The following is a 57,671-nucleotide window of genomic DNA, read 5'->3' as shown; positions in this document are numbered from 1 at the left end:
CACCTGATCTGTATAAGCTTCGATGAGCTATTTTATCACACGAATAGTCAAAGCCGCATTCATCATCTGGTGTACGACAACTCCATACCGATCGGAGGCCCAGTCAACTAGTTTTTCCCGTGAACTACGCTTTGCTCAATACCTAGCTGACAAAGACGCCTTTGATGAAGCTACGTATGTGCTGCAACGCATCGACGCCCGTTCATTACAACAAATAGAACGCGACTCTCTGGCCTATTATCTCGGGTGGACAGCTTACAGCAGTAAAGCGCTTGATCAGGCGGCACAACAATTTCTTACGGTTTCGCCAGTCTCCTCTTTTTATCAGAAATCTCGGTTTTTTGGCGCTTACTGTTTGCTTTTTCAGGGGAAGCGGGATTCGGCCACTGTTATACTTGATCAGATTTCTCCATCCGACTCAACACTTACCGAGCTTAAAGCTATGCAGCTAGCGGGTATAAGCCTGTTGCAGCGTCGGCTCACTGACTACCATAGACTCAGGCAGACGTTTACTTATTCATCTTACGCAATGGCTGATGAGCAGAAACGACTGGACCTTTATTACGGAAAGTTAAGCAGCCAGAAGCCTAAATCACCGTTTCTCGCGGGCATGTATAGCGCCTTGGTTCCGGGTTTGGGCAAAATGTATGCCGGTAAAAAAATGCAGGGTATTGCCGCTTTTCTACCGATTGTAACACTAGGGCTGCTCACGTATGAAGGTTATCGGAAGGACGGCCCCAGGAGCCTTCGTTTTCTGGGCTTTGGTTCACTCTTCACTGTTTTTTACGTAGGAAATATATGGGGTAGTGCTCTTGCGGTAAAAATTAAACGGGATGAATTTAAACGGGAGTATGATAACAAGATTTTGTTTGATCTGCACATTCCTATGCGTAACCTGTTCCAGTAGGGCTCAATCATCCGGTTATCAATCTGGTTTGACAACGGCTGATTCTCTACTGACTGCAAACCAGTATTTTGAAGCCGGTATTGCTTATGAGCGGGTTCTGTTTGAAAATACCGACACGGCATCTACTTACAAAGCTTTGCTTGGTAAAGTAGTTTCGCTTAAAAAACTAGGTCGTTATGGCGCGGCTGTTACATTTATAAACAGCCAATATCTGAATGGCTATCCTGATTCCGTTCGTTATCAACTGCGGTATCAGCAGATTCTTTGTTCGTATCTGGCGGGGCAGTTCGAAAACACACGTTCACTGCTTGAGCAGCTTCCTGTTGAGCATTCTGATGCCCCTTACTCACCACTTCTGGGCTGCATCAGGGTACTGACTTTAAATGAGTTACATCGCTGGCCGGAGGCTGCCATTGCTTATCGCGAAGCGTTGGCCAGATCAGGGGCAGATACGACGCTGACTGATCCTTACCGGCGGTTGCCCAAGTTGAAGCGGGAAACTAAAGCTCAATGGCTCTCAACTTTCTTACCCGGAGCCGGGCAGTTGTATGCCGGTAAGCCAGGCGAGGCTATACTGAGTATCCTGGTTCAGTCTGCGGGTTTATACTTCGGCGTTACCAGCTTTCTGAATGCTTATTACTTATCAGCGTGGGGGGTTGGGGCAGCGTTGTTCGGCTCATTCCACGCCGGGGGCATCCGTCGGTCGCAGGAATTGGTGCGACAGTATAACCAACGTCAGATTAGTGCGTTTAATCAACGCGTTAAAACGCAGCTCTTACAGCAAAGCTCACCTGATTCGGCCTCCAGTAAATAAACAAACCGACTACTAACAGATGAGCCCGCCCCACGATTGTGAGACGGGCTCATCTGTTAGTAGTCGGTCAACTTAGTTATTTGCCCACATGAAAAATTTGGGATTGTCAACAAACTTGGAAATATTCTCGCTGTTAACAATCAAAACAATTAAGTCTACCAAAGGCACAATTCCGAAGATACCACCGCAAGTTAGAATGTAACCAACCCAGGTCAGTGTCTCAGTGCCAAGGTACAAGCGGTGAATACCAAGTCCCCCCAGGAAAAGGTTAAGCAACAGAGCAGGGACAAATTTGTCATCCGTCTGAACGCGGGCGGTGCCCGTCATTTTAGCGGCCATCTGCTGGCTCTGTACCAGGGTAGTTTCTACAATTGTGTAGCTAACATCGGTACTCTGAGCCATCAATTGTTCAACTTGCTGGTCGTCAATCGTGTACTCGTCGGCCGTTGCTGAGTTAGCCTGAACACTTAAGCTGCCCACGGTGAGCATTAAGGCAAGAACAATCTTTTTCATTAAGGTTCTGTAGATAAATGTTGGTTCGTTGTAAATGTACCGTTGAAGCGCTTTAATGCCAAATTTATCCTACGGGAACCATTTCTATAGAATTAATCTATGCACAAGTACATCAGATAAACACCTGATACTGCAACACAAGCTGGCCCCGGCGGCCGGTTGGGGCCAGTTGCGTACCAGCGGCCTCATAAATAGGGCGGCTTTGGTAATCGAGCGTAAGTTTACTATTGTGGCCGTTTATCAGGTAGTTGAGCCCAATGGTGTAGACCCCCATAGTTTTGGTCAGGCGCTGGTAGTCGCCTATTTGCATCTGGGCGTAGGGCATCAGCGTCCCATTACCAGCTCCGAACAGATCCTGCCGAAACAGGTACCCAACCTGACCGTACACGACGTTGCCCGTACCGAACATCGGAAACGCGTTCCCCTGCGTTCCCGATGCGCCCGGCAGGGGTACGGTTGTGCCGGAGGCAGGGTTCATGATGCCATTGAAACGTAGATAGTCAGGCCCGTAGTTCAGCTTAAAATACCCGATGTAGGCGCTAACGGCCGTACCTGTCCGGCGATTAACCGGCATATCCAGAAAAGCCGCCAGCGACCACAGGTTCATGTCGGTGTAGACTGTGTCAGCAGTACCTTCGCGGTGCCACATGGCCGCTTTCTGCGTAATGAAACCGCCTTCAAGGTTGAGGATTTTCTTCTTTCCGAGGTACGTTCCGGTCATGTAGCCGGGAGTCTGATTGGCTTCCTTGTCGAAAAACTGGTACAGAAATAACCCCTGAAACTGCTTGTTCTGCCCTTTTTGCGCAAAGTTTGAAAAAGACGACAACGGTGGAGGTACCGCTCCGTTAGTCTGGATGGGAAACGGATCGCTGACGGCGATGCGGTAGTCGATTGGTCCAACCTGACCGCGGGCGTACAGGCTTAACTTCCGCGAAAACTCGTCCGTCTGGTCGACGGTTGCCTGCGCAAACACCGGTACGTCCATACTCAGGATGCTGCTGACACTCGGCTGGCTAAAGCGTGATAAGCCGTTTACAATCGTTAGCCCAGCCCCAATCTTTAGATAATCTTTGTTTTTAAAGACCTGGTATTCGCCGACGGCATCATGGAAGAAGGCCGCTACTTTCCGATTGGCCGGGGTGCCGTTGTTGTTGTACGCTGGAAAGGCGTTTAGGGAATTGAAATTGTTCATCCCGAACTGAACGTACAGCAGTACGCGGTCGGATAACTGACCGAACATTTGTATCCGAGTCCGGCGCAGACCAATATCGAACGTATTTGTTTTCGGAACCTGATTTACCGTAGTCCCGGGGTTACTCTGGTTCAGCCGCAGCCAAGTCTGATTCAGGAATGTGACCTTAAAAAAGTGGGAACCTGACTCGTTGAGGTTGTATTTTAATTCGTTTCTGTCTGTGCCGGTTGTTCCTACAATGGCCGAGGGCCTGCTGGCTGCCCCGGGTGGCCGCTGCGTTTGTTCGGCGGGTGGAGCCAGCGTATCGGCGGGCAATTGAGCACCGGTCGGTTGCTGTGCAGCAGCCGATACGTAGCCCAACAGCGCAGCCACGAAAAGTACGTTTTTCATTCAATACCGATTTTGATCAGGAATAAAGTCGCGAAAGTAGTCACGACGTGGGTATCTGCATCGGTAATACTGATTTCTCTATTTTGAGCGACGGCAACCAAAAAGGAATTTCACTACGGCCAATCAACCAGAAAGCCGATCCGGAACGCAGGATCGGCTTTCTGTACTTGCTACAATACATTGCTGACTTTAATTCAACCACTCACAATCGGGCAATAGCCATTCCTGACCCGGATCGATAGGGGCGCCCTCGGGCGGGGCAAGGGTGTTGGTCGTTATGGTTTGCTCGGGGCTGTTTTCGTATTGCCGGATCAGCCAGCGGAGGTAACTGGTTCGGCTCGATTTTCCGGATGCCACGGTATCGTACGTTCCTTTGAGCTGAACCAGCGCGTCGGCCGCGGTGGCCCGAACCCCTCCGTCTATTTCCCGGTTCGTGGCCATCTGAATCAACTGCTCCACGTATTTCCGCTCGACCATGCGGGCAATTTCTCCCTCATACGTTTCTTTATCGATGCTGCTGTTCCGCACAATCGCGTCGCGCAGCCGACTCATCACCTCGTCAAGGCCAGGGGTCTGGGGGTCTATTGCCTTCTGACGTACCAGCCGGGCGCAGCGTTCAGGATGCAGCATCATCCGCAGCGTCATGCTGGCCGCGGCTTCGGGTGGCCCCAGCGGATCGAACGTAATGCCTGTTCTCCGTTTGAATACCTCGCGTGGGTTTGGTTGATACCGAAATGCCCGGGGTGGAATCAGGGCCAGCACCCGGGCCGGTACGGCCAGAAACGACGGCGTAAGCGTCGCCAGCAATCCGTCGATGGCCTTCATTTGTTCAGCTCCCGGTACCGTCGCCAGAACCGGTTGGCCATCGCCACGCAGGGCATTGGTGTACGTCTGGCCGCCCAGTACTTTTGCGGCCGCTTCAACCTGATATCGGTGGAACATATACATCGGCACAAATACCTCTTCCAGAGTGGTCAGCGGGGTTCCGGCCGGTATTTTCCGGTCAGTGAAGTTGGCCAGCGCTACCCGGCGCACGGCAATGACCCGGCCGAGTTCCTCAACTGCGTCGGAACCGTTATCCCACAGGTGCGTAGCCGGGTGCGACGAACCTTCCGGCCGGGCGTCCTGATCGGTCAGAAACGACAACCCCGCTTTGTGCATCTGCTGCACCAGCTTGTTCAGTTCCTGCTTCTCATTGGCCCCGCTCGCAAACTGCTCGTAGCCGTAGCGGATGCTCCACTTGTCGTACTCGCCAATGCCTTTAGTATACGCATCCGACAGATCAATCGACGCGCCTTTCAGTTTGGCGACCATCGTGGGGTAATCCATTACCGACGCCCGGCCAAACGCGCCGTTTCCCTGCGTACTGGCAATGTAGTTATGCGGAAGGCCAAGGGTATGCCCAACTTCGTGCGCAGCCAGTTGCCGCAGCCGGTCCAGCGACATCGTCATCATTTCGTCGACGTGTGAGGAATCGGTATCAAAGTTTCCGACCAGCCCCTGAGCGATCAGGTAATCCTGCCGGACCCGCAGGGAACCCAGCGTTACTTTCCCTTTGATGATTTCGCCGGTCCGGGGGTCTATGATGCTGGCTCCGTACGACCAGCCCCGGGTTGACCGGTGTACCCACTGAATCAGGTTGTACCGAACATCCATCGGGTCGGCATCGGGCGGCAGTAGTTTTACCTGAAACGCATTTTTGTAGCCCGCGGCTTCAAACGCCTGATTCCACCACGCGACCCCTTCCATCAGAGCCGAGCGAATCGGTTCGGGGGCGCCGGGGTCCATGTAGTAGATGATCGGCTTTACCGCTTCGCTTACGGCCGCCGACGGATCTTTTTTCTCCAGCCGATGCCGCGAAATATACCGTTTTGTAATGGGCTGGCTGACCGGTGTGGCGTAGTCGAAAAATTCAATGCCGCCGTAGCCGATTCGCGGATCGAACAGCCGGGGTTTGTAGTTATTGTCCGGCAGCTGCACAAACGAGTGATGCTGCCGCATGGTCACGGCTGCGGCCGTTGGCACAACCTCGCGCAGATAAGGGCCGGCATTATCGCCCGTCAGGGTAACAGTTACTTCAAACTCCGTATTCTGCGGAAAAGCCTTCGTCCGGGGCATATACAGCGCGCTCCGCATCGGGTCGAACTTGAACGTACCCTGGCGCGTCTGGCTGATGGCCTGGGCGGCTCCTACGGCATCCTGCATCAGAAACGGCGTCAGGTCAACCAGCACCCGGTTTCCTTCCTCGGCCGCTACGTCAAAGCCCGCATGAACTGACTGGGCAAACGACTCTTCGACCGCCCGACGTTCCAGGGGATCGTTACTAATGGCCCGGTAGGCGTAGTTAGGCTCGACAAGGAGAATTTTGTTCCCGCTCCGCTGGAATTTGACGATATGCTCCTGCCCCAGGCGGCCCCGATCGAGGCCAATGTCGTTAGAGCCAACACCCTGGGCCAGCGTGGGGTAGTACAATAATTCCTGATCAAATCGATCAATTTCCAGCCAGATTTTTCCTTTACGAGCGTCCCAGTAGAACGTAAGAAAGCCGGGGTGTTTTTCCATTCCGTTTGTAAGAGACGTAATGGTGGCCGGCGAGCTGGTTTGAGATGGAGTCTGGGCAAATGAGGGAATTAACGGCAGGATGAGAAAGAGATAAAGCAGATGTCGTTTCATGCAGCAGGTTGTTATGACAAAACGTCTAAATTTAAAATAAAATCGCATCGCAATGGCGAGAAGCCGAATAAAGGATTGCCCACCGAAGAAAATACACCTAAGATGGATGGCCAAACGACAACCATTTACTCAATCGGTTCCGGTGGTAACTGCTTTTATTAGCAATTTCGTTGTGCCGTAAATTCCGTTGTACGCCAATCTGTTATCGATGACTTTTGAAGCCTGGTCTCCGCTATTTCTGGGCATGGTGCTGGCTATGTTTCTGGCAAATTCCGTACAGTGGTTCATGTACCGCGAACGCATTTACGGTCTGTATTCAATTTACACCCTGGTCTGGGCCGCCTACTTCCTGGTCAATCATTTCGAACTGCCCCGAAACATTGCCAACGTCAATAAGCTTTTTTTGTCGTACACGGGATACATCCTGTACCTGGAGCTGGCCAAGATTTTTCTGGATTTGCGCGGTCGTCCCCGTCTGCTGCGGTGGATTCTCATCGTTCAGTGCCTGCTGGTAAGCTATTGCGTGATCAAAACGTATATCTACCTTTTTACTGACTTTTGGCAAACCAGCCTGCACGAAATTCTGCTCCAGCCGGTACGTCTCTCGCTGCTGGCTGTGGGCATCTACATCGTTGCTACGTTCTACCGGTCCAAAGACCTTGTCGCCCGGTTTTTCGTGGCCGGTACGGCTTCGCTGCTCATCAACCACTCCGTTACGTTCCTGCTGCTGCTTCGGTCGCCGGACCTGAGTCTGGAACTACCCTTCTGGCAGCATCCGGATCTGTTTGTCCAGACGGGCGTAGTGCTGGACCTGATTTTCTTTTCGTTGGGAATCTCCTACCGCCACCGGCGCGAAGCTGTCCGGAAGGCGGTAATCGAGAAAGACCTGGAACGGGAGCGGGAACAGCGCTATCGGGAGCATCTCGAAGCCGATCTTACGCTCCAGCGGATGCAGCAGGAAAAAACGGAGGTTCAGATGCGGGCGCTGCAAAGTCAGATTAACCCGCATTTCCTGTTCAATAGTCTCAATACGCTGTCTTCGCTTATTGACGAAAGCCCCGGGCAGGCCAGTGATTTTGTCGATGAACTGTCGAGTGTGTACCGCTATCTGCTGCGTAGTAATGAAACGGAGCTGACGACCCTGCGAATCGAACTACGGTTCCTGAGTTCGTATTTCCACCTGCTTCAAACCCGCCATGGCAACACCATTACCCTCGAAACCAACATCGACGAAGCGGCCAAAGACTGGTTGCTCCCCCCGCTTACCCTGCAGTTGCTGGTCGAGAACGCCGTCAAACACAATGTCGTGCTGCCGGAACGCCCGCTTTGCATCCGCCTACGGATTGACGACAGGAATCTGATTGTGGAAAACACCCTGCAACGCAAGATGCTGCGGGTAGAGTCGAACGGGGTTGGGCTGTCGAACATCACGGTCAAATACCGGCTTATGAACCAACCAGCTCCGCTCTTTGAAGAAATTGACGGCTGGTTTCGGGTAACGGTGCCTCTGTTGCAAACGCCCCATAGCGTAGCGGTCGGTAAGGTTGCCTGACAAGTATGGCCTTTCTTAACCCAAGTCAAGAAACCGGCTTACGTTCTTAACCGACGTCATGGAAAGTGGGTAGCCAGCCGAGCAACCTTTGTAGCGAACAATCACAACACAGAATCGCTATGAAAACGCTCCTGCTTACTACTACATTCATGCTGCTCACTTTTGGCTCCGTGCTGGCCCAGGACACCCTTACGAACGTACAGGCCAAACCAGCCCGGTCGCTACGGTACGCCAACACCTTCACGCTGGGCTCCAAGCTGGTTCAGCCCATTGTTTTCGGAGGCTTCAACATCAACGGTGTTTATTATGCCGGGAATCGGCTCACGCTGGAATATTCGCACGGTGGCTTTCTGACGTATCCCGAATACACTAAATCGCCCGAGCAGACCGCCCAGAAAGCGACTATCAAGATTCCCTGGACTACCGGCTTCGGCGTTGGCTACCGCCTGACACCCACCCTCGACGCACGCATGGAATTTAAAGCTCACCGCTTCAACGTCGACTTCGAAGGCACTAATGCCTCGGTGAACTACACTACGTTTACGGTCGGCCCTGGGCTGTATTACCGCCAGTACCTCGGCCGAACCACCGGGTTCAACGTTGAACTATCGACCCGCTACTGGTATGATGTGGCCAGTTCACTTCAAAACAACGAGTTCGCCTATACCGGCTCAAACGGCGAGCGCCAGGTCCACGAAGCCGTCAAAATGGGGCTGAGTTTTAACGTTGGCGTCGGGTACACCTTCGGTCGTAATCGAACCCGTTAACGGCTCAAAAGGTACCTGAGCGTTAGGTCCTTGCCGCACCAGCCAAAACATCTAGTGAAACTATAGGTTAACCTTAAAAACCTAAAATCACTCAAAACGTATGGAAAACCAGAAAAAGCTTCAGGGCAAGAAAATTGCCGCGCTGATGACCGAAGGCTTTGAACAGGTCGAGTACACGGAACCACGGAAGGCCCTCGAAGAGGCCGGTGCGACCGTTCACCTGATTGCACCGAAAGGTGGTGAAATTAAAGCGTGGGATGAAACCGATTGGGGCGACAGTTTCCCGGTTGATTTATCGGTTGATGCGGCCGATCCAAATCAGTACGACGCTCTGCTGCTCCCGGGTGGGGTTATGAACCCCGACAAACTCCGGATGGAAACCAAAGCGGTTCAGTTTGTCAAAAGCTTTTTTGATCAGAAAAAACCGGTAGCTGCCATCTGTCATGCCCCCATGATGCTTATTGAAGCGGACGTAGTGCGGGGTCGGAAGATAACGTCATACCCCTCGCTTCAGACCGATCTGCGGAACGCAGGTGCCAATTGGGTTGATCAGGAAGTAGTGACCGATATGGGTCTGGTGACCAGCCGTAAGCCCGATGACATTCCGGCCTTTAATCGGAAGATGATCGAAGAGATTAGTGAAGGGGTGCACAACCGCCAGCAGCAGCAGGCATAAACTGAGGGGCAAACCTCAAATCAGATGTATAGCCCGGAGCGTTATCGTTTCGGGCATTATCTTTTTATTGATGCCATAGTATTGACTTCCCTCAACCGCTCATAGTCCTTCGCCAGCAGATCAGCGACTATAGCATGGCCCGATGGGTTGAGATGGGCGTCGAGCATCAGATAGTGGTCGGCCCTAAGCAACGTATCTGTTCGTATGAAGCGTACGTTCTGCAAAGCCCGGGCCGCTACTTGAGTGGGTAGTTGCTGCGTTAAATCGCTGAAATAACCGTGCGGAGACAGTTCAAATACCACGATCGGCCCGTCGAATACCTGCTGGATTTTTGACAAGATGTCAACAAAATGTTGAGTATGAACACTCCGCTGATCGATTTCGGCGCCAGTTGCTGAAGTTACCACCGGAGTAGTCGCTGCCTGAACGGCTGTTTGCCCGGATTCTGACGCCTGCGCACGAGCAGCCAGCGCCCGACGAAGAGCACCCTGCACAACAATGAACGATAGTTTAAAGGGAAAAAACCACCGATTAATCGTGTTGGCGCGTACGGTGTTTTCATACTGCTGCTGAGTATAAAACAGCGAGTCGTTGGTAACGTATTGACGGTTTTCGCCTAAATCGTTTTCGCAGTACTGGAGATACACCGCTTTGCAGTCTCTTCGATTCAGGCGACGCAACAGCATCAGTTCCCGAGCGGTACCAAAAGACGAAATGCCCGCGTTCAGCACGGGCACTTTAATTCGTTGTTCGAGTTGCTGCGCAAATGTCTGTTCCTGCTCAACCCCCCAGCCCATCGTGTAAGAGTCGCCCAGCAGTATCACTTCGGGGTGTTGCAGCGAACGCTCATCGTCCCGAAGTCCCATTGAGTTGACCCGGTACGTAGTCGAGAACTCCAGGTTACTGAACTGCCCAACGCCTGACTTAAGCCTGTAGATTAATCCTTTGTCATAAACGGCCAGATTGGGATCGGCCTGGATGGCGTTGTTATGCATTACGCCCGAGCCGCCCCCCCGGTATAGCTTGCCGGCCAGCGCATAGGTAAACGGATGGTAAATCTGCTCCCGACACGTATAATAAACCGTTAGCCAAACGACTCCCTCTGCCAGTAACCAGCCCAACACAATCCAGCGGAATCGCCGGCGGGTCCATTGACTGACTACGTAGGCTACAATTAAAAATGCGGCTACAACACAACTTACAAAGGCAAATGGCCCCCAGCTACTTTGGTGAAAGAACGTTTGTCGGAATAAGGCAACACTGAGCAGTAATAAACTAATTAATAGATAGATCAGTAAAACTTGACTTTTACTCATAACGGTTCACATCGCAATCAGCCGATGGATTCATCAGTTGTAAACTTTTTCAAAGATAAAGACTCGTTAATTTACTCAATCGTTCAACTACAATTTGCTTTTATCCGATACCGGGCAAAAAAAAGTTCGGTACCTGCATCAGGTACCGAACCGACAATAGTAAGTCATGATCTACTCAACGACCGGCAATTTTGATCAGTCGTTTACGGGCGGTTGCCGCGCCGGCTTTAACATCAATTACGTACGTACCCGTTGACTGAGCACTCAGATTCAACAGTACGTCGTGGGTAGTTGAACGGGTATTAATCTGAATAGTCTGTACCCGCTGTCCCATCAGGTTATAAACTGATACCGTAACCGGCGACGCCTTATCGGTCTGGATAGTTACCTGGCAGGTGGTTTCAACCGGGTTAGGGAACACCGTAAACTGAACCGGCGGAGCGGTAGGCTCAAGAGCCAGTGGAGTCAGCACTTTCACTTCCAGGGCCGGCGATGCCAGGGTACAGCCATCCTGCGAAACCTTCACCACGTAACTGCCGGTCTGCGTTGTTGAGATGGAGGGCGTAACGGCACCGGCCATATCCTGGCCATTTTTCTGCCACTGGTACGTCAATCCGGTTCCTGTGTTGGCAGTAAGCGTTACGCTGGCGGGCAGATACACTTCCGTCGGACCATTCGCGGTGATTTTAGCATCAAGGTCGGGCGCTTTGTGCGTCAGCGTCACGCTGGGCGATACGTTATCGCAGCCGTTGGCATCCTTTACGGTTACTACAAAAGCGCCCGCGGCCGTGGCACCATACGTTCCGGTGGTCGCTACGCTGGGACCGGTCGGATTAGCAGCCGTTCCGACCTGCCTCCATTCATACGTATACGGAGCTTTACCACCGCTTACGACCGCCGACAACTGGGTCGAACTGCCCTTACAGAATACCATTTGGCCGGTAATGGTCGCCGTAGGACGAGGAGCTTCCGTCACGACAACATCTTTTGCCTTGGCCGTACACCCTTTGCTGTCCGTAATATCGGCGGTCAGCGTAGTCGGGTTTTGGTAAACCTGCGAGTAGGTATTCGTATTGAGCACAATTTCGTTGCCCTGCCAGATCGTTTTGAAGGGTGCATTGCCGTTGCTGATCGCCAGGGTAAGCGACGTCGTCGTTCCGGTACAGTAGTAATTCTGTCCATTAATGGCTGCTTCCATCGTACAGGGTTTATACGTCACTTTCGACACGGCCGTCTGGCTACACCCTTTTGTATCTGTGACAATAAGCTGAATATCTGTAGTGGCCGTAAACGGTCCTAAAGTGGGCTGAGCTGCCGTTGAACCGTTGCCCGGCACAGACGCCTGACTCGTTGTCCATTGGTAGGAATAAGGGGCCGCTCCCCCACTGGCCGTCGTTACGTTGGTCAACTTATAGGTTTCAGTGCCCGTCAGCGTGGTGCTGGTTCCAGCCGTTAGCGTCAGCGCAGGCACCTCCGTAACAACGAGTGTTTTTGACTCAACCGGGCAATTTCGACTGTCTGTCACCTCAACGGTATACGCCCCCGCCCGGTCGGCCGAGAAATTCACGTTCCGGGCCGCCAGTAGCTCACCATTCCGTTTCCATTGGTACCGGAATCCCGGCGTTCCGCCCGATACGACTGCCGACAAACGGCTCGATGCGCTGGGGCAGAAGTAATCGGCTCCCGCAATAGAAACCGCAATGGCCGGGTTTTCGGCGACGAGAATAACGGCGGGTGTGCTGGCGCAGCCACCATCATCGCTGGCCGTTACGCTGTACTGGCCCGCTTCCGATACGGAGATGGTGGCGCTGGTGCTGATCGGCTTGTTGTTCTTCGACCATTGATATTGGTAAGCACCGGTACCGTTGCTGCCGGTTGCCGATAACGTAATGGAGCCACCCGAACAGAAAAAGCTGGAGCCCGTCAGCGTTACTCTGGGAGATGGGTTCTGGGCAATTGTCAGCGTCGGAGAGGTATCCGTAACCCCACAGGATGAATCAGCAGCCTGCACCAGGTACGTGCCTGCCTCTCTTGCCCGCAAGAGACCTCTTGGTGTGCTTGCAATGGGAGCTCCGTTCAGTTTCCACTGGAACACCAACCCAGGAACCGTGTTTTCATCCGTAAAACCAAGACCCACGGAGTCAGCCCGGCAAACCGTTATGGTTGTGTCTTTCTCGAAAGGAACAATACCGGTTGCGAGGCCGGCGGTGGCGTATATTTTCAAAAAGTCACGGCATAGACGCGAAATAACCAGGTTACTGGTGTATTGATTCGCCGGCACGGAAGCCGTTTCGGTCAGGAACCAGTAGTCGCCGTGGCGCGACTGATAGGCACTGGCTACGCCCCGCATGCCGTTCAGATCTTCATCAAGCTGCCCACTGATGAACCGCTGCCAAGCCGTATTGCCCGCACTGGTTAGCTTACTCAGTGTGTAACCTGTCGTGCTGGCTTCGCTCACCGGCCGGTCGCGCAGCAGGCAGAGCAGCCCACCATCAATCGTGGTCTGCATTACCTCCCGAACCGGGTTCTGCCATTGTAGCGTACCAGCCTTAGTCAGTTTATAGGTCTGATCGCTGGAGAAAACGATACCACCATCAGCGGTTTCCACCACTTTGATGGGCCGCAGGGATGCGTCGCCGGGAACCGTGTATCGCCAGGCTTCCTTGCCGGCGTTGTTTACCTTCACCAGCTTATCATTCGTACGATAGACGACACCATCGGAAACGGCCTGAGCAAAAGCGGCCGTTTCGTTGACTTGCCATTGCTGCTGACGCTGGCCATCCAGTTTGGTCAGGCCGCCGTTGCCGTCATACCGAACGTATCCTCCATCGGTCGTAGCGATAAGGTAGTTGCTGTTTAATTGCCACTCCAGTTCCCCTTTGGCCGACAGTTTAGTATTGGTTCCCCGGTCCGGATCGCCCGGATTTGGGTTGGTCAGCAGCACCCCGCCATCCGGCGTCGGATACAGTACAGACCCTCGATACGGCCTCATCCATTTAAGTTTGGCGGTATTACCGGGGGCGTAGGCATACGTGGTGCCGTTGCCGCTAATGATGACGGAGCGATCGGTAGCCTCAACCACCGCAACGGTTCCGCTGATGGTTTTGGGCAGCGTCGTCACCTGACTATAGGCTACCCGGCCATTCGTCAGGTATTTAGTCACCTGCAGGTTCCAGTTTTTAATGCTCGGCCCAACACCATCGGCGTAGAAATAAGCCACGATCATGTTGCCATCGTAGGTCGGTGCGTACGCCTGCGACGCCCGCTGTAATCTATTAACAACCTGTGCGTAAGTAAGTGATGGGCCTGAGGCTGTTTGAGCAACAACCGGGAAGGATAAAGTAATTGTAAGGAGCAGCTGCAGACAGCGTAAAGATTTTCCCATAAAGTTTCAAAGCCTGTTCTACAGTGGGCAGATTTTAACAGGTACAATAACAAAACTATGCTTTGTTTATCATATAAGAAGGCATATTTACTAAAAGGCTTGTTAGGATTAAACCGCTCTGATTTGCGGTTAAAAACGCAGAAAGCCTGGGTCCAACCCAGGCTTTCTGCACTGCAACTATACCTATACTAGTTAATTGGTGTACTCTTCAGGTTGTTCTCCAGATAAGTTGTGTACTGCTGATACAACAGCACCGTGGTAGTCGGACTGTAGGATACGCCATGTGCACCAGGCGGATAGATACGTAAATCCGCGTCTTTGCCTGCATCTTCCAGCGCGTTCATCAGCTGGAACGTGTTCCGGACGTGTACGTTTTCGTCCATGGTTGAGTGGGCAATGAACATCTTTCCGGCCAGATTTTTGGCGTAGGGCGTCACGGAGCTGTTTCGGTACTTTTCTTCGTTTTCCGGCATCAGCCCCATGTAGCGTTCCGTATAGATGCTATCGTACAGCCGCCAGTCGGTCACGGGTGCGCCAACCAGCGCCACTTTAAATACGTTGGGATACGTCAGCATGGTGTAGCTGCTCGAATACCCGCCGTAGCTGTGGCCCCGAATGGCCATCCGGTTTCCATCGACCCACGGCAGACTGGCCATGTAGCGGGCGGTTTCAGCAAAATCCTTGCTCTCAAACTGGCCAAGTTTTTCATACACCTGCTTTTCAAAGTCGCGGCCGTAGCCACCGCTTCCCCGGTTGTTGACGCTCACTACCACGTAGCCGGTTTGCGCCAGCCATTGATGCCAGCCCGTAGTGGCAAATTCATTATAAACCGACTGGGCTCCCGGCCCCCCGTAGATATCCAGCACCATCGGGTATTTTTTTGTGGGGTCGAAATTCAGCGGTTTGATGATCGAGATGTCGAGCTTCTGCCCATCCGACGTAGTAAACTGGCTCAGTTCCTTGGGCGCGTAGACGTGTGAACCGACAAACTGCGTAACGCGGTCATTGCTTTCGAGCGATTTGATTTTAGAACCCTTCGTATCCCAAAGTTCAACCTGCGTCGGCGTCGATACGTTTGAGTAGCGGTCGATGTAGTACTGACCGTTTGGTGAAAAATTCACGGTATGGCGCCCCGCCACGGTCGTTAGCCGACGCTTGTTTTTTCCATCGACATCAACGACAAACAGTTGTCGCTCCAGCGGAGAAGCCTCCGTTGAGGTGTAATAAATCTTGCGGGTTTTTGGGTCAACATGGTGAACGTAGGTCACCTCCCAGTTGCCCTTCGTTACCTGATTCAGCAACTTTCCGGTGTAATCGTAGCGGTACAGATGGGCGAAACCGTCCTGCTCCGACACGCGGTAGAACTCCTGAACCCCCGACGGGAAATAGAAATAATGCATGATATTGGCAAAGAAATCGAACACATCAATCCACGCGTTCGACTTTTCTTCCAGTATCTGCCGCGCATCGCCGGTGCGGGCATTGGCCATGAAGACCTTGAGGTGGTTCTGTTTCCGGTTCAGGTGCAGCAGCGCCAGTTGACTTTCCTGCGAAGTCCAGTAAATGCGCGGAATGTAGCCGTCAGGTTCCGCTCCTGGATTGCTGCTCAGGTCAACCTTCATCCACTGTTTTGCCCTGGTGGCTACTTCGATAACCCCAATCCGGACAGTCGGATTTTCGTCGCCAACCCGTGGATACGGCAACGAATCATATTTCTCGTCAAACCCCTTGTAATCAGTTAGCTTGTAAATAGGCACCTTGCGTTCGTCGGACTGCCAGAAAGCGATAAACTTGCCGTCGGGCGACCATTCCCAGGCCTGCGCCAGGCCAAACTCCTCTTCGTAGGCCCAGCCAAAACGGCCGTTGTAGAATGCGGGTTTAGCGTCGTCGGTAAGCTGCGTTTCCTTTTGAGAAGCAAAGTCGAATATGTATAGATTGCCGCCCCGTTCATAACCCACCTTACTACCGTCAGGAGCAAGTTCGGCCGTCTGGGCATCCTTGGCAACCAGTTTCAGGCTCTTGTTACCCACGGCATACACGTAGTAGTCGGATACGCCCGACCGGCGATAAACCGGCCGGAAGTTAGTCTGAAACAGAATGTTTTTTGAATCTTTCGACCATTGGAATGAATTATACTGAAACCGGTTGTTGGTGCCCGGAAACGTAAGCTGGCTGCCCTCAAACACAACCGATTCCTGCTGCTTTTCGGGCGAAAATGTTTTGATGACCCCAGGGCCGTCGATGAAGGAAAACTTACTGCCCCCCTCAATCCAGTTGACGCTACGGGGCCCCTGTGAGCCATTGAGCAAACCAGTTGATCCAATGGCCTGCTGTAGTGTTGTATAGCGTTGCTGAGTCTGGGACAGAACCGGCTGGATCAGGGCGAGAGCAAGCACCACCGACCAACCGAATGACCTGCGTACAATCATGGATGTTTTGGCTAAGTGAATTTTGTAAAATTAACAAAAAAAACGGCCCTTTTGAGGCCGTTTGTAGTCAAGATCAATGCACTAAGCCAGATCAACTGTTCCGTTGGGGGAATCGCTCGACAATCCGTTCAATTTCCTTGGGCAGCAACGACGTAATCCGGGCCGGATCACTCACCGCCTGCTGGACAGACCCGCGCCAAACCAACTGTTTCGTTCGGGCATCAACCATGTCGACCACAACCGTACCAGCCTGGTATTCTTCCTGACGGTACTGCGGACCGCCCCAGCCCCACCACGACGGGCCCCAGCCGGCAAAACCCCAGCGTCCCCAGCCATAGTAAGGACCGTATAACGGCCCAGCGTAGTTGTTCGTTGGAACGGTACGGGTTTTCTCTTCCACAAAAAAGTGGTATCCAATCAGCAGGTCCGGCCGGGATTTCACTTCTTTCAGCCCTTTTTCACCCAATACCTGGTTTACCGTGTTTTCGACGGCATCCGACGCCAGTTGGTTGTAGTACAACGGGTTTTGACTGCCTTTTACGTCCGAATCCATCCAGGCAAATGTACGGTACTTGTCGAAGTTGACGCGCTGGCTGGCATCAACGTTTACCCGCGGAGCGCAGCTGCTGACAACCAGCATCAGGGCAACCGCCATCAATCCATATTTCATAACGTTTCGAGTGTTGTTTACTTCTCTAGTAACTTAGTAGGAAGTATAAAAGTTTACTAAATTTGATACGCTATGAGCTAACGTGCGGCACAGGCGGTCCGCCGAAGTCATGTCAGTACATTATCTGGATTGCAGACAAGCAGGCAAGTTGTTAGTGATTCCTATGCCAGTCGTCGGCCGGTACCTTTCCTTCTTCGAACAACTGCCCCAATTAATTCGCGTGTCTATGGCTGCGAAACGTAGTATGTAACGTTAAGATCTGCGGCAGCAGGAGTTGTTGCTCGTCATTTTCGAGTACGTAGTCGGCCAGCGCCAGCCGCTCGTCATCGTTGATTTGCCGGTTGATGATGTTCAGGATTTCTTCGTGCGTGCGATGCGGATCGCGTTGCCGGATACGCTCCACCCGCAGGACGGCCGGGGCATATACCACAATAACCTTATCGAGCGTGTTGCCATCGCCAGCCGCCCGCATGATAGCGGCCTCTTTCACTACGTATGGCTGATCGACGTGGCTGCGCACCCATAGCGCCGTATCGGCGTAGACGCGGGGGTGAATGACATTGTTCAGCTGGAGCAACAGATCAGGATCAGCAAATACCTGCGCAGCAATCCAGGCCCGATTGTACCGGCCAGTGATGTCGTAGGCGTTTGGCCCCAGCACACGTGTAATATCGGCTTTCAGAATGGGATCGTTCTCGGTGAGCCACTTAGCCCGCTCGTCGGCTTCGTACACCGGCACACCCAGCGCCCGAAAAACCCGGCAGACCGTGCTTTTTCCCGAGCCGATACCGCCCGTGACGCCGATCTGCAACGGCTGTGTGTTCTCAGTCGGGCTCATCGCTTAACCCGTGACGTAGTGGTTGGTGTCGGCGGGGTTGGCTGCATAGCGGGCGGGAGCGGAGACAGCAGTTCTCCTACTTCAAAACTGACAAATACCCGGTCGGCGCTGGTACGGATCTGCGGATGCCGATACAGGTTAATTGGTAGTTCTTCGTCGTAATTGTCGTTGATCCGCTTACGCGGAATGCGAATCTGAAGTGAATCGGGGTAGCCGCGCACGAGCCGTTCGGGGCCCTCGACCTGGATGGTACGGGGAGTGAGGTTGATAACGCTCGACACAATATAACGCGGAGCGAGATTGATGTGCAGACTATCGACCACCAACCGAACCGTTTTGGTCATCCGCCGTTCGAAGCCCATTTCGAGGGTGTCGGCCACGACGTAATTTACGCGCATTTTCTTGATCTGTTCGGCCAGGGCCGCCGTCAGCGACGACGTATTGATGATGGAAGCCTGCAGCGGATTCTGCACTACGTAATCGACCGGTTTCACCCGGAACGGCAGCCATGAATGCGTCAGTAGCCCCCAGCCGTCGCCCGATACGTTGACGGTTACGGTGCGGGGCAGCGGAGTCGTCGGGATGTACAGCGAGTCGTTGTAAACAAAATGCACCGGATACTGGACGTTCAGGGTGTAGCCGTCTTTGTTCAGGGCGTTCAGGAACCAGAACAACGACGCTGCCGCAATGCAGAGGAATACCCTGACGGGTTGGAAATTAGCGGTCTTCTGCGCAGGAGTCACTAGAAATGTAGAGTTAATAAAACACCAATGACGCCGGCAGAATTGATGAATATGGATGAAACCACCCACGTTTATCTATTCAGCCTGCGTCATCAGAGATGAGTGCGTTATTGTTTTTTTTCAGGTTCAGCCGGTTTAACGGTAGCCTCGCGCGAAATGGCCGTTTTCTCAAACGTCATCTTAATCCCCCGGTCCACCTCAAGCATAACCGTGGTACCTTCCACCGAAACGACCCGGCCATGCAGCCCCCCGATCGTGACGACGTTGTCCCCTTTTTTGAGGTTTTCAATGAATGACTTCTGATCCTTCTGCTTCTTTTGCTGCGGACGGATCATGAAGAAGTAAAAAACGACGATGATGCCCACCCACAGCAATACATTAGAGATAATAGACTGCGTCGAATTGGGCTGCGCCTGTAATAAAAGCGAGTACATGATTGGTCGGGGATTATAGTTAGTGAAGCGTACTTTTCCGTTCGTTTTGAATACACGACGGTTTTGTACGCTTCACCGGGTTATGACGTTTTGGTCGGATCACCTTTGGGTTGCACCAGCACCTTAAACTGCAAGTCCGTCATGGCGGGTTCGGTGTTGGCAAAAATGGTCACCGTTTTGTTCTGTTCACCACTCTTACCCCGGCTGTTGAACCGCACCTTTATCGATGATTCGGTGCCGGGAGCGATTGGTTCGCGGGGCCATTCCGGTGTAGTGCAGCCGCAGGAAGCCGTAATGTTGTTAATGATCAGCGGGTACTGCCCGGTGTTGGTAAATTTAAAAAGGTGTTCAATCGTGTCGCCTTCGGTGATGGTTCCAAAATCATGAACCCCCGTTTCGGCAAACTTAATCTTCGGCATTTTCTCCGAAGCCACCGCCTGCGACGTTTCAGCCTGTCGGCGGTTATCGCAGCCGGATCCGCCGACCAACAGGCCGGCTGCCAGAACAACGGCAAGAAATCGTTTCATAGTCAATATCTGATTGCGGACAATCCGTTACGCGTTCTGCCGCTTGATCTGCGCCATCAACCGATCGACGTCCTCAAGCAGGCGTTCGGCTTTTTCGCGGGCGTCATTGACAACGCGCTCTCCTTCATTTCTGGAGACATTTTCCGGCAGTTCGGCTGTATTCAATAAATCGTTTATCAACTGCTGCAATTGCTCGCGGTATTTCGAGAGCCGATAGGTTAACCGATCGCGGGTAACCTCGCCTTTTTCGGGAGCGTATAACAGTCCAAGTAGGGCACCAGCAGCAGCCCCGGTCAGGAAAAATGCCAAATCACGGCCAGTTCTGTTCATTTCTAAATCGTTTTCAATGTACAGTTTGCAGAAATCTCGTAGTAGTAACCAGGATAACCACAAACCGTAAACGCAACAAACGTAAACTTATTTATTGTCCAGCAATCCGCGTCCACTCTTGCGCAGCCGGCCTGATGCCTGCAGCTTTTCGGACAGATTGTCGAGGATTCCGTTCACAAATTTACCGCTTTTGGGCGTACTGTATGCTTTTGCTAATTCAATATATTCATTTATGGTAACCTTCACCGGAATGTTCGGGAAGTTCAGCAACTCGCAGATGGCCAGTTTGAGTATAATCTTGTCCAGCATCGCTACGCGCTGCAAATCCCAGTTTTGCAGTTGTTCGATCAGGAGTTGTTCGTATTCGTTATCATTTTCTAACGATTTCTGAAACAGGGTGTTCAGAAACAGTTCATCTTCCTCCCAGTCGTCGGTGAGCGGTTCCAGCTGCAGCCCGGTCATGTTCTGCGCCGACTTAAGGGTACGAATAGCCAGCCCACGTACCACCTCACTGTTTTCGGTCCAACTCAGATCAATCTCGGCCAGGTGATTGCGAATGTCGTCGTGCTTGAATATCAGCGTCCGCAGAACGTACTGAGCCAACTGCTGGTCTTCGTCGGCCGTATGGGTTTTCTGGTCGCAGTAGGCGCGGTAGGTTTCATCCGCTTTCAACACCTCCCGATACGACTTCCGGATAAAGCCAAGGTCGTCGGTCCACGAGATATTCCGGCGAAGCGCTTCGTTCTGCAACGGCTGATGGCTGGCCAGGGCCTGCACCACCGTGTTGTCGTTCAGATCCGATTCGTACGGGAAAGGAGTTTCATCAGGATCGCGGTAGGCCCGTTCGCGGTCGAGCCGGGCTGCGTGGCCGAGCTCAACCAGCAGCAGCAACACCCGCAGATAATCGTCGTAGATGCTCTGAACCTGCGTGATCATCATCTGACCGAGGTGCTGCCGATCTTTCTTGGCCCGGATCTGGTAGAACAGCAGCCCATCGTTGGCGGCTTTCAGCACCTTCGATGGGGCATCGTCATCCTGGGCCGGCTGCCCGGTCCGGATGGCTTCCTCAAACAACACACCGGCCAATTTTCGGTAGCCTTCAAGCTGCCGCCGGTTTTGCGGCAACATGGAGTTTAGATCGGGTTGAAACAGGTCCGAAATGCCATCGAGGGCTAATTGTTGGTTGGAAAGTTCGGACTGCCGAAGCGCATAGAGCGCCTGCATGACCTTGATTCGGAGTAATCGCCTATTCAACATCCGCCTAAAAACTATTAAATCTACCGATAAGAAAAAGAACTGCCGGAAAACGTTGCAAAAATACGGCTTAATCCGTAGTTTTCCCAATCAAAACCGTATGACTTGACCTATACCCTTAACGCATGTTGCTCTTCCACCGACTGGCCAGCCCCCGCTTGGTAGTAGTTGTTCTTTTTGCAAATTTTTTCCTGGCCTCCTGCAAATCAGCGCACTACGCTTACTTCCAGCCCCAATCCACCCGAATCGCGTCGGCTATCCCCGAGTCCTACGTACCAGAAACCACGCCAGATTCGACACCGTCGCCAATGTCTGCCGTTTCGGTTAACCAGCCGCTCGCTTCGAAAGAAAATCAGTCGTCTGCCGGGGTGCCGGTACACCGGGCTACGCACCCGGCCCTGCACCACAACCCGGATAGCCGGCCCGGCAACCGCCATCGTATAAACCGACTGATCCGGTATCCGTCGCTGGCTCAATTTGCTCCGCATCGCTCATCGGTTGTTGATCGCCACAGCGCCAACCGGAAAGTACACGGCCTGGCCATCGCGGCTTTGGTGCTGTCGGTGCTATCGTATGGCCTGTTGCTGGTTCCGGGTAATGCGCTGGTTTGGATTCTGGGCATGGTGCTGCCGCTGACCTCCATCATGATGGGCTCGGCCAGCCTGGCATCAATCAACCGTAACAAAGAGCGGCTTCGCGGCAAAGGCTGGGCAATGGCTGCCATCATGATCGCTACCGGTTTCATGGGTCTGGCTGCCGTTGCGCTGGCTGCCTTATCGACCTCAAAAGTTATCTGGGAGAAATAGGCCCAAGTCGCTGTGATCGGCAGATGTGGTGTCGGGTCCGGGACCTGATGCCACATCTTTCAACAGCATACATTCGATTATTCGGCAAACTCCCCTGCAACCTTTTCGCAATCGGGTGCGTTACGAACGAAAAGTCCCGCAGTCGATCGTGAAAGCGCTTTCCCACCTCAATAAATATCTACTCAAGTACAAGTGGTACCTCATCTGGGGCACCGTATTTACGGTGGTTTCCAACTTGTTCGGCATCTTCCCGGCGCAGCTCGTTCGGTATGCGCTGGACCTGGTCCGGGAAACCCTTGATGTCTATTACCTCTTCGATAGCTCTCCCCTACAATCGTCACTGTATGAAGTCTTTACGTTCAGCATTATGCTGTTCGCCGTGCTGACCTTGGTGATGGCGCTGTTGAAAGGCTTTTTTCTGTTTCTGGTACGGCAGACGCTGATCGTTATGTCGCGCCACGTCGAGTACGATCTCAAGAATGAAATTTACGACCATTACCAGACTTTACCGCTGAGCTTTTACCGGCAACACAGCACCGGCGACCTGATGGCTCGTATTTCGGAAGACGTCAGCAAAGTGCGGATGTACGTTGGCCCGAGCATTATGTACGGCCTTAACCTGATTGTGCTGTTTATTCTGGTTATTACGTACATGGTGAGCATCAACGCCCGGCTGTCGCTGTACGTACTGCTGCCGCTGCCGATCCTGTCGGTAGCTATTTACATTGTCAACAACATCATCATCCGGCGGTCGGAAGAAATCCAGCGGAGTCTGTCGCGGCTGTCGACGTATGTTCAGGAAGCGTTTTCGGGTATCCGCGTTCTGAAGTCGTACGTACAGGAAGATAATTCGGCGGCAAAATTCGAAATTGAAAGTGACGAATACCGCGACAAATCGCTGGGACTGACGCGCGTTGATGCGCTGTTTTTCCCGATCGTTGCCATTCTGGTTGGGCTGAGCAACGTACTGGTCGTGTACGTGGGCGGGCAGGAGATTCTGGCCGGTCGCCTGACACCGGGCAACATCACCGAGTTTATTCTCTACGTCAACATGCTGACCTGGCCGGTGATGGCCCTTGGCTGGACTACGAGCCAGACGCAGCGGGCCGCAGCGTCGCAGGAGCGTATCAATGAGTTCCTGAGCATCAAAACCGATATTGTTTCTCAGAAAAACCTGAGCCGCGACATTCACGGCGAGATTGAGTTTAAGAACGTCCGGTTTGTGTATCCGGATTCGGGTATTGTTGCCCTGAAAAACTTCTCCATGCACGTCCGGGCGGGCGAAACGGTGGCCATTCTCGGCACAACCGGTTCAGGAAAAAGTACGCTGGCTAACCTGCTGACGCGGATGTACGACGCTACCTCCGGTGAGATCCGCATCGACGGTACTCCCATTCGTGACTACAACCTGACCTCCATACGTGGGCAGATGGGTTACGTACCGCAGGACGTCTTTCTGTTCTCCGAAACGATCAGCAACAACGTCCGCTTCGGCAAGCCCGACATGCCGCAGGAACGTGTAGATCAGGCCGTTCGCGATGCCGACCTCTACGACAACATTACGGGCTTTCCTGAAGGTTTCGAAACCCGCATCGGCGAACGTGGCATTACGTTATCGGGTGGGCAGAAGCAGCGCCTAAGCATTGCCCGCGCCATTGCCCGCGACCCGAAGATCCTGATTCTGGACGACTGCCTGTCGGCGGTGGATACCAACACGGAAAATATCATTCTGAACAACCTGCGCCGGATCATGGCTGACCGAACCTCAGTGGTGATTTCGCACCGCGTTTCATCGGCCAAACTCGCCGACTTCATCATCATGCTCGACGACGGCGAAGTTGTGGAGCAGGGCACACACGATGAATTGATGAGTCTGAACGGTGCGTACCGGGAACTGTACGAAAAGCAGTTGCAGACGGAGGAGGTGTAAGGTTGGTTTACAGTTTTCAGTTCACGGTTTTCCAATGGGCGGAGATAAATGGTTATCTTCGCCCAAATCGTTTTTAGGGTATGGCTACAGAAAATCCCCGCGTCTGGTTTAAAAATATTACGCTGGAAAACGTCCGCTCGTTCGGCTCAAAGCAGACAATTAACTTCACTGATAAAGAGGGTAAAGCTGCTCAGTGGAATGTGATTTTGGGTGATAATGGAACAGGGAAAACGACGGTATTGAGGAGTCTAGTATTATCATATTTAGCTATCGAAGCATATGACGGTCGAAAAACTTTTTATGAGTCATTAGAACGAAACAACAAGTTAAATACTTCGATTTGGACTGAGTACCATATATTTCCAGAACGTTTTTTTAGACATCATTTTATTCGTACAAAGAATTTAAAAGATGGAATAAAACTTCTTTCGGAGAAAGACCCTGAGCATACTGATTGGAACACAGAAAAATTAGACTTTGGATTGTTTGGCTACGGAGCAGCACGTAGAATTGATAATAGAAAATTATCACAATCCGAATTCTACTCCGAAACAGATGCTGAACTACAAAACGTTATAACCCTTTTCAGAGATGACATAAGTTTGATAAATGCCGAAGAGTGGCTTTTACAATCTGATTATATTTCATTAAAGGAAGAAAAATTCAAAGGCCAGTATTTAAAAGTTTTAAATTTATTAAAGACTCTTTTTCGAAACGAAGTTTTTGACATTTATATAGATACTAAATCCGGAAATCCAAAAGTATTCTTTAAAACTCACTACGGCGATGTTCGCCTTCACGAACTTAGCCTCGGCTATAAAACACTTGTCGCGTGGATGGTAGACTTAGCTAAAAGCTTATTTGATCGCTATCAAGGTAGCGAAAATCCCCTTGCGGAGCCTGCAGTTTGTTTACTGGACGAAATAGACCTACACCTTCATCCTAAATTTCAACGTAATATCATTCAGTTCTTAACAGAGACATTCCCGAATACGCAATTCATTGTTACCGCGCATAGCCCGCTGATTGTAGTAGCTGCTGAAGAGCGGCCGTTGGACGCAAACATTATCTTATTGAAGCGCGAAGGTGATCAAACTGTAGTTGTTAATGACCCGGTAGATGTGAGTAAGTGGAGTGTTGATCAAATTTTGAATAGTGATTTGTTTGGACACGTACCAGCCCGCTCTGAATCACTTACACAATTACGTAGTGAGCGTGATGCTTTATTGGAAAAGTCGAAGCTAACTAAGAAAGAAAAAGCGCGGCTAGCGGAGTTGGATGAAAACATAGGTTTTATCCCGTTCGGGCAGGATCAGGCTGAAATTAAAGCGGAAAGTATTATTCAGCAGTTGGCCGATGTATTACGCAAACAGCAGCAGGTACAATGATTCGTGTTGCTAAATCTGACAACGTACCGGTTGTCTTAACTGAGAAAGGAGTTCAAGCCACGGTCGAAAACTGTCGATTGTATGAAATCAATCCAAATGCTTATGACAAAGGGGCGACTAAATTTAAAATCAACTCGGATATCTATGGCCACTTATCTGTTAAAGAACTGTTGATATTCGAGCAGCACGGCAAATGCTGTTTTTGCGAAGCCGACTTTACCGCTAACGGTTATGGTGATGTCGAGCATTTCCGCCCCAAAGCTGGCTTTACCAAGACGCTTGCTGGAAAATTAAATCGACCTGGATATTATTGGCTTGCTTACGACTGGAGTAACCTATTCTTCTCTTGCCAAATTTGCAATCAGCGATATAAGAAAAACTACTTCCCGCTTGAAGACGAAACTCAGCGAGCAAAAAACCATACCTTTGATTATGAAGCTGAAGTATGTCAATTAGTACACCCTTCAAAAGATAATCCTGAGGATCACATCACTTTCAATCGACACGTTCCGGTTGCCAAGGATAAGCGAGGTAAGTTATCTATTAACGGCTATGGCATCGACCGGCCCAAATTGAATACACTTCGAGAAGCACATTTGCAAAATGTTCGCAATAATATATTCTTGGCAGGGTTTGATCCTACACGTATGAGCGAAGACGAGCGAGATCTATTGTCACGTCAAAGCGGTCAACCTTGGCCTGTAATTGAGGGACTCATTCAGACAGCGAAAGCATTTGTAGCTGTAGCCACAGATAATTCACAACCTTTTTCCGCCATGGTCAGGGCCAATTTCCCCGACCTCATTTAAAGCTTCGCTACCAGTCCCCGCATCATCTCCGTAAAATACGCGCCGTTGTAGGGGCCGAACCAGTTCATATCACGGGTTTCGTAGGTCGGTTTGTCGTAGTAGCGATCGGGCGTTACGTAGCCGATGTAGCCCCCATCGAAGCTGGTTACCATCAGGTTCAGCCCCCGCTGGTCGGTAGCTGGTTTGATGTCGGCCACGAGTTCGCCCGAAAAGTCGCAGGGGGCGCCGAGCATGACCGTTTGCCCGATACGTAGCGCTTTTAATTCTGACGGGTATTCGCCATACACGGCGTTGAAGAGCCACGGACGTACCCGCCAGTCGGTCAGGATGCGGGCATGGGGTTCGCGCAGGCCGAGCGGCAAGGTCAGGACGGCCAGCGTACTGTCGGGCCGGGGTTGAATCTGGGGCAAGGTGCGCTCGATACGGGCCGCCAGGGCACCGGCATAATTCCGTATCTCTTCAAAGTCGGTTTTTCCTTTCGCTTCGGGCCCGGTACTGCCCACCGCCCCGGCCAGAAACATGGCAAAATCTGCGTCTTTCCGTTCCAGACGATCCACCAGCGAGCCGGGATAATCGCGGCTCAGGTAGCGGCCGTTGCGTCCGTCGAACAGGGTTGCGTGCCCGGCAAACGTACAGAGCAGCGCCGACTCTCCCGTTGCTTTTTGGAATTTCAGCAGGCGGATGTTGCCGTCGAGCGGACCATCGCCCCCGATCCGGTTCCGGATCAGGTCACTGGCGTTCGTCTGGCCGTAGCCAACCTGAGCCGGTGCCAGCGTTTTCTGCGCCGACGTAATAGCCGTCAGAATCCCCTCCGTAACGCGCCGAACGACCCGTTCATCAAAATCGCCCGCAATAAGTTCGCTCACCAGGCCCGGAGCCCAGCCGCCCACGCTGTTGTGCGAATGAATGGCGCCGATGTAAACGTCCTCCCAGCGAAAGCCTATCTGAGGCAGTCGTTGTTTTAAGGCTTCTACTACGGCCGGGGGCGTAATGAGCAGGTCAAGGCCCACAATAGCGGTCTTTGTGCTGCCGTTGGTCAAAACGATTGTGCGGACGTAGATGGAATCGCTCACGACCTCCCAGTGCTTTCCTCGCCGGACGCCATAGCCCCCGGTTGGCGTAGTATACGGTGGTGTAATGTTCACTTTGGCCCAACCAGCCTGAATAGGAGCTTTTGGTTGAGGAGGAGCCGGGAGTTCGGCCAGCCGCTGTCTGGTTTCGGCGTAATACGTTGTCTGCTGATAGGGCGTTCGGTCGACGGGAGATACGCTAACCGCCACGAACACACTAATCAGCACCAGCAGCCCCAGCAGTATTCGGCCCAGAATACGAAGAAATTTCATAGCAATTGCACCATCACGGCACCGATTCAGCCCGCAAGCAACAAAAAAACCGCTGAACGGAAAAGGGTTAGACAACTTCTTCCGGAAATGTAATTTTTCATTCGTTTGGTCTCATGCCGAACGATTGTGTAGCTACCTTTTTCCGAATAATGATCGGATATTTGCCGTATCAATTATTTACGCGTATGTCCACCCTGATCGTATTCGACGACCCGGCTATTCGTCCGTCGCTGCTGCCGTTCACCTTTACCCGACCGGTAGCCGACATCCGGATCGGTATACAGACTATTGCCGAAAAATGGACTGATTATCTGGCTACTACTCCGTCGTATCTGACAGAACCGTACCTTCAGCAAAAGTTTGCCTTACATACAACCGACGATAACCTGTACGTCAACGGTGCCGTTTGCCCCACGGAATCCCTTATCGAATCAATACGGCAACTGGCTCCGGAAAACGCCCTGATCCTGCCGGACGGTCTGCTGCTTGCGGTACGTACCAGCCGGGCCACCCTGGCGGCAACCGACCTGATCAGCCTTACCCAAAAGCATACAACGTTCAATCAGTCGCTGACTGTTATCCGTAACCTCTGGGATATATTTCTCGACAATGGCGCACAGATCCGGGCGGATTTTGCCCGCCTGACCGCAGGCCGGACGTCGGAACCCATTACGGACCCGCACACGCGCTGCTACGGTATCGAAAACATCTTTGTTGAACCCGGCGCCACCATCCGGGCGGCCGTCCTGAATGCAGAAGGTGGCCCCATCTACATCGGCCGGAATGCCACCATTCAGGAGGGAACGGTGATGCTCGGTCCGTTTGCCCTCTGTGAGTCGTCGACGGTGAACTGGGGCGGCAAAATGCGGAACAACACCACCATCGGCCCATACTGCAAGGTAGGTGGCGAAGTGGGCAATTCCGTGTTCTTCGGTTACAGCAACAAGGCCCACGACGGCTTTCTGGGTAATTCGGTAATCGGCGAGTGGTGCAACCTGGGCGCGAACACCAACAATTCGAACCTCAAGAACGACTACTCCAACGTAAAGCTGTTCAACTACGCCGTCGGCGATCTGGTCGATACGGGGCGGCAGTTCTGCGGCCTGATGCTGGGCGATCATACGCGGGCCGGTATCAGCACAATGTTTAACACCGGCACGGTCGTCGGCGTGAGTGCAAACGTATTCGGGGCTGGATTTCAGCCGAAACACATTCCATCATTCTCGTGGGGCGGAGCCGATACGGGGTTCACGGCCTATCGTCCGGAAAAAGCCCTGCAGGTTGCCCGCGAAGCGTTCAAGCGCCGGAACAAGGATCTCGACGCCACAGAAGAAGCCATTTTACGCGAAGTGTACCGCTTAAGCCGCCAGTTGGTCGCCGACAATGCTCTTTAACGAAATTATTGGTCAACAGGACACTAAGCAGGCACTGCTCCGGGCGGTTCAGGCCAATCACCTCGCCCATGCCCTGTTGTTCGACGGGCCGGCGGGTAGCGCTAACCTTGCCCTGGCGTTAGCGCTGGCTACATACGTCAACTGCGAGGATAAGCAACCTCAGGATGCCTGCGGGCGCTGTGCGTCATGCGTGAAGATACAGAAGCTGGTCCATCCTGATCTGCACATGGTATTTCCGGTGGCCAACACAAACCGGGGCAAAACCAGCGAAGCCTACCTGACCGACTGGCGCAGTTTCCTGTCGGCGCACCCGTACCGAACCCTGCCGGAATGGCTGGACACGATGGGGGCCGACAATAAACAAGGGAATATTTCGGCCGAAGAAGCCCGGAATATTTTACAGAAGCTTTCGTTAAAATCCTACGAAGGTGCCTACAAGATCATGCTGATCTGGCTGCCGGAACTGATGAACGTAGCGTCGGCCAATGCGCTGCTGAAAGTGCTGGAAGAGCCTCCCGCCCAGACGCTGTTTCTGCTCGTAACAAACCAGCCGGATAAGCTGCTGATCACCATCCTGTCGCGGACGCAACGGGTGGCGGTGCGGGCGTTTTCGGACGATGAGGTGACTACGCACCTGCGTCAGCACCTTAACGTTGATGAACTGACGGCCAGGCGGGTCGCTTATCTGGCGGATGGCAACCTATCGGCGGCCCTGCGCATCAGTCAGACGGAAACTAATGATAACCACGCCTGGTTTGCCGACTGGATGCGGACTTGTTACCGACAGGATCTGATTGCGCTGGTTAAACAGGCCGATCAGTTCGACGGTTTCAGCAAAGAGAAGCAAAAGGGGTTGCTCGAATACAGTATTAGTCTCTGCCGTGACTTATTTTTGTGGCAGCAGGGCGCTGGATCGCTGCTACGTCTGCCCGATGAGGAAGTCACATTCGTGAAAAATTTTACCAAAATTTTAACCATGAATCATATAGAACGGCTTATTGCTGAACTAAATGAAGCCGTTTATCACCTGGAGCGGAATGCCCGAGCCAAAATGGTCATGCTCGATATGTCATTAACATTCAGCCGCCTGATTCGTACCCCGGCATGAAACTCAAATTGCGTAAGTCCCGAAAGCTCAAACCCAGGCAGGTGATTGGCATGACGGACCTCGTTGATTTCCCTGATCTGTCGCTTTCTGACGTAAAAGCCAAGGTCGACACAGGCGCGTTTACGTCGGCGCTGCACTGCAAAGAGGTGCAGTTGGTACAGTCAGGCAATAAAACAATGTTAAGTTTTTGGCTGATTGATAAAACCGGCGTGGCCTCCCGGCGGTTCTATAGCGACCAGTTCAGTCAGCGGATGATCCGAAACTCATTTGGTGTCGCTGAACTACGGTATGTGATCAAAACCCGTATCGTTCTGTTCGGCCGGGTGATCCGCGCCGAATTTACCCTGGCCGACCGTGAGCGGCTGAAAAACCCGGTCCTGTTGGGACGAAAATTACTTCGTAACCGATTTATAGTCGACGTATCGCAAAAAAATCTGTCGTACAAAGCAAAGACTACACAGAAACTCCATCATCAACAGAACGGCAGCGTTGATACGCAGCAGCCTGACTAACTGCTTTATATCCACAGATATACTCCCATACCACACGCAGCCGCTACTCACTACTACCATGCGTATTGCCATTTTATCGGCTAATCCGAACTTATATTCTACCCGTCGACTGGTCGAAGCGGCTGAGCTGCGCGGCCATGAGGTGCTGGTAGTCGATCACCTTAAATGCCACGTGATGATCGAAGGCGGTAAACCGTCGGTCCTCTACGAAGGGCAGCCACTGGAGCATATTGACGCCATTGTACCACGTATCGGGGCGTCCGTTACTGACTACGGCTGTGCCATTGTCCGGCAGTTTGAGATGATGAAAGTGTTCACGACGGCGAAATCCCAGGCGATCACCCGTTCCCGCAACAAACTCAGAAGCCTGCAGGTCCTGTCGAAAGCGGGCGTTGGCTTACCCAAAACGGTGTTTGCCAATCACCCCAAAAACGGGGACATCAACCAGTTGATCAAGCTGGTTGGCGGACCACCGGTGGTGATCAAACTGCTGGAAGGCACTCAAGGCATCGGTGTCGTACTGGCCGAAACGACCAAAGCGGCCAAATCAACCATCGAAGCCTTTTATGGCTTGAAGAAGCACGTACTGGTACAGGAATACATTGCCGAAGCCAAAGGAGCCGACATTCGTGCGTTGGTAGTTGGGAATCAGGTGGTAGGAGCCATCCGGCGTCAGGGCGTCGATGGGGAGTTCCGGTCCAACCTGCACCGGGGTGGCAATGCGATACCCATTCAGCTTACGCCCGAAGAAGAAGATACGGCCATCAACGCAGCCCGGGCTCTCGGCCTGAAAGTGGCCGGAGTGGACATGCTGCCTTCCGACCGCGGTCCGTTGCTGTTGGAAGTAAATTCATCGCCCGGTCTGGAAGGCATCGAAACCGCCACCGGCATCGACGTAGCCGCCGAAATTGTTGCTTACATCGAAGAACGTATTCCCGCCGATGAAAGCGATACGGTGGGGGTTTGAGTATAGAAGGGAGGAAAGGAGGAAGGGGAGGAAGGAGAAAAGGAAAACAAGCAGTGCCTCCCTTCCTCCTCTCCCCCCCCTCCTCCTCTCCTCCCCTTCCTCCCTTCCGTCCCTTTCCTTACTTTTGCCGTATGCCTGCCCTCGACCCTGATCTCAAAAAAGCCATTGTCCGCATGCCGGTAGCCGAAAAAGACAAGCTGCTGCTGCGGCTGGTTACCAAAGACCCTATCCTGACTGAACGGCTGCAATTTGAACTGGTCGAACACGGAGAGACGATCGACGAACGGCGCACCATCATCCGGCAGTTTATCGACCGGACGGCCCGGCTAAAGCAGGATTCGGCGGGTTGGGTGATGATGGATATGCGGGCCATCAGCGGCTACATCAGCCGGCACCTGAAAGTTACGAAAGACAAATACGGGGAAGCGGAATTGATGCTATACATGCTCAATACGTTCTTCGACCACCACCTTGATCTGCTCCGTCATCATAATAGTCGTACTGACAAAGCGGCCGAATACATTGCCAAACGGACCGATCAGGTGCTCAAGAAGGTGTCGAAACTTGATCCTGATTACCACATCGAATTTGCCGGCGACATCAACAAACTGCTCCAGCGGGTGCATCACAACGCTCCGGCTCACTACGCCCGCCAACTCGATCTGCCCCGGGAGTGGACCCTGTGAAACTTCGGGTTGTCAGCGCAGTTCGGTTAAATCCAGCTCGAAGCCGGGCAATACGTCCTCGCCTGACAAAGACTGATCAAACGTACGGTTGATCTGGATAGAACCGTCGGCCCGGTATATGAAGGTGGTTTCTGTTTTTGGATCAATCAACCAGGCTAACTGACAACCATTGTCAATCCAATCGGTCTGTATTTTGGCGCGGGCGTCGTTTAAATTATTAGATTCGGACATCAGTTCGATGACGAAATCAGGGCAAACAGGTAGAAATTTTTTTCCTGTTCAGGCGTTAGGTCATTCCAGCGATTCAGCAATACATACCGTTGTCTACCAGACAGACCTGCCGTTCATTCTGCTCACTGGCTCGCTGCTCTTTTTTGCGGCCGACAGAGCCTTGCAGGCTAAGCGAGTTGGAAAGTCGCTGACTCCTTTGGTTCCGTATCTGTACTGGGGACTCGTTTGTCTTGGTATGATCAATATGAGCCTACTAATTGCCAAACAGTATTCAGGCAATTGGATTTGGTGAGCGATTTTTACGATACCATCAGCCTGTTCCCAAAGAGCCTTATAACAAAATCAATTCACCTCATTTTGGGCAGGTTTTTTCGCTCAGCGTCAATGCGGTGTAACCTCAACGTGTGCTGGTCGCGACGCCGACTCTAAAACCCACACCGTACCCGGCGGGTTATACGTCAATAACCACAGTTACCCGCCATGAGCCAAACCGTACTTATTACCGGCGGCACCGGTACCATTGGTCGCCGTCTGACTCAACTACTCATTCAGGAAGGCTATCAGGTTTCGCTGCTCAGCCGGTCTGTCAAGCCGATTCCCAACGTCAAGGTGTACCAGTGGGATGTGAAAAAAGGCCACCTTGATCCACAGGCTATCATGACCGCCGATCATATCATTCACCTCGCCGGGGCCGGTATTGCCGATGAGCGCTGGACGGATGCCCGCAAGGACGAGATTCTGGGCAGCCGTGTCATGTCGACTACGTTGCTGGCCCAGGCTCTGGCTAAAAACGCTCACCACGTTACGTCGTTTATTGCCTCGTCGGCCATTGGGTATTACGGGGGCGATACCGGCGATCGGCCCATGACCGAAACCAGCCCGGCCGGGACCGATTTCCTGGCGCAGGTAACGCGGGCCTGGGAACGTTCGGAAGACCAGGTCGCGGCCCTCGGGATACGTACCGTCAAGATGCGGACCGGCGTGGTGCTGACTATGGAAGGCGGGGCCTTACCAAAGCTGGCGCAGCCCATTCGGCTTGGGGCCGGGGCGCCGATTGGCTCGGGGCAGCAGTACATTTCGTGGATTCACCTCGACGACCTGTGCCGGATGTACATCCAGGCCATGAAGGACGAGTCGTGGCAGGGTGTTTACAACGCCGTAGCGCCGGGGCCCGTCACGAACGAAGCCCTTACGAAGCAGATTGCCCAGGTGCTGAACCGACCGCTCCTCCTGCCAAATATTCCGAATTTCGTGATCCGGATGATGTTTGGCGAGCTGGCCATTACCGTCATCGGCGGTAGCTATGTGCTGAACAAGCGGATCAAGGAAGACACTACGTTCCAGTACCGGTTCGGCGACTTGAAACATGCCCTCCAGGACTTGCTAAAATAAAAACACGTCTGGGTGGAGTCGAATCCGTGCTCCCCCAGACGTGTTTTTAAACCCGCCGGCCGTTAGTTAGCTCCACTCGCGGTCGTTCGAATCCTTCGTATTCCAGGTATCGGTTGGTGCAAACCAGGTCGCTCCTTTCTTCAGGAATTTCTTAGCCACCTCTTCGTTCAGTTCAACCCCGAGGCCGGGCTTGTCGGGAACCTTAACGAATCCTTTTTCAACGATTGGCTTCATGCCCGTTACAAGGTCCTCCCAGCCCGCTACGTCGACCCCGTGGTGTTCGAGCGCAACGAAGTTTTCGGTAGCAGCTGCGCAATGCACATTAGCCATCATACAGATTGGCGATCCAGCGAAGTGCATAGCCATCGGAACGCCCTTTTCCTCGGCATAGTCACCAATCTTTTTGGTTTCGAGCAAGCCCCCCGACGACGCCAAATCGGGGTGAATCATATCGATAGCCTTCGCGTCGATGAGTTTGATAAACTCTTCTTTCAGGTAAATATCCTCCCCTGTCAGCGTTGGCGTTTCGATGGCATCTGAAATCTGTTTCCAATGATCCGTATAGAACCAGGGCACCAGGTCTTCGAGCCACGCCAGCCGGAACGGCTCCATGGCTTCGCCGATCTGAATGGCTGTATTCACGTCGAAGTGCCCAAAGTGGTCGGCCGCCAGGGGCGTATCGTAGCCCACAATATCCCGAACCCGGCCCACGTGTTCAACCAGGGCATCAACCCCTTTCTTGGTAATCTGGATACGAGTAAATGGATGCTTCGTGTTGGCGTAATTGCCCAGCTTACCCATTTCTTTGTCGTCCCACTGCCGCTTTACACTCCAGCTGTTGGCATTGACCAGCATACCGGGCTTATCGGCGAGCATACCAATACCGAAGTCCATTTTCAGGAAGGAATACCCCTGTTCTTTGCGCTTGTTCATATTCACCGCAAACTCCTCGTAGTTCTTTCCTTCCGGCGTATCGGCATACAGGCGGACGTAGTCGCGGAACTTACCGCCCAGCATTTGGTAGGCAGGTACGTTGTAGGCTTTACCAGCCAGATCCCACAGCGCCATCTCAACACCACATACCCCACCGGCCGCCCGGCTGTGGTTACCAAACTGCTTGATTGCTTTAAAAAGCTGCTCGACGTTACACGGATTTTTACCCAGAATCCGGCTCTTGAGCATTAAAGCGTAGTTGGCACTACCTCCATCGCGGACTTCGCCCCAGCCCACAAGGCCCTGGTTCGTATCGATGCGGATGATGGGGCTGGAGAACGGAACCCCCTGCAGCACCGCCACGCGCATATCCGTAATTTTCAACTCCGAAGGCTTGGAGTCGCGTTTTACTTTCTGAGTAATGAACTCGGTTTCCTGCTCAAATTTGCCGTCGAAAAGCATACCAAGCGTCAGGCCGCCCAGTCCGGCATTACGAATGAACTCGCGACGATCGGCAGGCTGAGCCGACGACGTCAGACGCGAAAAAATATTCTTCATAGTTTTCGGGTATTGTTAGGAATCTTCGGTTTGTCAGTAAAATCACCAAATGCCAGTATTTTACTTATCTACGGGTCTTTATTGGGCAAAAACATACTAAACCCTTTGCACTCCGATAGCGATGATCAAGAAAACGCTGCTTGCCGTATCCCTTCTTTCGCTCGCTGGTGGCCTTTCGGTGCAGGCTCAGCGAGTTGGTTCAACCCCCGAACACGTTAAAGCGCTCACCGCCAACTGGAAAGGCGAACGCATGCCCGACGGCCGACCGATGGTGCCGGACATCGTGCTGGAGCGCCTGCAAAACTGTACTCTCGAACAGATCTGGGGCTACCTCGACCGGCGCGGCTACCGCAATCAGGTCGAAAAGGACTGGATTATCCTAAAACCGGGAGAGACCATGACCGGCCGGGTCGTAACGGCGCAGTTCATGCCCACCCGCCCCGACCTCGACAGCCTGGTCCGGGCACAGGGGAAGGCAGAAGGTCGTTCGCAGAAAGGTGGGATCAACATCTGGCCTATCGACATCCTGACCAAAGGCGATATATACGTAGCAGATGGTTACGGCAAAGTGAAAGACGGTACGCTGATCGGATCGAGTTTGGGAAATGCCATCTACGGCAAAACCGGTAAGGGTGTTATTTTTTATGGGTCGGTGCGGGACATGCAGGAGCTGAAAGATACCAAAGGCTTCAACGCCTGGGTGAAAGGCCATCATCCGTCGTACATTAAAGACATGACCCCAACGGCCATCAACGCGCCCATCCGCATCGGCGAGGTGACGGTGTTCCCCGGCGACGTCGTGTTTGCCAATGAATACGGGGTGGTATTCATCCCGGCCCATCTGGTCGAAGGACTCGTGTCGGCTTCTGAAATGACGGCCCTCCGCGACGAATTTGAGCGGGTGCTGCTTCAGCAGGGCAAATACCCGTCGGGCGAAATCCACGGCGACTGGTCGGGCAAGATCAAGGATGAATTTCGGACGTGGGTAGCCAAGTACCCCAAGAAACTAGCTATTACGCAGAAAGACATAGACGCTTATTTAGCCAAAGAAGGCCATTAATGAAGTGAAACCGCGGAGGAAGCAGAGGGCACGCGAAGGAAACAGAGCACTATCTCGGCGTTCTCGGCGCTTTTCTCTGCTTCCTCCGCGTTTGGAACATTCCCAAAATCAACATAATGAAAGGTACGATTGCCACCCTCTCACTAGTTCTTGGCCTAACCCTGACAGGCCAGTTATCGGCCCAAACCATTCCGAAGGACGAGCTGACGTTTCTGACGTCCGAATGGAAAGGCGAACGCTTCCCGGACGGACGCCCCAAGATTCCGGATGCGCTGCTGGAACGAGCCCGCAAAATCGGTATCGACGACGCCTGGACGGTGCTGAAGAACGAAGGCTATACCAACCAGTTTGAAGGCAACTGGAAACTGATTAAAGACGACGTACCGGTAATTGGCCGGGCCGTTACGGCCATGTTCATGCCCAGCCGGCCCGATGTGGAGAAGAACATCAAGGAGCGCGGTATCAGCAAACAGGGGCGCAAAGGCAACACCAATGCGTGGCCCATCGAAACCCTGACGAAAGGCGACGTGTACGTAGCCGACGCATTCGGAAAAATTGGGGGAGGAACGCTCATGGGCGCTACGCTCGGCAACGCAATTTTCAGCAAAACCGGCAACGGCGTAGTGTTCAACGGGGCCGCCCGCGACTTGCAGGAATTACAGAACATCAATGGGTTCAACGCATTCGTCCGCGACTTTCACCCGTCGTTCCTGGAGGAGATGGTCCTGATGGGCTTGAACACGCCGATACGAATCGGCAACGCGATGGTGCTGCCCGGCGACCTAGTGATTGCCCAGCGAGAAGGCGTTCTGTTTGTGCCCGCCCACATGGCCGACCAGGTAATCAGCACCTGTGAATTCGTGACCCGCAAGGATCAGTTCGGCTTCGAGATGGTGAAATCAGGCCGATACACGACGGGCCAAATCGACAGCCAGTGGACCGACGACATTAAAAGTGAATTTCTCAAGTGGCTGGGCCAGCATCCGGAACTGGGGGCCATGACCCGGCCGGAGCTGGACAAGATGATGAGCAAACGGACGTGGTAGGCCGATTCGCAGTTTTAGGCGAGGTAGTGGAGTCTGCGCCACCTCGCCTAAAACCGTGTACCAAAAACCGAACCTCTCCCCGGCCTGGTACGTTTTCCATACATGACCGAGTACCTTAAAGATGCCCTTCGCAAGGCCGCTTCGTTCTGCGCGTATCAGGAACGAACGCAACAGGAAGTCCGCGAACGCCTGAACGATTGGGGCGTTTACGGCGACGATGCCGAAGAAGTCATTGCCGAACTGATCCAGCAGAACTACCTCAACGAAGAGCGATTCGCCAAATCCTTCGCCGGTGGCAAGTTCCGCGTGAAAGGCTGGGGCAAACGGAAGATCAAACAGCACTTACAGCAACGCGGCATTACGGGCTATAACCTCGAACAGGCCATGAAGGAGATTGCCCCGACCGACTACCGGGCGGCTCTGGCAGACCTCCTCGACAAGAAACGCCGGACCCTTCGTGATGACAATCCGCTGGTGGTGAAACAGAAACTGGTTCGCTACGCTCTTAGCAAAGGCTACGAATCCGACCTGATTTTCTCGGTTCTGGGTGGGGAGGAGTAACCCCTCTAACCGCATTTTTGGTTAGTTTTACGCCCTTACCATTCCCCTCCGACCGCATGCCCCATCTTTTTCTGGATACCGAACGCATGGCCAACCTCGCCAGTGGCATGGGCCAGTTCTGCCTGCATTTAGGCAACGAACTGGTTCGGCAGAAACCCGCCGACTGGCAGATTACCTTTCTGGTCTCCCGCGAACAGGTGGGCATCTTTGGCCCCTCGGCTGAGTATCTGGTTGCCAGCCGGTGGCGACGCGTCTGGCACCCGTGGAAGTTTGATGTCTGGCACTGCCCCTATCAGAATTCGCGGTTCACACCCATGCGCAAAACGGCCCTGGTGTATACCATTCTCGACTTAAACTACCTGTTCCTGCCCGAATACTCCGACAAACGAAAGGCCCGCCAGAAAGCCCGGTATCAGCAACTGGTGAATAAAGCGGCTGCCGTGACGACCATTTCGAGCTACGTAGCGCAGGACATCCGCAAGCAACTGGTGGTGCCACCCACTACGCCCGTCGAAGTGATTTACCTGGGAATGGACAAACCCACGGATATTGTCTCGTCCTTTACGGTTAAACCCGACGGCCCCTTTCTTTTCTTCATCGGCATGTTGCAGGCCTACAAGAACGTCCATGCGATGCTGCCGCTGCTGGAGGCCTTCCCAAACTACCGGTTGGTATTAGCCGGCCCTGACGACAAGCCCTACGTTCAGGACCTACGCGATCAGGCCACCCGGATGGGCGTTGCCGACCGCCTGATTATTCCGGGTCCGGTAGATGAAGCAACCAAGTGGTGGCTTTATGCCAACTGCGATGCCTTTCTGTTTCCATCGCTGCACGAAGGATTTGGCCTGCCTGTAATTGAAGCCATGAGTTTTGGCAAGCCGGTTTTCTGCTCCACCCTGTCGAGCGTTCCGGAGGTAGGTGGCCCCGAAGCATTCTACTTCCCGTCGTTCGACCCCGAAACAGTGGTAAACGTCTTTCAGCTGGGCATGGAAACCTATTCCAATGACCCTGAAATGCCAACCCGCATTATGGAGCACAGCCGGCAGTTCCGCTGGGAGGCCACGGCCGCAGCGTACTGGCAATTGTACCAGCGCGTGGTCTAAAGCGGCCGCCGAACCGCTTCCAGGGCGTAGCAGAACGAGTTGATCGGGCTGTAGGTCGTATCGAATCCCAGCGACCGGAGGTATGCATTGAACGTATCGATATTATTACGATCCTTGTCCAGATTGTGCACCTCGACTACCATCTTCTGAATACACCGGACCAAATCCGGGTCGGTGTTGTAAATAATATCATATTCACTGCCCTCACAGTCGAGCTTCAGCAGATCGACTGATTCCAGCCCGTTGTTCCGTATGATATCCGCCAGCGTTACGCAGGGTACGGTAATCCTCTGGGTATTATTTCCATTGAAACCGGCGAAGGCAGAAGCCACTACCTGACTTTTTTCTGCCGCTTCGGCGTAGAGGTCGAGTTGATCGAGGGGTTTGCCCGTAACAGCCATCTGAAACAGCCGGACGCTCTGCTGCAGGGGGGCATTCTGCTGAAGCGTCTGCTGAAAGGTTTGAACATTGGCCGGCATGGGTTCGTAGGCGTAGATTGTCGCCTGCCCAATTTTAGAAAGCAGCTGGATGTCAAAAAAGCCTGCGTTGGCCCCCACGTCGATCACGACCGGTTTCATGGGCAGATCACGAACCAACGTATCGATCTCGTACACATCGGCCATGAATATCTCTTTAAAAACCTGATACAAACTGGCTGGCACCTGAAACCGCACCGGCAGCGGACGCGTGGTAAAAACCAGATCCCGTTTATGCCGATCCCCGCGTCGGAGTACGTATTCGGTTGGATTAGCGATGTGCCGCCATAATCTGAAATATCGGCTGATGCCCGTTGCTGCCATGAAATATGAAGTACGACAAGCTACAAAGATAAGGGCTTGCCATTACGTAACGGCAAGCCCTGGTATCAGATACGAACCAGACCGCTTAGAAATCGGCGTCCGTAACGAAGCTTTTTGGCTCTTCGGCGGCTTTCACAACAGTTTCTGTATTGGCCGCCTGGGGATTGAGGGCAGCGGCCTTCATCGCCCGGAACTTCGCCATAACCTCGCCCCGCTGGTACTCGCCAACGCGTTTCTCGAAGAAATTCGTTTTGCCCTGCAGCGAAATCATGTCCATGAAGTCAAACGGATTCGATACGTTGTAGAGCTTACGCATACCGAGTGTAGTAAGCAGGTGGTCGGCAACGAACGCGATGTACTGTTTCATCAGATCGGCGTTCATACCAATGAGCGATACCGGCAACGCATCGGCCACAAACTCCTGTTCAATTTCAACCGCGTTGCGGATGATGTCGTATATCTGAGACTCCGGGAGCTTGTTTTTGATGTGGTCCGTATAGAGCATACAGGCGAAATCGCGGTGCAGACCCTCGTCGCGTGAGATCAGCTCGTTCGAAAACGTCAGACCAGGCATCAGGCCGCGCTTTTTCAACCAGAAAATCGAGCAGAACGACCCGGAGAAAAATATACCCTCCACGGCCGCGAACGCAATCAGGCGCTCGGCAAACGACCCGTTCTCAATCCAGCGCAGGGCCCATTCGGCCTTCTTCTGGACGCACGGAATGGTATCGATAGCATTGAGCAGCCGATCTTTTTCGACCGAGTCCTTGATGTAGGTGTCGATCAGTAAGGAATACGTCTCCGAGTGGATATTTTCCATCATCACCTGGAAGCCGTAAAAGCATTTAGCTTCGGCGTATTGAACCTCAGACAGAAAATTGACAGCTAAATTCTCGTTCACAATGCCATCGGAAGCTGCAAAGAAGGCCAGGACGTGCGAGATGAAGTGCCGTTCGCTGTCGTTAAGGTTGTTCCAGTCTTTTAAATCCTGCGACAGGTCGATCTCTTCGGCGGTCCAGAACGAAGCCTCATGGGTTTTATAAAATTCCCAGATATCCCAATGCTTGATGGGAAACAGCACAAAACGGCCTTTGTCTTCTTCTAAGATCGGTTCGATAACGTCGTGTTGTAGCATGTGGCTTTTTGTGGTTATATGGTTTTCCAGTCGGAATCAACTGGGCCTTTGGTGAAGTAAGTACCGAAGTAATGATTCAACAAAGTTAGCCCTTCTGCCCACTTACACAAGCCCGTTTGCCGCGGTTTAACCGATAAGTCTATCCGAAAAATTGGTAAACAGAACGAAATCAATCGGTTGCCTGAATTAAGTAAAAGTAAGTTCTTAAAATAATACCAAAGAAAGGATTAAGTCTGATTGTCAATGGATTGGATAGGCTTTAAAGACCATAAAAACAAAAGGGTCGCTCCCGTGGAAGCGACCCGCATTAAATCTATAGGCTACAGGGCTAAAGACGCCCCGGGACGGAGATAAAAGACTCAGAATAAATCTTTGATGTCGATCCGGCGGTGCAACTGTTCTTCGTCTTTGAAGGGCAGCAACACCAGCACTTTACCGTGCTCGTGAATGGCTTCAATCTGCTCAGCATCCACAAATGTTGGGATATCCAGTACGCGCAGAAACATCGGTACAGCCAGACGCTGGCCCGCTTCGTAATCATCTTTGTGTACCGAGGTACCAACCAGTAATGTATAGAGCACTAATTTACTTCCTTCGATCAGGACGTTGAACGAACTGGCGTCAACGCCGGGGGCCGACAGTGTGATTATGAGCCGCTCATCTTCGCGCTCCACATTCATCGTCGTCATGCTTGAACCGCCGTAAAGCGTATTCAACAGATCGATCTGTCCGCCCGTGCCCTGAAATACGTTTTCTATCGCTTTCATAGGTGTTGCTGTTTACTGTTCACTGTTCAAGTAATGAATACTAAACAAACGACGTGCCTAACTGCCCTAACCCTATTTTATGCGCCAAGCTGTCAGGGAAAAAAGCTGATTCTGAGTAAAAAGTGCCGTTTTGACGCTATTTTGAACGTAGTCTTCTGTTACGTGACTGTAGACTGTGGAATTGGGGTGTAGCACTTTAGTACATTTGTGGGGTTTATCTTCCACAAACCACCACAACTGATTCAACCAGCGATCAACCCCCTTTCTGCCGCGCGTTGGGGAAAGATATTGTACCTTTGCAACATGCACATCAAAATTGGAACGCGGGGCAGTCGATTGGCTTTGTGGCAGGCGGAATTCATTCAGCAACTGCTACAAACAGGCGGCCTGACCTCCGAACTGGTTCTTATTGACACCAAAGGCGATCAGATTCAGGATCGCTCCCTCGCTAAGATTGGCAGCAAAGGCGTTTTCACGCAGGAGCTGGAAGATCAGCTCCGCGCCGGTTCCATTGATATCGCCGTTCACAGTGCCAAAGACCTGCAATCGTCACTGCCTGCTGACCTGGGCATTATTGCCTTTACGGAGCGCGAACGGGTCAACGACGTACTGGTGAGCCGCAACCCGAATTTGTCGCTGACCAGCGGCCAGTCGTTCGTGATCGGTACGTCATCAACGCGCCGGGTAGCCATGCTGAAGCACTTTTGTCCGCACATTCGCGTGGTCGATATGCGGGGTAATCTGCAAACCCGGCTGCGTAAGCTGGACGAAGGGCAGTGCGACGCGCTGCTGCTCGCCTACGCGGGCGTTCACCGGATGCAATACGATGACTTGATCGCCGAACACCTGCCCATCGCCGATTTCACACCCGCCGTTGGCCAGGGCAGTGTGGCTATTGAGGCCGCCCAGACCCTGGCTCCGGAAAAGCAGCGGATTATCCGCCAGCTAACAAATCACGAGCCAACCGAAGCCTGCCTGAAAGCAGAACGCGGTTTTTTACGTCGGCTCGAAGGGGGCTGCAGCATTCCGGTGTTTGCGCTCGCTACGATCGACAACGATCAGGTCAGCTTAATGGGTGGTCTGATCAGCCTCGACGGTCAGCAGCTACTCCGCGAAACTTTCACGGCACCGGCCGCGCAGGCCGAACAACTGGGTCACGAACTGGCCGAGAGCGTACTGGCACGCGGTGGCGATGACATTCTGCGTACTATCCACGAACACTTACCATGACAATCCGACTGGCTACTACCGAGACCGATATCCGGCGGTGTCTGCCCGCCATGCTGGCACTCCGGCCCCATCTGACCGAAGAGCAGGCGTTGAGCCAGATTCAGCTACAGCAGCGGGAAGATCGGTTCCAACTGGCCTTTGTCGATACCGGCGAAGCAGCCCCGGCCGTTGCCGGGTACCGAATGATGAACTTCCTGCACAGTGGCCGTACGTTGTACATCGACGACCTGTCGACCTTGCCCGACGCCCGCGGCAAAGGCTACGCCGGTGCGCTACTCGATTTCGTGATTGAGCAGGCTCGCCAGGCCGGCTGCCAGGTCGTGACGCTGGACTCGGGACACAATCCGGCCCGCTATGACGCACATCGGTTATACCTGAAAAAGCGGTTCAATATTGTCAGTCATCATTTTCGGCTAGATTTGCAATAACGTTGCAGGTCGCCTACTTTTCAACGGTCGACGGATCGTCTGAATGTACCCAACCGACCCTATCATCAATCACCGTACGCAGTGGCCATGAATCTGTTCCGAATCAGTTGGAGTAACCTGAAAGATAAACCCCTGAGCAGTTTCCTGAGCGGGTTGCTGATGACCCTTGGGATCACCATTATTTCGCTGCTGTTATTGCTCAACAAGCAACTGGACGACCAGTTTCGCAAAAACATCAAGGGCATCGACATGGTGCTGGGCGCCAAAGGGAGTCCCCTGCAATTGATTCTATCGAGTATCTACCAGATCGACGCCCCGGTTGGCAACATCCCTCTCGACGAAGCCGAACGGCTTACCCGGAATCCCATGATCAAGACCGCCATCCCGCTGGCCATGGGCGACAATTACCGATCGTTCCGGATTGTGGGCACCAACAAAAAATACCTGGATCATTTCGGCGCTACGGTTGCCCAGGGCAAGCTGTTTCAGCAGGACCTGGATGTCGTGATCGGTCCACGGGTAGCCGAAGCCACCGGGCTTAAGCTAGGCGATACGTTTTCGAGCCAGCACGGTCTCGACGAGAATGGCGAAGCGCATGAAGATGTTAAGTATAAAGTGGTGGGCATTCTGAGCCCCAGCAATACGGTAGCCGATCAACTGATTCTGACGAACGTATCAAGCATCTGGGCCGTCCATGAGCACGGCGAAGAACACCACGACGAAGGCGAGGAACACGCGGAAGGTGAAGATCACGACCACGAGGAGGGCGAGGCCCACGCCGATGAACCCCGCGAAATCACGAGCATGCTGATTCAGTTTCGCAACCCGCTGGGCATGATGCTGGCCCGGGGAATCAACACTAATTCGAAGCTGCAGGCCGCCCTGCCAAACATCGAAGTAAATCGGCTTTTTGATTTGTTGGGCGTTGGCGTCGACACCCTGCGGGGGCTGGCGATTGCCATTATCATCATTTCCGGCATCAGCGTGTTTGTGTCGCTGTACAATTCACTCAAGGAACGCCGGTACGAAATGGCCCTGATGCTGTCGATGGGAGCTACCCGGGCACAATTGTTCGGCATGCTCCTGCTGGAAGGTCTGGTGCTGGCCCTGATCGGTTTTGTGCTGGGCATTCTCTTCAGCCGAATCGGGCTCTGGTTCTTCTCCGCCACCGTTTCATCGCAGTATCACTACGACCTGACGTCGTTCACGATCCTGCCGGAAGAGTGGCTGCTGCTTGGCATGGCGGTGCTGATCGGGCTGCTGGCCGCTGCATTACCGGCGGTCGGTATCTACCGAATGAACATCTCCCGAACCCTGGCGGAAGAATAGGCCGGCTCGTTTTGGCGGGCTGTTTTCGACCTGGTGTACCGGAGCCAGTGTTGGCCGGCGGCAAGGCGTCAACTAATCCGGCCTTACAGTTGTTATGGGAACAAACACGTCGGATTTGCCATACGGATAGAATAAAAACCGGAAATTTTACCGGTTTTTGTTTGCTCAATACTCTACCTTTGCAGGTCAAACAACGACGCGTCTTCGTCATGGACCAGTATTCATATATCGCTAATTCTGACGCGGCTTACGTAGATCAACTTTATCAGTCTTATAAGCAAGACCCTCAATCAGTTGACGAAAGCTGGCAGCAATTTTTCAAAGGATTCGAATTTTCATTAACCTACGGCGAAAAGGCCAACGGCAAAACCAACGGAGCCGCCACGAATGGGGCCGCCACCAACGGCCAGAGTGCAGCTCCGGCCGTAGATACCAGACACGCTGAGAAGGAAGTTTCTGTCGCCAGCCTGATCAAGGCCTACCGGTCGCGGGGCCACCTGCTCGCTACCACCAACCCGCTGAAACCCCGTAAGGACCGCCAGCCCCGCGTTGATCTTCCCGACTACGCACTCTCCGACGCCGACCTCGATACCGTATTTGAATCCGGTAAGCTGCTGGGCATCGGACCGGCTACCCTGCGGACCATCATGGAGTCGCTCCGCAAAATCTACGCGGGCAATATCGGCTTCGAATACATGTACATCCGGGAGCTGGACGTAAAAAACTGGCTGCGGAACAAAATCGAGAAGGAAGCCCTCACGTTTACGCCTACAATTGATGAAAAGAAGCGTATTCTTGAAAAGCTGAACGAGGCAACCGTACTGGAAAACTTCCTGGCTACGAAGTACCTCGGCCAGAAACGCTTTTCGCTGGAAGGCGGTGAAGCCACTATTCCAGCGCTGGACACAATCATCAGTACGGCTGCCGAGCATGGTGTTGAGGAAGTTATGATCGGCATGGCCCACCGCGGTCGTCTGAACGTACTGGCCAACATCCTGGGCAAGTCGTACGAGAGCATCTTCGACGGTTTTGAAGGAAACGTGCCGGAGCAGGTCCACGGCGACGGCGATGTAAAATACCACCTTGGTTACGCCAGCCTGACCGAAACACCGTCGGGCAAGCAGATCAACGTAAAACTAGCCCCCAACCCATCGCACCTCGAAGCAGTCAACCCGGTTGTGGAAGGGTTCGTGCGGGCACAGGCCGACGAGGAATACAACGGCGATTTTGACAAAATTCTGCCGATCCTCATCCACGGTGATGCGGCCGTGGCCGGTCAGGGGGTCGTGTATGAAGTGACGCAAATGGCTAAGCTGGCGGGCTACCAGACCGGCGGTACCATCCACTTCGTCATCAACAACCAGGTTGGTTTCACCACCGATTTTGAAGACGCCCGCTCGTCGATCTACTGCTCCGACATTGCCAAGATTATTGATGCGCCGATCTTTCACGTGAACGGCGACGATCCGGAAGCGGTCATTTTCTGCTCCAAACTGGCCGTCGAGTTCCGCGAGAAGTTCAACCGCGACGTATTTATCGACATGGTGTGCTACCGTCGGTACGGCCATAACGAATCGGACGAACCGAAGTTTACGCAGCCGACGATGTACTCGTTGATCGACAAGCATCCGAACCCGCGCGAAATCTACAACCAGCTGCTCATCAAACGCGGGGATGTAGATGCCGAACTGGCCGGTCGGATGGATACCGAGTTCAAAAAGCAATTGCAGGACCGGCTCGACCGCGTCAAGCAGAAAGCCGAAATTCCGTATAAACCCCTGCGACTCGACCTCGACTGGGCTGAATTGCGATTCAGTACGCCCGAAGACTTTGATCAGTCGCCGGAAACGGGCGTAGCAGCCGAAACGCTGGAAGCCATTGGCAAGGCCCTGGTTACGATTCCGGAAGGGTTTAAGCCGCTCAAGCAGATCGATAAACTGCTGAAAGACCGGCAGCAGATGCTGTTTGAAACCAGACAGGTCAACTGGGGTACGGCCGAATTACTGGCCTATGGCTCTGTGCTGACAGAGGGCAAGCTGGTGCGGCTCAGCGGACAGGATGTGCAGCGGGGTACGTTCTCGCACCGCCACGCCGTTCTGCACGATGCCAACACGAATCAGGCGTACTCATCACTGGATCATATCCGGGAGGGTCAGCCAACGTTCCAGATTTATAACTCCCTGCTCTCAGAATACGGGGTGCTGGGCTTTGAGTTCGGCTACGCGATGGCCAACCCCCACGCCCTGACCATCTGGGAAGCGCAGTTCGGCGACTTCTCGAATGGCGCGCAGGTTATGGTCGATCAGTTCATCTCGGCGGGTGAGTCGAAGTGGGGCATCATGAACGGTCTGGTTATGCTGCTTCCTCACGGCTACGAAGGCCAGGGACCTGAGCACTCCAATGCCCGTCCGGAACGTTATCTGCAGCTCTGCGCGGAGTACAACATGGTGGTGGCTAACATTTCAACCCCGGCTAACTTTTTCCACCTGCTGCGCCGGCAACTGGCATGGCCTTTCAGAAAGCCGCTGGTTGTCATGTCGCCTAAATCGCTGCTGCGCCATCCCAAATGCGTATCATCAATGGACGAACTGGCCAAAGGCAGCTTCCAGGAAGTTATCGGCGATTCGTATGCGCAGGCCAAAAAGGTCAAACGCGTACTCCTTTGCACGGGGAAAGTCTATTACGAACTGCTTGAGAAGCAACAGGCCGATCAACGGGAAGACGTAGCCATCGTACGGCTCGAACAACTGGCTCCGTTGCCGACAAAGCAGTTGAATGCCGTGCTTGAACCGTACAAAAAAGCCGAGTTCGTGTGGGTACAGGAAGAAACCGAAAATACAGGCTACTGGACGTATCTGCTGCGGGTTGGTTTTGCACAAACCCTGAACATGCGCGTAGTGTCGCGTGAAGCAGCCGCTTCGCCGGCAACCGGGTACGCTAAGGTGCATACGCAGGAACAAGCCGAACTTATCCAGAAAGCATTTGCATAAACCCAGTTTACGGGTTGCGGTTTTCAGCTTTCGGTTTCTGACCGGCAAGCTGAAAACCGCGAACTGAAAACCGAAAACTAGATCAGAATGGCCGTTGAAATGAAAGTCCCCGCCGTAGGGGAATCGATTACCGAAGTTACGGTTGGTACCTGGTATAAAAAGGAGGGCGATCAGGTAAAGATGGACGAGGTTCTTTGTGGCCTTGATTCAGATAAAGCCACGTTTGAACTGACAGCCGAAGCCAACGGTGTGCTGCATATTCTCGCTCAGGAAGGCGACGTATTGCCCATTGGCGCGGCCATCTGCACCATCGACGACGGTGCCGCAACCGGCACGGCTCCCAGCCAGCCGGCTCCGGCCGCCGAACCGACGCCGGCAGCCGCTCCTCAGCCAGAAACTCCGCAGCCCGCATCAGAGCCAACCCCTGCCCTACAGGCCGTAGCCGAACCGGCTGCCGCTCCGGTCGCCAGCAGTTCGGCTGTCATCGACATGAAGGTTCCGGCAGTTGGGGAGTCTGTAACGGAAGTAACCATAGCATCGTGGAACAAAAAAGATGGCGACCAGGTCGCACTCGATGAGGTCCTGTGCGAACTGGAATCCGACAAAGCTACGTTTGAGCTACCGGCCGAAGCCGCCGGTACGTTGCGTATCGTTGCCGAAGCGGGTTCAACGCTGCCCATCGGTGCGCTGATTGCCCGTATTGAAACGGGTGCTTCGGCTGGTCAGTCGACTCCGGCTCCTCAGCCGGCGGCTCCGGCTCCTGCAACCGGCAGCAATGGCTCCGATTCAAATGGAAGCGCCCAACCGGGTTATGCCGCTCATTATCCCTCGCCGGCTGCGGCAAAGATTCTGGCCGAAAAAGGCATTGAAGCCCAGCAGGTACAGGGCACCGGCGTCGGTGGTCGGATCACGAAGGAAGATGCCGCCAAGGCACAACCAACCGCTCAGCCAGCCCAGCAGGCTCCCCAACCGGCACCGGCTCAGCCCGCGGCAACGCCGGCCGATAAGCCGAAACCGGCTGCTCAGCCAGCTCCTGTAGCCGCATCGGGCGAACGGGGTCAGCGTCGCGAGAAAATGACCTCCCTGCGCCGGACCATCGCCCGCCGACTGGTAGCCGTGAAAAACGAAACGGCCATGCTGACTACCTTCAACGAGGTAGATATGAAGCCGATCATGGACCTGCGCGGTAAATACAAAGACAAGTTCAAGGAGAAAAACGGCGTTGGTCTCGGCTTTATGTCGTTCTTCACCAAGGCAGTCTGCATCGCGCTCAAGGAGTTCCCGGCTGTGAACGCCCAGATCGACGGCGATACGATCGTGTATAACGATTTCTGCGACGTATCAATTGCCGTATCGACCGAACGCGGTCTGGTCGTACCGGTGATTCGCAATGCCGAGCAGATGAGCTTTGCCGAAATTGAGAAAGAGATCATCCGGCTGGCCGGTCTGGCCCGCGACAATAAGCTGACCATCGAGCAGATGACCGGCGGTACGTTCACTATTACGAACGGTGGCATTTTCGGCTCGATGCTGTCGACGCCGATCATCAATGCTCCGCAGTCGGCTATCCTCGGTATGCATAATATCGTGGAGCGGCCGGTGGTTGTTAACGGTGAAATTGTAGTGCGGCCAATCATGTACGTTGCGCTGTCGTACGATCACCGCATCATCGATGGTAAAGAATCGGTTAGCTTCCTGGTCCGCGTTAAGCAACTGCTGGAAGATCCAACCCGGATTTTGCTGGACGTTTAACCGGCCTGTCTTCTAACAGAAAAGCCACGACTCATGCGAGTCGTGGCTTTTCTGTTAGAAGACAACTCCGTTACGGATTGATCAAGCTCATACCCGTCATTTCCGTTGGCTGCGAAACGCCCATCAACTGAAGAATAGTAGGCGCAATATCAGCCAGTTTACCGCTGTGGATAGTCGGCCGGTATTCATTGTCGACCAGAATACACGGCACCAGGTTGGTGGTATGAGCCGTATTAGGCGTACCGTCGTCGTTGATCATGTACTCGGCATTACCATGGTCAGCGATGATGATGGCGGTGTAGTCACTTTTCAGGGCAGCTTCAACAACGGCTTGTGCGCAGGTGTCGGCCGTTTCGGCGGCTTTCACAACAGCTTCAAATACGCCCGTATGCCCAACCATGTCCGTATTTGCAAAATTGAGACAGATAAAGTCGGCTTCCGCTTTTTCCAGTTCAGGGATAATGGCATCCCGAATATCGTAGGCCGACATTTCGGGCTTCTGGTCATACGTTTTCACCGGCACTTTTGTAGCATTACCACGCTCGTCGTACACGGTCATTTCTTTCGGCGATGGGCAAAGAATACGTTTTTCTCCGGGGAACGGTTCTTCGCGGCCGCCTGAAAAGAAAAACGTTACGTGCGGATACTTCTCGGTTTCGGCAATTCGTATCTGGCTCCGACCCGCGTTGGCAATTACTTCGCCGATCGTATTGTGCAGATTATCTTTTTCAAAAATGACCTTCACTCCCTGAAACTCATCATCGTATTTTGTCATCGTGATGTAATCCAGGTTGAGTTTTTTCATGCCCTGCTCCGGAAAGTCCTTCTGCGTCAAGGCAATGGTAATTTCCCGACCGCGATCAGTACGGAAATTGAAGCACAGTACTACGTCGCCTTCCTCGATTGTAGCCACCGGCGACCCATCGGCCTGCGTTACGATGATGGGTTTTACAAACTCATCGGTAGTGCCGGCATCGTACGACTCGTGCAGGGCCGTCGTTACGCCCCCGGCCGAACTCTTCACGTCCCCGAGGCCATGTACCATAGCGTCGTAGGCAACCTTCACCCGTTCCCAGCGGTTATCGCGGTCCATGGCGTAGAAACGACCGATTACAGTAGCCAGCTGACCAGTCGTTGCGGCCATGTGCGTCTGTAGATCGGTCAGGAAACCAATGCCGCTCTTGGGATCGGTATCGCGGCCGTCGGTAAACGCATGCACGAACACGTTGGTCAGGCCGTTGGCCTGGGCAATAGACAACAGTCCTTTCAGATGCTCGATGTGGGCGTGCACGCCCCCGTCGGACACCAGTCCGATGAAATGGACCTTCTTACCGTTGGCTTTTGCGTAGTTCAGCGCATCAACGAGCACCGGCTCGTTGTCGAGGGTGTGTTCCTCCACCGCTTTGTTGATTTTAACCAGATCCTGATAGACGATCCGGCCAGCTCCCAGGTTCATGTGGCCTACTTCCGAATTACCCATCTGCCCGGCCGGCAGACCCACCGCCAGCCCCGATGCCTCCAGGGTGCTGTTTGGATAAACCGGGTAAAGCGAGTTTATAAATGGCGTATTGGCGGCTTCAATAGCCGACACCTCGGGTTTTAGCGGAATCCCCCAGCCGTCGAGAATAATGAGAATGACTTTTTTGTTCATGAGCGAAAGAGAAAAGGCAAACGAGCGAACGAGCAACCATCAGTGCTCCTTCGCTCGTTCGCTCAACAAAAGCAAGTTATGTTGCTGGGCCAGGTAGGCGAGTAGCTGGCGGCAGCAGCGAAGTACAATCTGGTAAACCTCTTCAAACACTTCCGGTCCTTCGTAGTACGGGTCCGGTACGTTGGGTTGATCGTTAACGGCTGGGTCAAACTCCCGCAGTAAAAAAATCGTATCGTCGGGATGCAGGCCAACACTCCGGTGACTTAACTTTTCAATAGCCTCAAAATTGGCTTCATCCATGGCCACGAAGTAATCGAACTGAGCCAGATCCTCGCCGGTAATCCGACGGGCGCGGTGGGTCAGCGTCAGACCATGTTCGAGTGCGTTTTCGCGGGTACGTCGGTCGGGTAATTCGCCAATATGGTACGATGCCGTTCCGGCCGAGTCGCACTGGATCTCCTCACTCAGGCCCTGCTCAACTACCAACGCCCGAAAAATGCCCTCGGCGATCGGCGACCGGCAGATATTACCGTAACAGACGAAAAGAACGCTTACCATGCGGGCGTGGGGCAGAGGGCAGGGGTCAGACAGAATGGCTTCCTGGCCCGGTGCCTTTGCTATTTTTCAATTGGTTCGTTGTTTTCGTCCACAATGACGAATACATCTTCGGTGGGCTTTTTCATCAGGTACCGTTCGCGGGCGTACTTCTCCCGCAGCCGATCGTTGCCAAGCACTTCCTGCCGCTGGTTCTGCACGTCCCGAATCTTGTCCTGAAAATAAACCGCATCCTTCTCCAGCTCGCGCAGCTTCCACCAGTTCCGCACCTGCAACGGCAGATCGTTGGCGTCGAAGAACAGCATCCAGACGAGCAAAACCAGTCCGGTGGCGACGTAGAAGTTACGAAGCGGGCGAAGAAGACGGTTCAGCATGAAATTTTGAGTTTGTGGTTTGTGGTTTGTAGTTCGTAGTTTGATGCAGGTAACCCCACTAAACTACGAACTACAAACCACAAACCAGTTAAAACTTCAATCCCGGGAAATAAGCCGTTTCGCCCAGCTCTTCCTCAATGCGAAGCAGTTGGTTGTACTTCGCCATCCGGTCGGAGCGGGAAGCCGATCCCGTTTTGATCTGACCCGTGTTCAGCGCTACGGCGAGGTCGGCGATGGTGGCGTCTTCGGTTTCGCCCGAGCGGTGCGACATGATGTTTTTGTACGAATTCCGCTTCGCCAGATTAACCGTGTCGATGGTTTCGGTCAGTGAACCGATCTGGTTTACTTTCACCAGTACGGCATTGGCAATACCCTGCTCAATACCCTGCTGAACGCGCGTTACGTTCGTTACGAACAGATCGTCGCCAACCAGTTGAATCCGCTTTCCCAGCAGATCGGTATGTGCTTTCCAGCCTTCCCAGTCGTCTTCAGCCATTCCATCTTCAATGGAGAGGATTGGGTATTTGTCCACCCACTCTTTCCAGTAGTTGGCCATCTCGCGCGAGTTCAGTTTGTCGCCGGTCGATTTCTTGAAGTGATACACCCCTTCCTCAGCTACGTAAAACTCCGACGTAGCGGCATCCATGGCGATCCAGATGTCTTCGCCCGGCCGGTAGCCCGCTTTTTCGATGGCCTCCAGGATCGTCTGGATTGCTTCTTCGTTGGACGCGATGTTCGGGGCGAAACCACCTTCATCGCCCACGTTGGTCGACAGTCCCTTCGACTTCAGTACTTTTTTCAGGGTGTGAAACACCTCCGTACCCATCCGCAGGGCTTCCGAGAAGCTGGCAGCATTGGCGGGCATCACCATAAACTCCTGGAAATCGATTGAATTATCCGCGTGGCTACCACCATTCAGAATATTCATCATCGGCACAGGCAGGGTGTTGGCGTTGACGCCACCCACATACCGATACAGCGGCAGACCCGCTTCCTGCGCGGCTGCTTTGGCCATAGCCAGCGATACCCCCAGGATTGCGTTGGCACCCAGACGACCCTTGTTGGGCGTTCCATCCAGTTCGAGCATGATTTTGTCGATCATACCCTGTTCATACACCGACAGGCCAACCAGTTCGGGAAAAATCAGCTCATTGACGTTGGACACGGCTTTCAGAACGCCTTTACCAACGTACACGCTTGAGTCGTCGTCGCGGAGTTCAACAGCCTCGTGCGTTCCGGTCGACGCCCCTGACGGTACGGCGGCACGGCCCAGATAACCGTTTTCAGTCCGTACATCTACTTCAACTGTGGGATTGCCGCGCGAATCCAGAATCTGCCGGGCATGAATGCTTTGAATGGTACTCATTGCAGAAGGGTTAAATTCAGAAAATGCTATTTTTTCAGATTTGATTACCAAGCTTCTACGCCGGCTTTCAAACCATCGGCAAAGTAACAAAATAGCATGCAAACTTCGAGAGTGCCTCCGCAATTAGCACCAGTATTGCTGATTTGGCGGGCGTCTACCGACTGGCTACCTGCATGGTAAAGTTGGGCACCAGCGTTCCGGCCACCAGGCTGTCGTTTTTAAGCAAAGCAATTCCGACCCGGTACTTGCCGGCGGGCAGATCAACCCCCGACTTGGTGTTCAGAATCAGATCGCCGGTCAGGTGGCGCGTTTCAAACTCGCCTTCGGTCAAAAGCCGTCGCAGACTGGTTTTCTTTGCAATACCGAACAGCCAGACCGCCTGGCCCGATTGCAGCATACCGTATGGCTCGCCACCGAGGGACCCGCACTCCGGATAGTCTACGTGCAACACATCCAGGCCGGGCGTTACGTTAAGTGTAGCGCTGACGGCCCGGCTTTCGCACAACTTCGTTTGGGTCGATGCAGCCGGAATTGTCAGGTATGACGGGAATTTGTACCAGTCGGCGGCATACTGCTCGGTCCAGTTCGACAGGTGCATCGACGCCCTATTGAAATAACCACCGTCGCCGTAAATGGCCCAGGAACGATTATGAATCCAGTTATAGACCCCGGCTTTCCGGTGGCGCTGCATCGATGCCAGTTTGGGGGTGTATACTACGTAACTGCTCAGCCAGAACAGCAGCGCTCCGACCACCGCAACCCGCCCGACCACCGGCCGCCATGTGCTGCTTGCCACTGTCAAGGCCATCGCGTAGCCAACCACCAGCAGAAACACCGGAAAATTCCGGTACCGGCTCTCGGATACCACAACGTTGTCGAACGTACGGCCCGCGGCAAAAGCGCAGCAACTCAGCAACAGAAACAGACCGGAACCGAGCAGAAAATACGTCCGTTGCGGGTTTTCTGTGCCGACCGGCCGACGCCCGTTCAGCAAGGGTGTTTGCCGGATCAATACAAACAGGCCGTACAGGATCCATCCGAACAGAAGTGCTCCCAGCGCCATAGGTAGAGCGTCGGCCGGATTCAGTACGTGGCTTTTATCCACCGGATTGGCAAACGCCCCGAACAGCAGCAGCAGGTTCGCCATCACATCCGGAAACAGATGGACGAGCTTATGCACCATGTCGGGCCGATTCACGTAGTCGAACCCAACGTAGTAGAGATAAAAGGCAAGGACCGTCAGCACGCTCCACCCAACCAGCGACCGAAACCGGCGCTGAAGCAGCAGCACCAGCCCTCCCAATGGCCAGATAAGGAGCCCATTGGCAAACGTCAGCGTCGCGGCCGTAGCGGCAACAGCGGCTGCACCATCCCAGACGAGTCGTTGACGACCCATCAGAAAGAAGGTCAGGAAGCCAAAGAAGCAGACGGGCATGTAGTTGGTCGAGGCAATTGCCCAGAAGTTTCCTTCGTACGCAATCGGCTGAAACAGCAGCAGCGACACCGGCAGCACATACCACCAGTCGGTTCGGGTACGCACGATGGGGCGACTGAAGAGCCAGAGAATGCCCACCAAACACAGATTACCCACCAGCATGACCAGTCTGAAATTGAGTTCGCCCGATAGCCAGCGAGTCAGCAGCGCCGACAGCCGCGTAAAGACCAGCCGGTGTTCGATAAAGTTCTGACTAAGCAGATGCCACTTCCGGGTTGCCGTACCGGCCCAGTCCCACTCGATCAGAAAGCGGAGAATTACGATCAGATCGTCACCGATGGGCAGGTTGATCGCGTAGATTGAGAAGAAAATAAAATAAAGAGCAGGGGGTAGCAGCACAAGGCCTACCCAGAGGTGGGATAGCGATTTCATGGTATTACAAGTAAAGTGAGTTACGGAATGAAGCTATACTTTTGTGCGCTTCGGGGCGTAAAGATAGAGAGCCTCCTTCCGCATGAGCTTACGCATTGTAATCAGTTTCTTACTAATTCGTCACTTTATGAAACTTTTCATTTCGCCCGTAGTCCGGCTACTGATTTTCAGCCTGTTAATATATCTAACGGCCTGCCGCCCCGACGAAGGCACGTATCAGGAAGAACCAACACCTGACTATACCGGTACGTACCAGATCGTATCGGTCAGCGCCGAATCGCCGGCCGCACCGGCTCCTGCCCCGTCGGGTACGGTTGCGGTGGTCAAAATATGGGGATATACGTCCATCGTTTCGGTTACCATGACGCTGAATAAAGAAGAAGTACTGGCCGGCGAACTGACCCTGCGCAAAGCCGACGGAGCCACCTACGATATGTATATCGGCAACAGCATCCGGTACGGCAGCATCGACGGGAAAGAGGTCACGCTGAATTACTTCAAAAACAACGTTAAGTATACGGTCGTAGCCAGAAAGTGATTCGCCGTTCTGTTTGAAAGAGCCGGGTTCGCTTCGGGCATGCAGCGAACCCGGCTCTTTCATGTAGCGGGCTTATCCGCTCCTTCCCGCGCGTTCGATCCGCCTATACGTTGCCCTTGGAATCCAGCCGTCTTTTTAGTAATTAGCTTGCCCTAAACTGATCATCCTCATGATAGTTCGCTGCTGGCTTGCTCTCGTTGGCTTTGTTACGACACTGCCGGGCTTTGCGCAGTCGCCGAAGGCCATCTTTCCTCAGCCTCTGAGCCCTCGTCTGGCCAACTACCAGATCCAGGTGACGCTCGACCCGGTCACCAAAAAACTGAACGGCCGCGAAACGCTGGTGTGGCGCAACCCATCCGGCGACGTTATTCGGGAACTCCGGTTTCACCTGTATCTGAACGCCTTCCGCAACGAACAAACAACGTTTATGCGGGAATCGGGCGGGCAGTTGCGAGGCACCCAAATCGACCGCGACGCAGAAAACCCCTACGGCTTCATCGACGTAACATCGATGAAAGTACGGGGGGGCGAACCGCTGGCGTATCAGTTCATTCAGCCGGACGACGGTAACCAGGACGATCGGACAGTCATCCGCGTACCGTTATCCAAACCCGTTGGCCCCGGCGAGACCATTACGCTCGATATTGCGTTTCAGGCGAAACTGCCTAAAATCTTCGCCCGGACGGGTTATAGTCGCGACTACTTTCTGGTCGGTCAGTGGTTTCCCAAGATTGGCGTGTACGAACCGGCCGGCACCCGCTACTCAAAAACCGGCCAGTGGAACTGCCACCAGTTTCACGCGCACTCGGAGTTTTATGCGGACTATGGTGTGTACGACGTAGCCATCACCACCCCCAAAGAGTACTGGGTGGGTGCCACCGGTCTGATGGTCGGCGAAACGCTAGGCGCTACCAATACCAAAACGATTCGCTGGCACGCCGAGGACGTAGTCGATTTTGCTTGGACGGCTTCACCCCACTTTCAGGTCGTGACGGGCAAGTGGCAGCCTCGCTCCGGCAATCCGGTCAGCATCGAACTGCTGATGCAGCCCGAGCACATGGCTCAGGCCCAGCGGCACATGGACGCAGCCATTGCGGCCCTGGCGTATTTCGACAAGTACGTTGGCAAATACCCGTTTCCAAACCTGACCGTAGTGGACCCACCGTTTCACGCCAGTGGTTCGGCGGGGATGGAATACCCAACCTTCATCACAGCCGGAACGGCCTGGGGCCTGCCCGATGGAGCCCGCTTTCCGGAGGTCGTGACCGTGCATGAGTTTGGCCATCAGTATTTTATGCAGCTGCTGGCTTCGAATGAGTTTGAAGAAGCCTGGCTCGACGAAGGCTTTAACCAATATTACGAAGGCCGGATCATGGACGAGACGTACGGTCTCAAGTCGTCGCAGATCGATCTGCTGGGCTTTCGGATGGGCGACCTTGAAAGCTCCCGCGACAGCTACGTTCACCTCGACAACCCGGCCATTGGGTCCTCGTTCGGCAACACCTGGCAGTTACCCCAGGGCTATTACGGTGTGCTGACGTATTCAAAAACAGCCACCTGGCTCCGGACGCTGGAAGGCCTGATTGGTCGGCGCGTGATGGATGAGATCATGCAGACGTATTTCAACCGCTGGACGTTCAGACACCCCTGCG

Annotated in this window: 51 protein-coding genes (2 of these 51 cut by a window edge); 27 read left to right on the top strand and 24 right to left on the bottom strand. The window is 53.4% G+C overall.

Annotation, left to right across the window (positions count from 1 at the left end; all coding sequences use genetic code 11):
- The 3 genes in view from yidD to DYU11_RS16570 are tightly spaced (each overlapping or abutting the next) and all read left to right on the top strand, a layout consistent with a single transcriptional unit that may run on beyond the window.
- Positions 1 to 26, top strand: partial view of a membrane protein insertion efficiency factor YidD gene (gene yidD, locus DYU11_RS16580; protein WP_119668805.1) — the end only. It extends 436 nt beyond the left edge of the window; the window shows 26 of its 462 coding nt (coding positions 437-462); its start codon lies off the left edge, out of view; the stop codon is at positions 24 to 26.
- The gene (locus tag DYU11_RS16575) at positions 23 to 907 is read left to right on the top strand and encodes a tetratricopeptide repeat protein (protein ID WP_119668804.1); all 885 of its coding nucleotides are present in this window, start codon (positions 23 to 25) and stop codon (positions 905 to 907) included. Before yidD ends, DYU11_RS16575 begins: the two co-directional genes overlap by 4 nt.
- Positions 852 to 1,721 carry a hypothetical protein gene (locus DYU11_RS16570; RefSeq protein WP_229365871.1) on the top strand — a complete coding sequence of 290 codons (870 nt, stop codon included), beginning with the start codon at positions 852 to 854 and terminating at the stop codon, positions 1,719 to 1,721. Before DYU11_RS16575 ends, DYU11_RS16570 begins: the two co-directional genes overlap by 56 nt.
- A 72-nt stretch (positions 1,722 to 1,793) precedes the next feature.
- On the opposite strand, the gene DYU11_RS16565 is transcribed toward DYU11_RS16570, so the two are convergent.
- The 3 genes from DYU11_RS16565 to DYU11_RS16555 form a co-directional block, all read right to left on the bottom strand.
- The gene (locus DYU11_RS16565) at positions 1,794 to 2,234 is read right to left on the bottom strand and encodes an NINE protein (RefSeq protein WP_119668802.1); all 441 of its coding nucleotides are present in this window, start codon (positions 2,232 to 2,234) and stop codon (positions 1,794 to 1,796) included.
- Positions 2,235 to 2,346: 112 nt separating this feature from the next.
- Positions 2,347 to 3,816 (bottom strand): hypothetical protein, encoded by a 1,470-nt coding sequence (locus DYU11_RS16560; RefSeq protein WP_119668801.1) that lies wholly within the window; start codon positions 3,814 to 3,816, stop codon positions 2,347 to 2,349.
- Positions 3,817 to 4,005: 189 nt separating this feature from the next.
- Complete coding sequence (locus DYU11_RS16555; RefSeq protein WP_119668800.1) at positions 4,006 to 6,489, bottom strand: zinc-dependent metalloprotease; 2,484 nt, start codon at positions 6,487 to 6,489, stop codon at positions 4,006 to 4,008.
- Positions 6,490 to 6,697: 208 nt separating this feature from the next.
- Here DYU11_RS16555 and DYU11_RS16550 point away from each other — a divergent pair, with 208 nt between their 5' ends.
- The 3 genes from DYU11_RS16550 (at position 6,698) to DYU11_RS16540 (ending at position 9,484) form a co-directional block, all read left to right on the top strand.
- Entirely contained in the window at positions 6,698 to 8,041 is a 1,344-nt protein-coding gene (locus DYU11_RS16550; RefSeq protein ID WP_119668799.1) for a sensor histidine kinase, read from the top strand.
- Between the two features lie 119 nt (positions 8,042 to 8,160).
- The gene (locus DYU11_RS16545) at positions 8,161 to 8,808 is read left to right on the top strand and encodes a hypothetical protein (protein WP_119668798.1); all 648 of its coding nucleotides are present in this window, start codon (positions 8,161 to 8,163) and stop codon (positions 8,806 to 8,808) included.
- 100 nt (positions 8,809 to 8,908) lie between these two features.
- Complete coding sequence (locus tag DYU11_RS16540; protein WP_119668797.1) at positions 8,909 to 9,484, top strand: type 1 glutamine amidotransferase domain-containing protein; 576 nt, start codon at positions 8,909 to 8,911, stop codon at positions 9,482 to 9,484.
- A gap of 56 nt (positions 9,485 to 9,540) precedes the next feature.
- Here DYU11_RS16540 and DYU11_RS16535 read toward each other — a convergent pair whose 3' ends face one another.
- The 10 genes from DYU11_RS16535 to nusB form a co-directional block, all read right to left on the bottom strand.
- Complete coding sequence (locus tag DYU11_RS16535; protein ID WP_119668796.1) at positions 9,541 to 10,800, bottom strand: GDSL-type esterase/lipase family protein; 1,260 nt, start codon at positions 10,798 to 10,800, stop codon at positions 9,541 to 9,543.
- A gap of 175 nt (positions 10,801 to 10,975) precedes the next feature.
- Positions 10,976 to 14,185 (bottom strand): T9SS type A sorting domain-containing protein, encoded by a 3,210-nt coding sequence (locus tag DYU11_RS16530; RefSeq protein ID WP_119668795.1) that lies wholly within the window; start codon positions 14,183 to 14,185, stop codon positions 10,976 to 10,978.
- 188 nt (positions 14,186 to 14,373) lie between these two features.
- Positions 14,374 to 16,614, bottom strand: a complete 2,241-nt coding sequence (locus tag DYU11_RS16525) for a S9 family peptidase (RefSeq protein ID WP_119668794.1) — start codon at positions 16,612 to 16,614, stop codon at positions 14,374 to 14,376.
- Between the two features lie 91 nt (positions 16,615 to 16,705).
- Complete coding sequence (locus tag DYU11_RS16520; RefSeq protein WP_119668793.1) at positions 16,706 to 17,284, bottom strand: DUF4136 domain-containing protein; 579 nt, start codon at positions 17,282 to 17,284, stop codon at positions 16,706 to 16,708.
- A 211-nt stretch (positions 17,285 to 17,495) separates the two neighbouring features.
- Complete coding sequence (gene coaE / locus DYU11_RS16515; RefSeq protein WP_119668792.1) at positions 17,496 to 18,122, bottom strand: dephospho-CoA kinase; 627 nt, start codon at positions 18,120 to 18,122, stop codon at positions 17,496 to 17,498.
- Positions 18,119 to 18,865 carry a YbbR-like domain-containing protein gene (locus DYU11_RS16510; RefSeq protein ID WP_119668791.1) on the bottom strand — a complete coding sequence of 249 codons (747 nt, stop codon included), beginning with the start codon at positions 18,863 to 18,865 and terminating at the stop codon, positions 18,119 to 18,121. Before DYU11_RS16510 ends, coaE begins: the two co-directional genes overlap by 4 nt.
- 107 nt (positions 18,866 to 18,972) lie before the next feature.
- Complete coding sequence (gene yajC / locus DYU11_RS16505; protein WP_119668790.1) at positions 18,973 to 19,299, bottom strand: preprotein translocase subunit YajC; 327 nt, start codon at positions 19,297 to 19,299, stop codon at positions 18,973 to 18,975.
- An 80-nt stretch (positions 19,300 to 19,379) separates the two neighbouring features.
- Complete coding sequence (locus DYU11_RS16500; protein WP_119668789.1) at positions 19,380 to 19,826, bottom strand: DUF1573 domain-containing protein; 447 nt, start codon at positions 19,824 to 19,826, stop codon at positions 19,380 to 19,382.
- Positions 19,827 to 19,853: 27 nt separating this feature from the next.
- The gene (locus tag DYU11_RS16495) at positions 19,854 to 20,156 is read right to left on the bottom strand and encodes a YtxH domain-containing protein (protein ID WP_119668788.1); all 303 of its coding nucleotides are present in this window, start codon (positions 20,154 to 20,156) and stop codon (positions 19,854 to 19,856) included.
- 87 nt (positions 20,157 to 20,243) lie between these two features.
- Positions 20,244 to 21,380, bottom strand: coding sequence for a transcription antitermination factor NusB (nusB, locus tag DYU11_RS16490; RefSeq protein WP_119668787.1), 1,137 nt, complete (start codon positions 21,378 to 21,380; stop codon positions 20,244 to 20,246).
- A gap of 155 nt (positions 21,381 to 21,535) precedes the next feature.
- Here nusB and DYU11_RS16485 point away from each other — a divergent pair, with 155 nt between their 5' ends.
- The 4 genes from DYU11_RS16485 (at position 21,536) to DYU11_RS16470 (ending at position 26,343) form a co-directional block, all read left to right on the top strand.
- Positions 21,536 to 22,216: a DUF4190 domain-containing protein gene (locus DYU11_RS16485; RefSeq protein WP_119668786.1), complete on the top strand. Its 681-nt coding sequence runs from the start codon at positions 21,536 to 21,538 to the stop codon at positions 22,214 to 22,216.
- Positions 22,217 to 22,364: 148 nt separating this feature from the next.
- The gene (locus DYU11_RS16480; protein ID WP_119668899.1) at positions 22,365 to 24,146 is read left to right on the top strand and encodes an ABC transporter ATP-binding protein; all 1,782 of its coding nucleotides are present in this window, start codon (positions 22,365 to 22,367) and stop codon (positions 24,144 to 24,146) included.
- 80 nt (positions 24,147 to 24,226) lie between these two features.
- Positions 24,227 to 25,534: an AAA family ATPase gene (locus DYU11_RS16475; RefSeq protein WP_119668785.1), complete on the top strand. Its 1,308-nt coding sequence runs from the start codon at positions 24,227 to 24,229 to the stop codon at positions 25,532 to 25,534.
- Complete coding sequence (locus tag DYU11_RS16470; RefSeq protein ID WP_119668784.1) at positions 25,531 to 26,343, top strand: HNH endonuclease family protein; 813 nt, start codon at positions 25,531 to 25,533, stop codon at positions 26,341 to 26,343. The genes DYU11_RS16475 and DYU11_RS16470 overlap by 4 nt, the downstream gene beginning before the upstream one ends.
- Here DYU11_RS16470 and DYU11_RS16465 read toward each other — a convergent pair.
- Positions 26,340 to 27,686 (bottom strand): neutral/alkaline non-lysosomal ceramidase N-terminal domain-containing protein, encoded by a 1,347-nt coding sequence (locus DYU11_RS16465; protein ID WP_119668898.1) that lies wholly within the window; start codon positions 27,684 to 27,686, stop codon positions 26,340 to 26,342. The genes DYU11_RS16470 and DYU11_RS16465 overlap by 4 nt on opposite strands.
- Positions 27,687 to 27,871: 185 nt before the next feature.
- Between DYU11_RS16465 and DYU11_RS16460 the strand changes: the two genes are divergently transcribed.
- The 5 genes from DYU11_RS16460 to DYU11_RS16440 all read left to right on the top strand — a co-directional run bounded on the left by DYU11_RS16460 (position 27,872) and on the right by DYU11_RS16440 (position 32,353).
- Positions 27,872 to 29,080 carry a GlmU family protein gene (locus DYU11_RS16460; protein WP_119668897.1) on the top strand — a complete coding sequence of 403 codons (1,209 nt, stop codon included), beginning with the start codon at positions 27,872 to 27,874 and terminating at the stop codon, positions 29,078 to 29,080.
- Complete coding sequence (gene holB, locus DYU11_RS16455) at positions 29,070 to 30,188, top strand: DNA polymerase III subunit delta' (RefSeq protein WP_119668783.1); 1,119 nt, start codon at positions 29,070 to 29,072, stop codon at positions 30,186 to 30,188. Before DYU11_RS16460 ends, holB begins: the two co-directional genes overlap by 11 nt.
- Positions 30,185 to 30,700 carry an ATP-dependent zinc protease family protein gene (locus tag DYU11_RS16450; protein ID WP_119668782.1) on the top strand — a complete coding sequence of 172 codons (516 nt, stop codon included), beginning with the start codon at positions 30,185 to 30,187 and terminating at the stop codon, positions 30,698 to 30,700. The genes holB and DYU11_RS16450 overlap by 4 nt, the downstream gene beginning before the upstream one ends.
- A 58-nt stretch (positions 30,701 to 30,758) precedes the next feature.
- On the top strand, positions 30,759 to 31,667 hold the full coding sequence (gene rimK / locus DYU11_RS16445; protein ID WP_119668781.1) for a 30S ribosomal protein S6--L-glutamate ligase: 909 nt from the start codon (positions 30,759 to 30,761) through the stop codon (positions 31,665 to 31,667).
- 131 nt (positions 31,668 to 31,798) lie between these two features.
- On the top strand, positions 31,799 to 32,353 hold the full coding sequence (locus DYU11_RS16440; protein WP_119668780.1) for a hypothetical protein: 555 nt from the start codon (positions 31,799 to 31,801) through the stop codon (positions 32,351 to 32,353).
- Positions 32,354 to 32,365: 12 nt separating this feature from the next.
- Here the strand turns inward: DYU11_RS16440 and DYU11_RS16435 are convergent, their stop codons facing one another.
- Positions 32,366 to 32,584 carry a Uma2 family endonuclease gene (locus tag DYU11_RS16435; RefSeq protein WP_119668779.1) on the bottom strand — a complete coding sequence of 73 codons (219 nt, stop codon included), beginning with the start codon at positions 32,582 to 32,584 and terminating at the stop codon, positions 32,366 to 32,368.
- A gap of 480 nt (positions 32,585 to 33,064) precedes the next feature.
- On the opposite strand from DYU11_RS16435, the gene DYU11_RS16430 reads away from it, so the two are divergent.
- The gene (locus DYU11_RS16430) at positions 33,065 to 33,976 is read left to right on the top strand and encodes a TIGR01777 family oxidoreductase (RefSeq protein WP_119668778.1); all 912 of its coding nucleotides are present in this window, start codon (positions 33,065 to 33,067) and stop codon (positions 33,974 to 33,976) included.
- A gap of 66 nt (positions 33,977 to 34,042) precedes the next feature.
- Here DYU11_RS16430 and DYU11_RS16425 read toward each other — a convergent pair whose 3' ends face one another.
- Entirely contained in the window at positions 34,043 to 35,467 is a 1,425-nt protein-coding gene (locus DYU11_RS16425) for a mandelate racemase/muconate lactonizing enzyme family protein (RefSeq protein ID WP_119668777.1), read from the bottom strand.
- Positions 35,468 to 35,588: 121 nt separating this feature from the next.
- Between DYU11_RS16425 and DYU11_RS16420 the strand changes: the two genes are divergently transcribed.
- From DYU11_RS16420 to DYU11_RS16405, 4 genes are all read left to right on the top strand, one after another.
- A complete protein-coding gene (locus DYU11_RS16420) occupies positions 35,589 to 36,527 on the top strand; it encodes an RraA family protein (RefSeq protein WP_119668776.1) in 939 nt (312 codons plus the stop codon).
- A gap of 116 nt (positions 36,528 to 36,643) precedes the next feature.
- Positions 36,644 to 37,573, top strand: a complete 930-nt coding sequence (locus DYU11_RS16415; protein ID WP_119668775.1) for an RraA family protein — start codon at positions 36,644 to 36,646, stop codon at positions 37,571 to 37,573.
- 102 nt (positions 37,574 to 37,675) lie between these two features.
- Entirely contained in the window at positions 37,676 to 38,134 is a 459-nt protein-coding gene (locus DYU11_RS16410; RefSeq protein WP_119668774.1) for a regulatory protein RecX, read from the top strand.
- Between the two features lie 56 nt (positions 38,135 to 38,190).
- The gene (locus DYU11_RS16405; RefSeq protein ID WP_119668773.1) at positions 38,191 to 39,237 is read left to right on the top strand and encodes a glycosyltransferase family 4 protein; all 1,047 of its coding nucleotides are present in this window, start codon (positions 38,191 to 38,193) and stop codon (positions 39,235 to 39,237) included.
- Here the strand turns inward: DYU11_RS16405 and DYU11_RS16400 are convergent.
- From DYU11_RS16400 to DYU11_RS16390, 3 genes are all read right to left on the bottom strand, one after another.
- Positions 39,234 to 40,037, bottom strand: coding sequence for an FkbM family methyltransferase (locus tag DYU11_RS16400; RefSeq protein WP_119668772.1), 804 nt, complete (start codon positions 40,035 to 40,037; stop codon positions 39,234 to 39,236). The two genes, DYU11_RS16405 and DYU11_RS16400, sit on opposite strands and share 4 nt — an antisense overlap.
- 85 nt (positions 40,038 to 40,122) lie before the next feature.
- Complete coding sequence (locus tag DYU11_RS16395; RefSeq protein WP_229365869.1) at positions 40,123 to 41,172, bottom strand: ribonucleotide-diphosphate reductase subunit beta; 1,050 nt, start codon at positions 41,170 to 41,172, stop codon at positions 40,123 to 40,125.
- Positions 41,173 to 41,531: 359 nt separating this feature from the next.
- A complete protein-coding gene (locus DYU11_RS16390; protein WP_119668771.1) occupies positions 41,532 to 41,939 on the bottom strand; it encodes an Hsp20/alpha crystallin family protein in 408 nt (135 codons plus the stop codon).
- A gap of 303 nt (positions 41,940 to 42,242) precedes the next feature.
- Between DYU11_RS16390 and hemC the strand changes: the two genes are divergently transcribed.
- The 5 genes from hemC (at position 42,243) to odhB (ending at position 49,668) form a co-directional block, all read left to right on the top strand.
- Positions 42,243 to 43,169 (top strand): hydroxymethylbilane synthase, encoded by a 927-nt coding sequence (gene hemC, locus DYU11_RS16385; protein WP_119668770.1) that lies wholly within the window; start codon positions 42,243 to 42,245, stop codon positions 43,167 to 43,169.
- On the top strand, positions 43,166 to 43,597 hold the full coding sequence (locus tag DYU11_RS16380; protein WP_119668769.1) for a GNAT family N-acetyltransferase: 432 nt from the start codon (positions 43,166 to 43,168) through the stop codon (positions 43,595 to 43,597). The genes hemC and DYU11_RS16380 overlap by 4 nt, the downstream gene beginning before the upstream one ends.
- Before the next feature lie 87 nt (positions 43,598 to 43,684).
- A complete protein-coding gene (locus DYU11_RS16375) occupies positions 43,685 to 44,926 on the top strand; it encodes an ABC transporter permease (protein WP_119668768.1) in 1,242 nt (413 codons plus the stop codon).
- A 209-nt stretch (positions 44,927 to 45,135) separates the two neighbouring features.
- Positions 45,136 to 47,916: a 2-oxoglutarate dehydrogenase E1 component gene (locus DYU11_RS16370; RefSeq protein WP_119668767.1), complete on the top strand. Its 2,781-nt coding sequence runs from the start codon at positions 45,136 to 45,138 to the stop codon at positions 47,914 to 47,916.
- An 87-nt stretch (positions 47,917 to 48,003) separates the two neighbouring features.
- A complete protein-coding gene (odhB, locus tag DYU11_RS16365) occupies positions 48,004 to 49,668 on the top strand; it encodes a 2-oxoglutarate dehydrogenase complex dihydrolipoyllysine-residue succinyltransferase (RefSeq protein WP_119668766.1) in 1,665 nt (554 codons plus the stop codon).
- A gap of 70 nt (positions 49,669 to 49,738) precedes the next feature.
- Here odhB and gpmI read toward each other — a convergent pair whose 3' ends face one another.
- From gpmI to DYU11_RS16340, 5 genes are all read right to left on the bottom strand, one after another.
- Entirely contained in the window at positions 49,739 to 51,319 is a 1,581-nt protein-coding gene (gpmI, locus tag DYU11_RS16360) for a 2,3-bisphosphoglycerate-independent phosphoglycerate mutase (protein WP_119668765.1), read from the bottom strand.
- A gap of 39 nt (positions 51,320 to 51,358) precedes the next feature.
- Positions 51,359 to 51,877, bottom strand: a complete 519-nt coding sequence (locus tag DYU11_RS16355; RefSeq protein ID WP_119668764.1) for a low molecular weight protein-tyrosine-phosphatase — start codon at positions 51,875 to 51,877, stop codon at positions 51,359 to 51,361.
- A 59-nt stretch (positions 51,878 to 51,936) separates the two neighbouring features.
- The gene (locus DYU11_RS16350) at positions 51,937 to 52,248 is read right to left on the bottom strand and encodes a septum formation initiator family protein (RefSeq protein WP_119668763.1); all 312 of its coding nucleotides are present in this window, start codon (positions 52,246 to 52,248) and stop codon (positions 51,937 to 51,939) included.
- 88 nt (positions 52,249 to 52,336) lie between these two features.
- Positions 52,337 to 53,614, bottom strand: coding sequence for a phosphopyruvate hydratase (gene eno / locus DYU11_RS16345; protein ID WP_119668762.1), 1,278 nt, complete (start codon positions 53,612 to 53,614; stop codon positions 52,337 to 52,339).
- A gap of 154 nt (positions 53,615 to 53,768) precedes the next feature.
- Positions 53,769 to 55,481 (bottom strand): hypothetical protein, encoded by a 1,713-nt coding sequence (locus tag DYU11_RS16340; protein ID WP_119668761.1) that lies wholly within the window; start codon positions 55,479 to 55,481, stop codon positions 53,769 to 53,771.
- 127 nt (positions 55,482 to 55,608) lie between these two features.
- Here DYU11_RS16340 and DYU11_RS16335 point away from each other — a divergent pair, with 127 nt between their 5' ends.
- Both DYU11_RS16335 and DYU11_RS16330 read left to right on the top strand, forming a co-directional pair.
- The gene (locus DYU11_RS16335) at positions 55,609 to 56,019 is read left to right on the top strand and encodes a hypothetical protein (protein ID WP_119668760.1); all 411 of its coding nucleotides are present in this window, start codon (positions 55,609 to 55,611) and stop codon (positions 56,017 to 56,019) included.
- A gap of 169 nt (positions 56,020 to 56,188) precedes the next feature.
- On the top strand, positions 56,189 to 57,671 hold the 5' portion of the coding sequence (locus DYU11_RS16330; protein WP_119668759.1) for a M1 family metallopeptidase. 470 nt of this gene lie beyond the right edge of the window; 1,483 of the gene's 1,953 nt are visible here — the first part of the coding sequence; it begins with the start codon at positions 56,189 to 56,191; the stop codon falls past the right edge of the window.

The sequence above is a fragment of the Fibrisoma montanum genome (genome assembly GCF_003583365.1).
Lineage (GTDB): Bacteria > Bacteroidota > Bacteroidia > Cytophagales > Spirosomataceae > Fibrisoma > Fibrisoma montanum.
Note: the sequence above shows the minus strand (reverse complement) of the source record. Positions and strands in the feature narration are given on the sequence as shown.

Coding starts and splice junctions, on each gene's coding strand:
- DYU11_RS16575 (WP_119668804.1), top strand. CDS start 23: ATGAGCTATTTTATCACACGAATAGTCAAAGCCGCATTCATCATCTGG.
- DYU11_RS16570 (WP_229365871.1), top strand. CDS start 852: ATGATAACAAGATTTTGTTTGATCTGCACATTCCTATGCGTAACCTGT.
- DYU11_RS16565 (WP_119668802.1), bottom strand. CDS start 2,234: ATGAAAAAGATTGTTCTTGCCTTAATGCTCACCGTGGGCAGCTTAAGT.
- DYU11_RS16560 (WP_119668801.1), bottom strand. CDS start 3,816: ATGAAAAACGTACTTTTCGTGGCTGCGCTGTTGGGCTACGTATCGGCT.
- DYU11_RS16555 (WP_119668800.1), bottom strand. CDS start 6,489: ATGAAACGACATCTGCTTTATCTCTTTCTCATCCTGCCGTTAATTCCC.
- DYU11_RS16550 (WP_119668799.1), top strand. CDS start 6,698: ATGACTTTTGAAGCCTGGTCTCCGCTATTTCTGGGCATGGTGCTGGCT.
- DYU11_RS16545 (WP_119668798.1), top strand. CDS start 8,161: ATGAAAACGCTCCTGCTTACTACTACATTCATGCTGCTCACTTTTGGC.
- DYU11_RS16540 (WP_119668797.1), top strand. CDS start 8,909: ATGGAAAACCAGAAAAAGCTTCAGGGCAAGAAAATTGCCGCGCTGATG.
- DYU11_RS16535 (WP_119668796.1), bottom strand. CDS start 10,800: ATGAGTAAAAGTCAAGTTTTACTGATCTATCTATTAATTAGTTTATTA.
- DYU11_RS16530 (WP_119668795.1), bottom strand. CDS start 14,185: ATGGGAAAATCTTTACGCTGTCTGCAGCTGCTCCTTACAATTACTTTA.
- DYU11_RS16525 (WP_119668794.1), bottom strand. CDS start 16,614: ATGATTGTACGCAGGTCATTCGGTTGGTCGGTGGTGCTTGCTCTCGCC.
- DYU11_RS16520 (WP_119668793.1), bottom strand. CDS start 17,284: ATGAAATATGGATTGATGGCGGTTGCCCTGATGCTGGTTGTCAGCAGC.
- coaE (WP_119668792.1), bottom strand. CDS start 18,122: ATGAGCCCGACTGAGAACACACAGCCGTTGCAGATCGGCGTCACGGGC.
- yajC (WP_119668790.1), bottom strand. CDS start 19,299: ATGTACTCGCTTTTATTACAGGCGCAGCCCAATTCGACGCAGTCTATT.
- DYU11_RS16500 (WP_119668789.1), bottom strand. CDS start 19,826: ATGAAACGATTTCTTGCCGTTGTTCTGGCAGCCGGCCTGTTGGTCGGC.
- DYU11_RS16495 (WP_119668788.1), bottom strand. CDS start 20,156: ATGAACAGAACTGGCCGTGATTTGGCATTTTTCCTGACCGGGGCTGCT.
- nusB (WP_119668787.1), bottom strand. CDS start 21,380: ATGCAGGCGCTCTATGCGCTTCGGCAGTCCGAACTTTCCAACCAACAA.
- DYU11_RS16485 (WP_119668786.1), top strand. CDS start 21,536: ATGTTGCTCTTCCACCGACTGGCCAGCCCCCGCTTGGTAGTAGTTGTT.
- DYU11_RS16475 (WP_119668785.1), top strand. CDS start 24,227: ATGGCTACAGAAAATCCCCGCGTCTGGTTTAAAAATATTACGCTGGAA.
- DYU11_RS16470 (WP_119668784.1), top strand. CDS start 25,531: ATGATTCGTGTTGCTAAATCTGACAACGTACCGGTTGTCTTAACTGAG.
- DYU11_RS16465 (WP_119668898.1), bottom strand. CDS start 27,686: ATGAAATTTCTTCGTATTCTGGGCCGAATACTGCTGGGGCTGCTGGTG.
- DYU11_RS16460 (WP_119668897.1), top strand. CDS start 27,872: ATGTCCACCCTGATCGTATTCGACGACCCGGCTATTCGTCCGTCGCTG.
- holB (WP_119668783.1), top strand. CDS start 29,070: ATGCTCTTTAACGAAATTATTGGTCAACAGGACACTAAGCAGGCACTG.
- DYU11_RS16450 (WP_119668782.1), top strand. CDS start 30,185: ATGAAACTCAAATTGCGTAAGTCCCGAAAGCTCAAACCCAGGCAGGTG.
- rimK (WP_119668781.1), top strand. CDS start 30,759: ATGCGTATTGCCATTTTATCGGCTAATCCGAACTTATATTCTACCCGT.
- DYU11_RS16440 (WP_119668780.1), top strand. CDS start 31,799: ATGCCTGCCCTCGACCCTGATCTCAAAAAAGCCATTGTCCGCATGCCG.
- DYU11_RS16435 (WP_119668779.1), bottom strand. CDS start 32,584: ATGTCCGAATCTAATAATTTAAACGACGCCCGCGCCAAAATACAGACC.
- DYU11_RS16430 (WP_119668778.1), top strand. CDS start 33,065: ATGAGCCAAACCGTACTTATTACCGGCGGCACCGGTACCATTGGTCGC.
- DYU11_RS16425 (WP_119668777.1), bottom strand. CDS start 35,467: ATGAAGAATATTTTTTCGCGTCTGACGTCGTCGGCTCAGCCTGCCGAT.
- DYU11_RS16420 (WP_119668776.1), top strand. CDS start 35,589: ATGATCAAGAAAACGCTGCTTGCCGTATCCCTTCTTTCGCTCGCTGGT.
- DYU11_RS16415 (WP_119668775.1), top strand. CDS start 36,644: ATGAAAGGTACGATTGCCACCCTCTCACTAGTTCTTGGCCTAACCCTG.
- DYU11_RS16410 (WP_119668774.1), top strand. CDS start 37,676: ATGACCGAGTACCTTAAAGATGCCCTTCGCAAGGCCGCTTCGTTCTGC.
- DYU11_RS16405 (WP_119668773.1), top strand. CDS start 38,191: ATGCCCCATCTTTTTCTGGATACCGAACGCATGGCCAACCTCGCCAGT.
- DYU11_RS16400 (WP_119668772.1), bottom strand. CDS start 40,037: ATGGCAGCAACGGGCATCAGCCGATATTTCAGATTATGGCGGCACATC.
- DYU11_RS16395 (WP_229365869.1), bottom strand. CDS start 41,172: ATGCTACAACACGACGTTATCGAACCGATCTTAGAAGAAGACAAAGGC.
- DYU11_RS16390 (WP_119668771.1), bottom strand. CDS start 41,939: ATGAAAGCGATAGAAAACGTATTTCAGGGCACGGGCGGACAGATCGAT.
- hemC (WP_119668770.1), top strand. CDS start 42,243: ATGCACATCAAAATTGGAACGCGGGGCAGTCGATTGGCTTTGTGGCAG.
- DYU11_RS16380 (WP_119668769.1), top strand. CDS start 43,166: ATGACAATCCGACTGGCTACTACCGAGACCGATATCCGGCGGTGTCTG.
- DYU11_RS16375 (WP_119668768.1), top strand. CDS start 43,685: ATGAATCTGTTCCGAATCAGTTGGAGTAACCTGAAAGATAAACCCCTG.
- DYU11_RS16370 (WP_119668767.1), top strand. CDS start 45,136: ATGGACCAGTATTCATATATCGCTAATTCTGACGCGGCTTACGTAGAT.
- odhB (WP_119668766.1), top strand. CDS start 48,004: ATGGCCGTTGAAATGAAAGTCCCCGCCGTAGGGGAATCGATTACCGAA.
- gpmI (WP_119668765.1), bottom strand. CDS start 51,319: ATGAACAAAAAAGTCATTCTCATTATTCTCGACGGCTGGGGGATTCCG.
- DYU11_RS16355 (WP_119668764.1), bottom strand. CDS start 51,877: ATGGTAAGCGTTCTTTTCGTCTGTTACGGTAATATCTGCCGGTCGCCG.
- DYU11_RS16350 (WP_119668763.1), bottom strand. CDS start 52,248: ATGCTGAACCGTCTTCTTCGCCCGCTTCGTAACTTCTACGTCGCCACC.
- eno (WP_119668762.1), bottom strand. CDS start 53,614: ATGAGTACCATTCAAAGCATTCATGCCCGGCAGATTCTGGATTCGCGC.
- DYU11_RS16340 (WP_119668761.1), bottom strand. CDS start 55,481: ATGAAATCGCTATCCCACCTCTGGGTAGGCCTTGTGCTGCTACCCCCT.
- DYU11_RS16335 (WP_119668760.1), top strand. CDS start 55,609: ATGAAACTTTTCATTTCGCCCGTAGTCCGGCTACTGATTTTCAGCCTG.